The organism is Phocaeicola massiliensis B84634 = Timone 84634 = DSM 17679 = JCM 13223, assembly GCF_000382445.1.
Taxonomy (GTDB): domain Bacteria; phylum Bacteroidota; class Bacteroidia; order Bacteroidales; family Bacteroidaceae; genus Phocaeicola; species Phocaeicola massiliensis.
The window spans coordinates 138803-186591 of the sequence record NZ_KB905473.1 but is presented as its reverse complement, the minus strand read 5'-3'; the positions used below and the strand labels follow the sequence as shown (position 1 = coordinate 186591).

The 47789-nt window shown below is 42.9% G+C and carries 34 protein-coding genes; 16 read left to right on the top strand and 18 right to left on the bottom strand.

Annotated features, from left to right (window positions below; genetic code table 11):
• Positions 1-154: 154 nt before the first annotated feature.
• From gyrB to HMPREF1534_RS05435, 3 genes are all read left to right on the top strand, one after another.
• Positions 155-2119 (top strand): DNA topoisomerase (ATP-hydrolyzing) subunit B, encoded by a 1965-nt coding sequence (gene gyrB, locus HMPREF1534_RS05425; RefSeq protein WP_005942506.1) that lies wholly within the window; start codon positions 155-157, stop codon positions 2117-2119.
• A 364-nt stretch (positions 2120-2483) separates the two neighbouring features.
• A complete protein-coding gene (locus tag HMPREF1534_RS05430) occupies positions 2484-5162 on the top strand; it encodes a 4-alpha-glucanotransferase (RefSeq protein ID WP_005942505.1) in 2679 nt (892 codons plus the stop codon).
• A 14-nt stretch (positions 5163-5176) separates the two neighbouring features.
• Complete coding sequence (locus HMPREF1534_RS05435) at positions 5177-6535, top strand: MFS transporter (protein WP_005942504.1); 1359 nt, start codon at positions 5177-5179, stop codon at positions 6533-6535.
• A gap of 122 nt (positions 6536-6657) precedes the next feature.
• On the opposite strand, the gene HMPREF1534_RS05440 is transcribed toward HMPREF1534_RS05435, so the two are convergent.
• Positions 6658-8253 (bottom strand): DUF6377 domain-containing protein, encoded by a 1596-nt coding sequence (locus HMPREF1534_RS05440; RefSeq protein WP_005942503.1) that lies wholly within the window; start codon positions 8251-8253, stop codon positions 6658-6660.
• A 241-nt stretch (positions 8254-8494) separates the two neighbouring features.
• On the opposite strand from HMPREF1534_RS05440, the gene HMPREF1534_RS05445 reads away from it, so the two are divergent.
• The 8 genes from HMPREF1534_RS05445 (at position 8495) to HMPREF1534_RS05480 (ending at position 23244) form a co-directional block, all read left to right on the top strand.
• Positions 8495-10345, top strand: a complete 1851-nt coding sequence (locus HMPREF1534_RS05445) for a glycoside hydrolase family 13 protein (RefSeq protein WP_005942501.1) — start codon at positions 8495-8497, stop codon at positions 10343-10345.
• A gap of 206 nt (positions 10346-10551) precedes the next feature.
• On the top strand, positions 10552-12768 hold the full coding sequence (locus HMPREF1534_RS05450) for a glycoside hydrolase family 97 protein (RefSeq protein WP_005942500.1): 2217 nt from the start codon (positions 10552-10554) through the stop codon (positions 12766-12768).
• 90 nt (positions 12769-12858) lie between these two features.
• A complete protein-coding gene (locus tag HMPREF1534_RS05455; protein ID WP_005942498.1) occupies positions 12859-15873 on the top strand; it encodes a SusC/RagA family TonB-linked outer membrane protein in 3015 nt (1004 codons plus the stop codon).
• Positions 15874-15896: 23 nt separating this feature from the next.
• Complete coding sequence (gene susD / locus HMPREF1534_RS05460; protein ID WP_005942496.1) at positions 15897-17552, top strand: starch-binding outer membrane lipoprotein SusD; 1656 nt, start codon at positions 15897-15899, stop codon at positions 17550-17552.
• Between the two features lie 37 nt (positions 17553-17589).
• Positions 17590-18762 carry a SusF/SusE family outer membrane protein gene (locus HMPREF1534_RS05465; RefSeq protein ID WP_005942494.1) on the top strand — a complete coding sequence of 391 codons (1173 nt, stop codon included), beginning with the start codon at positions 17590-17592 and terminating at the stop codon, positions 18760-18762.
• Between the two features lie 24 nt (positions 18763-18786).
• Complete coding sequence (locus HMPREF1534_RS05470) at positions 18787-20235, top strand: Outer membrane protein SusF domain-containing protein (RefSeq protein ID WP_005942492.1); 1449 nt, start codon at positions 18787-18789, stop codon at positions 20233-20235.
• Between the two features lie 74 nt (positions 20236-20309).
• The gene (locus HMPREF1534_RS05475; protein WP_005942490.1) at positions 20310-22616 is read left to right on the top strand and encodes an alpha-amylase family glycosyl hydrolase; all 2307 of its coding nucleotides are present in this window, start codon (positions 20310-20312) and stop codon (positions 22614-22616) included.
• Positions 22617-22857: 241 nt separating this feature from the next.
• A complete protein-coding gene (locus tag HMPREF1534_RS05480; RefSeq protein ID WP_005942488.1) occupies positions 22858-23244 on the top strand; it encodes an RNA recognition motif domain-containing protein in 387 nt (128 codons plus the stop codon).
• A gap of 999 nt (positions 23245-24243) precedes the next feature.
• On the opposite strand, the gene HMPREF1534_RS05485 is transcribed toward HMPREF1534_RS05480, so the two are convergent.
• The 4 genes from HMPREF1534_RS05485 to HMPREF1534_RS05500 form a co-directional block, all read right to left on the bottom strand.
• Positions 24244-25431, bottom strand: a complete 1188-nt coding sequence (locus tag HMPREF1534_RS05485) for an OprO/OprP family phosphate-selective porin (RefSeq protein ID WP_005942485.1) — start codon at positions 25429-25431, stop codon at positions 24244-24246.
• A 75-nt stretch (positions 25432-25506) separates the two neighbouring features.
• Positions 25507-26088 carry a DUF3109 family protein gene (locus HMPREF1534_RS05490; protein WP_005942484.1) on the bottom strand — a complete coding sequence of 194 codons (582 nt, stop codon included), beginning with the start codon at positions 26086-26088 and terminating at the stop codon, positions 25507-25509.
• A 65-nt stretch (positions 26089-26153) separates the two neighbouring features.
• Positions 26154-27668 carry a 2,3-bisphosphoglycerate-independent phosphoglycerate mutase gene (gpmI, locus tag HMPREF1534_RS05495; RefSeq protein ID WP_005942483.1) on the bottom strand — a complete coding sequence of 505 codons (1515 nt, stop codon included), beginning with the start codon at positions 27666-27668 and terminating at the stop codon, positions 26154-26156.
• Positions 27669-27869: 201 nt separating this feature from the next.
• Entirely contained in the window at positions 27870-28172 is a 303-nt protein-coding gene (locus HMPREF1534_RS05500) for a hypothetical protein (protein WP_005942481.1), read from the bottom strand.
• A gap of 365 nt (positions 28173-28537) precedes the next feature.
• Here HMPREF1534_RS05500 and HMPREF1534_RS05505 point away from each other — a divergent pair, with 365 nt between their 5' ends.
• The 3 genes from HMPREF1534_RS05505 (at position 28538) to fucP (ending at position 32738) form a co-directional block, all read left to right on the top strand.
• On the top strand, positions 28538-29518 hold the full coding sequence (locus HMPREF1534_RS05505; RefSeq protein WP_005942479.1) for a GntR family transcriptional regulator: 981 nt from the start codon (positions 28538-28540) through the stop codon (positions 29516-29518).
• Positions 29519-29571: 53 nt separating this feature from the next.
• Complete coding sequence (gene fucI / locus HMPREF1534_RS05510; RefSeq protein ID WP_005942477.1) at positions 29572-31347, top strand: L-fucose isomerase; 1776 nt, start codon at positions 29572-29574, stop codon at positions 31345-31347.
• A gap of 77 nt (positions 31348-31424) precedes the next feature.
• Positions 31425-32738: an L-fucose:H+ symporter permease gene (fucP, locus tag HMPREF1534_RS05515; protein ID WP_005942475.1), complete on the top strand. Its 1314-nt coding sequence runs from the start codon at positions 31425-31427 to the stop codon at positions 32736-32738.
• Between the two features lie 59 nt (positions 32739-32797).
• Here fucP and HMPREF1534_RS05520 read toward each other — a convergent pair whose 3' ends face one another.
• The 5 genes from HMPREF1534_RS05520 to HMPREF1534_RS05535 all read right to left on the bottom strand — a co-directional run bounded on the left by HMPREF1534_RS05520 (position 32798) and on the right by HMPREF1534_RS05535 (position 36171).
• Positions 32798-33397 (bottom strand): hypothetical protein, encoded by a 600-nt coding sequence (locus HMPREF1534_RS05520; RefSeq protein WP_005942473.1) that lies wholly within the window; start codon positions 33395-33397, stop codon positions 32798-32800.
• A gap of 1 nt (position 33398) precedes the next feature.
• Positions 33399-34700: a 6-bladed beta-propeller gene (locus HMPREF1534_RS05525; RefSeq protein WP_005942472.1), complete on the bottom strand. Its 1302-nt coding sequence runs from the start codon at positions 34698-34700 to the stop codon at positions 33399-33401.
• Complete coding sequence (locus tag HMPREF1534_RS05530; protein WP_254883569.1) at positions 34663-34953, bottom strand: hypothetical protein; 291 nt, start codon at positions 34951-34953, stop codon at positions 34663-34665. Before HMPREF1534_RS05530 ends, HMPREF1534_RS05525 begins: the two co-directional genes overlap by 38 nt.
• 336 nt (positions 34954-35289) lie before the next feature.
• The gene (locus HMPREF1534_RS21025; RefSeq protein ID WP_018452338.1) at positions 35290-35418 is read right to left on the bottom strand and encodes a hypothetical protein; all 129 of its coding nucleotides are present in this window, start codon (positions 35416-35418) and stop codon (positions 35290-35292) included.
• 147 nt (positions 35419-35565) lie between these two features.
• Entirely contained in the window at positions 35566-36171 is a 606-nt protein-coding gene (locus HMPREF1534_RS05535; protein ID WP_005942469.1) for a ribonuclease HII, read from the bottom strand.
• Positions 36172-36358: 187 nt separating this feature from the next.
• Here HMPREF1534_RS05535 and HMPREF1534_RS05540 point away from each other — a divergent pair, with 187 nt between their 5' ends.
• Both HMPREF1534_RS05540 and HMPREF1534_RS05545 read left to right on the top strand, forming a co-directional pair.
• Positions 36359-36640, top strand: a complete 282-nt coding sequence (locus HMPREF1534_RS05540; RefSeq protein ID WP_005942467.1) for a LysO family transporter — start codon at positions 36359-36361, stop codon at positions 36638-36640.
• Positions 36637-37242, top strand: a complete 606-nt coding sequence (locus HMPREF1534_RS05545; RefSeq protein WP_005942465.1) for a LysO family transporter — start codon at positions 36637-36639, stop codon at positions 37240-37242. Before HMPREF1534_RS05540 ends, HMPREF1534_RS05545 begins: the two co-directional genes overlap by 4 nt.
• A 153-nt stretch (positions 37243-37395) precedes the next feature.
• Here the strand turns inward: HMPREF1534_RS05545 and HMPREF1534_RS05550 are convergent, their stop codons facing one another.
• The 8 genes from HMPREF1534_RS05550 to rimP all read right to left on the bottom strand — a co-directional run bounded on the left by HMPREF1534_RS05550 (position 37396) and on the right by rimP (position 47557).
• Positions 37396-38610 (bottom strand): aminotransferase class V-fold PLP-dependent enzyme, encoded by a 1215-nt coding sequence (locus tag HMPREF1534_RS05550; RefSeq protein ID WP_005942463.1) that lies wholly within the window; start codon positions 38608-38610, stop codon positions 37396-37398.
• Positions 38611-38622: 12 nt separating this feature from the next.
• Positions 38623-39966 (bottom strand): Fe-S cluster assembly protein SufD, encoded by a 1344-nt coding sequence (gene sufD / locus HMPREF1534_RS05555; protein ID WP_005942462.1) that lies wholly within the window; start codon positions 39964-39966, stop codon positions 38623-38625.
• 2 nt (positions 39967-39968) lie between these two features.
• On the bottom strand, positions 39969-40721 hold the full coding sequence (gene sufC / locus HMPREF1534_RS05560) for a Fe-S cluster assembly ATPase SufC (protein WP_005942458.1): 753 nt from the start codon (positions 40719-40721) through the stop codon (positions 39969-39971).
• Between the two features lie 18 nt (positions 40722-40739).
• Positions 40740-42191 (bottom strand): Fe-S cluster assembly protein SufB, encoded by a 1452-nt coding sequence (sufB, locus tag HMPREF1534_RS05565; protein ID WP_005942455.1) that lies wholly within the window; start codon positions 42189-42191, stop codon positions 40740-40742.
• A gap of 3 nt (positions 42192-42194) precedes the next feature.
• On the bottom strand, positions 42195-42698 hold the full coding sequence (locus tag HMPREF1534_RS05570; protein WP_005942454.1) for a CvpA family protein: 504 nt from the start codon (positions 42696-42698) through the stop codon (positions 42195-42197).
• Positions 42699-42793: 95 nt separating this feature from the next.
• Entirely contained in the window at positions 42794-45790 is a 2997-nt protein-coding gene (gene infB, locus HMPREF1534_RS05575) for a translation initiation factor IF-2 (protein WP_005942452.1), read from the bottom strand.
• A 40-nt stretch (positions 45791-45830) separates the two neighbouring features.
• The gene (gene nusA, locus HMPREF1534_RS05580; RefSeq protein ID WP_005942450.1) at positions 45831-47087 is read right to left on the bottom strand and encodes a transcription termination factor NusA; all 1257 of its coding nucleotides are present in this window, start codon (positions 47085-47087) and stop codon (positions 45831-45833) included.
• A gap of 2 nt (positions 47088-47089) precedes the next feature.
• Entirely contained in the window at positions 47090-47557 is a 468-nt protein-coding gene (rimP, locus tag HMPREF1534_RS05585) for a ribosome assembly cofactor RimP (protein ID WP_005942448.1), read from the bottom strand.
• Positions 47558-47789 lie beyond the last annotated feature (232 nt).

Below are 47789 nucleotides of genomic sequence, written 5' to 3'. Positions count from 1 at the left end.
TAGATAAGAGGTTCTTTCTGTATAGATTAGCAAAGGTGTATGCATAAAGGGAAATTAACAAATGTTAATCCCCCCAAGAATTACAACTGAGCCCTCCTTCTATATCAGCATTTTTTTGTATCTTTGAAAGCTAAATAAAGAAATCGAATTAAACATGACTGAAGAAGAAAAGATAAACGGCGAGAACAATTATTCGGCCAGCAATATTCAGGTTCTTGAAGGACTGGAGGCCGTACGTAAACGTCCCGCCATGTATATCGGAGATATCAGCGAAAAGGGTTTGCACCACTTGGTTTATGAAGTTGTTGACAACTCTATCGACGAAGCGCTGGCCGGTTATTGCGACCACATCGAAGTAACAATCAACGAAGACAACTCCATCACAGTGCAGGACAACGGCCGTGGTATTCCGGTGGACTACCACGAAAAGGAAAAGAAATCCGCATTGGAAGTCGTCATGACGGTACTCCATGCCGGAGGTAAATTCGATAAAGGTTCTTATAAAGTATCCGGTGGTCTTCACGGTGTAGGTGTATCGTGTGTGAACGCACTGTCCAAGCACATGACTACACAAGTGTTCCGCAACGGTAAGATTTTCCAGCAGGAATATTCATGCGGACATCCTCTGTACTCGGTTAAGGAAGTAGGCATGGCAGAAATCAGCGGTACCAAACAAACCTTTTGGCCGGATGAGTCTATCTTCACTGTTACCGAATATAAATATGACATCCTCGAAGCACGTATGCGCGAATTGGCTTACCTGAACAAGGGTATCACCATCTCGCTTACCGACCGCCGCCAGAAAGACGAAGAAGGAAACTTCAAAAAAGAGGTGTTCCATTCGGACGAAGGAGTGAAAGAGTTTGTACGTTTTCTGAACCGAAACAACGACTCATTGATTGATGATGTGATTTATCTGAACACAGAAAAGAACGGTACCCCGATTGAATGTGCTATCATGTACAATACCGGTTATCGTGAAAGTCTGCATTCTTATGTCAACAATATCAACACGATAGAAGGCGGAACGCACGAAGCGGGATTCCGCAGTGCACTGACACGTGTACTTAAAAAATATGCAGAAGACATCAAGGCATTGGAGAAGGCCAAAGTTGAAATCTCGGGAGAAGACTTCCGCGAAGGTTTGATTGCCGTTATCTCTGTAAAAGTAGCCGAACCGCAATTTGAAGGGCAAACCAAGACCAAACTGGGCAACAGCGAAGTCAGCGGAGCCGTAAACCAAGCAGTAGGTGAAGCACTTACCTATTATTTGGAAGAGCATCCGAAAGAAGCAAAACAAATTGTAGACAAAGTGATTTTGGCTGCCACAGCCCGCATTGCCGCACGTAAAGCACGCGAATCTGTTCAGCGAAAAAGCCCGATGGGTGGTGGCGGACTGCCGGGCAAACTTGCCGACTGCTCCAGCCGTAATCCTGAAGAATGTGAATTATTCCTTGTCGAGGGTGACTCTGCAGGCGGTTCTGCCAAACAAGGACGCAGTCGTGCCACTCAAGCTATCCTGCCATTGAGAGGTAAGATTCTGAATGTGGAAAAAGCAATGTGGCACAAAGCATTTGAAAGCGATGAGGTAAACAATATCATCACCGCATTGGGGGTACGTTTCGGTGTGGACGGTGACGATGACAGCAAAAAAGCAAATATTGACAAACTGCGTTATCATAAAGTCGTAATCATGACCGATGCCGATGTCGATGGTTCGCACATCGACACTCTTATCATGACGCTGTTCTACCGCTATATGCCGGAAATTATCGAAAACGGCCACTTATATATTGCAAATCCGCCCCTCTACAAATGCAGTAAAGGTAAGATCAGCGAATATTGCTATACTGAAGAAGCCCGCCAGGAATTTATCCGAAAATATGGTGATGGTCAGGAGAACGGTATCCATACACAGCGATACAAAGGTTTGGGTGAAATGAATCCCGAACAGCTTTGGGAAACAACGATGAATCCCGAAACTCGTATCCTGAAACAAGTAACAATAGAAAATGCCGCAAACGTGGATTATATCTTCTCAATGTTGATGGGAGATGATGTAGGTCCGCGCCGCGAGTTCATAGAGAAAAACGCGACGTATGCGAATATCGACGCGTAATAGTTGTATTCAACTAAATATTTAAAAATTAAAAAAAAACCAATCCTCACATCTTACAATTTGAGGTAGTCCCGACTCTTCACCGAGTCGGGACTTTTTATATACATTCTCCCCCTTCCACACACAAAGCTCTCTGCTTTTCATTTATATTTCATTTCCTTTTCCCAAAGAGTACCATAGTATTTCCTTTTGCCATTTTTATCGATGAAATGGGGGAAAACAGACGAATGCAAACAAAAAGGGAACTTCGGACAAACATTCTTTTTCTTATAATTTCAATCACTTGATGAAGATTATATGCAGGAAAGTCTTAATTTTGGAACATTAAACTATTTGGAATATAAACCATTAATAAGATAATAACATGAAACTCACATTCCGAATCGAATACCGCACCGCCTGGGGAGAAATGCTCGGCGCAACCTTATGCGGCAACGATAACCAACCAATCATGCTCAGCACCGGAGACGGAATCCGCTGGGAAGGCAGTGCCGAAATGACAGACGCCCCCGCAGGCATCCCTATCTCCTACCGTTATGGAGTTTATCGCGACGGACAATGTATCCGGCGGGAAAGTGGAACGATGCCCCACATTTTCTGTCCCGGAAAAAAAAGAAACTGTCATTATATCTTAGATGACTTTTGGAAAGACCTTCCACAAGAATCCTATTTATATAGTTCTGCATTCAGCGGTGACTACCAATCTGCCAACAGTATAAAGACAATGGCTCCTGCCGATTGCAGTATTACGTTCCGCGCACTCTGTCCCTGCTTGCATCACAAACACCAACAGCTGGGAATTTGCGGACGCGGTGCCGCATTGGGCAACTGGGACTGCAAACAAACTGTATTGATGGAAGAAATCCAAGCTAATGAATGGACGGTGACACTGAATGCCGCCAGTCTGGAATTCCCACTGGAATACAAATTTGTAGCCTGCAATGCCGATACAAAAGAAGTGGAAGAGTGGGAGGCCCACAATAACCGCCTGCTCTGCATCGATGGAATGAAAAAAGGAGAAATCTACCTCACTCCCGAATCCGAAGTCCGTTTCACTTCTTCTGCACGCAAGGTAGCAGGTACTGCCATTCCGGTCTTCTCGTTACGCAGCGAAGGAAGTTTTGGCGTAGGCGACTTCGGTGATTTGAAGAAGCTGATAGACTGGGCAGTGAGCACCCACCAGCAAGCCATACAGATTCTTCCCATCAATGACACCACCATTACCAATACATGGATGGACTCTTATCCCTACAACAGCATTTCAATTTATGCATTCCATCCCATGTACATCGACCTGCGTCAGCTGGGCAAGTTGAAAGATAAAGAAGCCTTGGCTTTCTATGAAGAAAAACGAAAAGAGCTGAATGCCCTTCCCCAAATCGACTATGAAGCGGTGAACAACACCAAACGAGCCTATCTGAAATCAATGTACCAACAAACGGGGAAAAAAGTGCTGGCTTCTGCCGAGTTCAAAAAGTTCTTCAAAGAAAATGAACATTGGCTACTCCCCTACGCTGCTTTCTCTTATTTAAGAGATCAATATGGTACTCCCAATTTCAGCCAATGGCCCGAGCATAATGAATATCATGCAGATGAAATAGCCGCCATGTGCATACCCGAAAGCGACTGTTACGAAGAAATTGCTTTCTATTATTATATACAATACAACCTACACATCCAATTATTGGATGCCGGCAATTATGCACGCGAAAAGGGCATTATCTTTAAAGGAGATATCCCCATCGGAATCAGCCGCAATAGTGTGGAAGCCTGGATTGAGCCTTATTATTTCAATATGAACGGACAAGCCGGTGCACCGCCCGATGCATTCTCCACTAACGGACAGAACTGGGGGTTCCCCACATACAATTGGGATGTAATGGAAAAGGATGATTACCAATGGTGGCAGAAGCGTTTCCGCAAAATGGCAGAATACTTTACCGCCTACCGCATCGACCACATCTTGGGCTTCTTCCGCATTTGGGAGATTCCCTCCCATTCGGTTCATGGCTTACTGGGACAGTTTGTACCTGCTCTGCCAATGAGCGTAGACGAAATACAAAGCTATGGGCTGACCTTCCAAAAAGATTTCATGACAAAACCGTTCATCAATGAAAACATCCTGAACCGCATTTTTGGTGAGAAAGCCGATAGGGTGAAAGAGACATTTGTGCAACACTGCCACGATGATATTTATGAAATGCGTTCTGAATTTGATACACAGCGTAAGGTAGAAGCCTACTTTGCCGAACGGAAAGACGAAGAAAGCAGAAATATATGCGAAGGGCTGTATACACTAATCAGCAATGTACTTTTCGTACCTGACCGTAAACACCCTTCCATGTACCATCCACGCATCGCCGTGCAGAACGATTTCATCTTTGAAGTGTTGAGCCCGGAAGAGAAGGAAGTGTTTAACCGCCTTTATAACCACTATTATTATCAACGTCATAACCAGTTCTGGTATCAGGAAGCGATGAAGAAACTACCTATCCTGACACAATCTACATCGATGCTGGTATGTGGTGAAGACTTGGGTATGGTGCCCGACTGTGTACCTTGGGTAATGGAACAGTTGCAGATACTCAGCCTTGAAATTCAGCGTATGCCTAAAAATCCCCAACACGAATTCGGTCATGTATGGGAGTATCCTTATCGTTCGGTTTGCACCATTTCTACCCATGACATGGCTACATTGCGCGGCTGGTGGGAAGAAGATTACGAACAGACTTGCCGCTATTACAACCAAGTGCTGGGACATTGGGGCGAAGTGCCCACAGCCGCACCGGGATGGGTTTGCGAAGAAATTGTGCGCAACCATTTGGAATGTCCGTCTTTGCTCTGTATCCTGTCATTCCAAGACTGGTTATCGATGGACGAGGAAATCCGTTACCCGAATGTAGACGCCGAACGGATTAATGTACCGGCCAACCCGCGCCATTATTGGAGATACAGAATGCATCTCACTCTGGAAGAGTTGATGAAGAGCAACAAGTTTAATGAAAAGATGAAAGAAATGATTGACGCCGCAGGCAGATTCTAACTCATATCAATATCATGAAGAAAATACCGGATTTAGGATTTTGGAAACTATGGAACATTAGTTTCGGATTCTTTGGCGTACAAATAGCCTACGCTTTGCAAAGTGCTAATATAAGCCGCATCTTTTCCACACTGGGGGCAGACCCTCACGACTTAAGTTACTTTTGGATTCTTCCACCATTGGCAGGAATCATCGTACAACCTATCATCGGTGCTTTGAGCGACCGCACCTGGACACGTTTCGGACGACGTATTCCTTACCTGTTTGTGGGGGCACTCGTTGCGGTGTGTGTCATGTGCCTGTTGCCGAATGCGGGAAGCTTCGGAATGAGTGTCAGTGCCGCCATGATTTTTGGCCTGGTATCTTTGATGTTTCTCGATACTTCCATCAATATGGCTATGCAACCTTTTAAAATGATGGTAGGCGATATGGTCAACGAGAAGCAGAAAGGACTTGCCTATTCCATTCAAAGTTTCCTTTGTAATGCAGGAAGTTTGGCAGGATATCTGTTTCCGTTTATCTTCGCGGCAATCGGTATCAGCAATATCGCCCCCAAGGGAGTCGTGCCTGATTCTGTCATCTATTCTTTCTATATCGGAGCATTCATCCTGATACTTTGCGTCCTTTATACATCGGCCAAAGTGAAGGAATTCCCACCGGAAGAATATGCAGAATATCACGGCATTACCAATGAAGAGAAGAAGGAAAGAACAAATATGTTCAAGCTGTTGCTCAAAGCACCGAAAGCTTTTTGGACGGTAGGCTTGGTGCAATTCTTCTGTTGGGCAGCCTTTATGTTTATGTGGACTTACACCAATGGAACTGTGGCATTGAATGTCTTTGACACTCCTACGGTGGAAACAATGGCAGAAGGTACAGCGAAAGTAGTCCTCGATACTCAATCCATACAATATCAGAATGCTGCCGACTGGGTGGGTATTCTGTTTGCGGTACAGGCAATCGGCTCAGTCATTTGGGCGGCGGTGATTCCGGTGATTAAAAACAAAAAGTTTGCCTATGTACTCAGCTTGGTGCTGGGAGGCATTGGTTTCATCTCTGTTTTATTCATCCACAATCAATATGCATTATTTGCATCCTTTGCCCTGATTGGCTGTGCATGGGCGGCAATGTTGGCTTTGCCTTTCACTATCCTGACCAATGCGTTGACAGGAGGGCACATGGGTACTTATTTGGGGCTCTTTAACGGAACCATCTGCATCCCGCAAATCGTAGCCGCTTCATTGGGAGGAATGATATTGAAAATGTTTACCACGGCAGGCAACGTTGCCCCGGAAGTCAACATGCTGGTATTGGCAGGTATATTCCTCATTATCGGTGCAGGGTGTGTAGGCATTATTAAAGAGAAACAGTAACCGACAAGGACATTATAAAACACGTTAGTACGCATCGCCTCATGCATACTAACGTGTAAGCCCATACATACGGAAGCAAAGGTCCACACATACGTACGTATAGAGTGATGCGTCAGTCCGCATTATAAATTCATCACATCGTGCTCGAATTGTTCTTTATCTCCTATTGCCTTATTCCTTATCTTACTGCGATAGTTGTATATCGTAGCCAAAGAATAACCCAAGAAATGGGCAATCTTATTACTGTCTGTCACCCCCAGGCGAATCAAAGCGAAGATGCGAAGTTCGGTAGTCAACAATTCGCCCGACTTAGGATATATTCTTCCCTCCTCTATCAATAATTTATTAAAAGAGGCAATAAAATGAGGAAATAATTCCAAGAAAGACTTATCAAATTCATTATAAAAGGCTTTCCGTTCATCACGGATAAACTGTTCAGACTTAATGGCTTTAAACAAATCATCTATACGGGATGCCATCGCCATTTTTGCCAATGAACGACGATAGAGTTCCAGCTTATCAAGATAAATCACACATCTGTCCAGGTAACGGGCAATATACACTTCCTTTATCTTACCGGTCTGCTCCAATTCATCATTTACATCAGTCAATCGCTTGTTAGCCTGACTTAAATCTCTACGCATAGCCGATAATTTTTTCATCCATCTATACAGATAGAAAATGGCAGCAATGAGAAAAAGAGACAAAAGGCTGACACTTATCAACAAAGCACGAGAGATCTGCCGCTCTCTCTGTTCCTTCAACTTATAAGCCTTGTCAATAATAGGAAAGAACTGAGTTACTTCAATAAAGCGCAACCGGGCATTGCACGAAACAGCATCTTCCATCGAACAATTCAGATATTTGTACGCACGGTCTATATCTCCTTTTTCATACATTAATTGAGCCAGTTTCTGCAAAGACGCATACTCTTTAGTAGCAGACTGCAAATCAACCACAGCAGTCAAAGCCAAATAATAAATCTGTTTATCCATATCCTCAGTCACATCATACACCTCGGACAACGTATAATAGATGTATGCCTTCTGCCGCTCATCAGGATTCTTCTTCAACAGCCCATTCAGGATAACCAGTGAACTATCCGGTTTGCCTGCCACCATGTACTTCTCCGCCAGTACGATATCTCTGTCCACTCCCTGACGCGCTGTTGCCAGAATAGAATCACGATAAACGTCTGTCTTCTCCAGATACTTCTGTTTTTCCTCCGCATTGGTCGTATAATCGGCCACCCAACCATAATAAGCCCGGAAAGTACGGTAATAATAGTTCAACGGTCCCAATTCCAATGCCTGTGGATTAATCTGCCTCAACTGTTCCAATGCCTCATTATACATGCCCATCACTCCCATCACCTCAGCACGATTAATGATAATCTCATTCTTCAACTCGGGTTTATCAAGCAAAGGAAGCAAACGCATTTTCTCATTTATATAATATAAAGAAGAATCGGCCTGATAATGCAGATAGAGATAAAAAAGCGAACCGCAGAGTTCATACTTTTCTTCATTGTTCCCAGACCGGTGAAGACGAGCCTTTATTTCATCAATTTCTTTTTCTTTATGCACATGAAAAGAATACTTTTCCTCTATGACCCTATCCAACTCTTTCAGTACAGATTCATTCAATCCGTTATCAGCCATCAAGCTCAACGGGTAGATAAAAAGGAACAATATAAGACAATATGTGATTTTTCTCATTCCGTATTAATTAAGTATTACACAAATATATAAAGATAAGTAATTAAAATAAAGAAAAACAAGAAATATATTTTCATATCCATTTATATTTTCTACCCAATCAAGGGATACAGACCCCCTAATAATCAATTATATAACATAAAAGAGCATTTATATTTTTATTCCAACCTTAAAAAGAGATTCTTTACTCTCCTACATTTGCAATACCAAGCAAACCGAATAACATTAAATACTATATATTATGAAAAGAAGCTTTATACTTATGACACTGCTCGCACTCTTCGGCTTACAGCACCCCACGTCTGCAGCCATTATTAAAAAAGTTGCCCCGACCTTTTGGTGGGCAGGTATGAAAAATCCCGAGTTACAAGTATTATTATATGGCGAGAACATCTCGTCAAGTGATGTGAGTATTTCCGCCAAAGACATTCTCTTGAAAGAGGTAGTCAAACAAGAGAATCCGAACTATCTTCTCTTATATATGGATTTGTCGGAAGCGGCTCCCCAATCTTTCAATATAACTTTGAAACAAGGTAAAAAAGAAACTGTTGTCCCTTACGAAATTAAACAACGTAGAAACGATGCTTCTGATGTAAAAGGATTCAATGCCGGTGATGTACTTTATCTGATTATGCCGGACCGTTTTTCCAATGGTGACCCTTCGAACGATATTATCCCGGGAATGCTCGAATCAAAAGTAGACCGTAATGAACCGTTTGCACGCCATGGCGGTGACTTGAAAGGTATCGAAAATCATTTGGATTACTTGGACAATTTGGGTATCACTGCCATCTGGCTCAACCCTATCCAGGAAAATGATATGAAAGAAGGTTCATACCATGGCTATGCCATCACCGATTACTATCAGGTAGACCGCCGCTTCGGTAACAATGAAGAATTCCGCAAACTGGTAGATGCGGCTCACGCCAAAGGCATGAAAGTGGTGATGGACATGATATTCAATCATTGCGGCAGCGAGAACTACCTGTTCAAGGATATGCCTTCAAAAGACTGGTTCAATTTCAGAGGAAATTATGTACAGACTTCTTATAAAACCGCCAGTGTACAAGATATACATGCCGCCGACTATGAGCGTAAATTAGCAGTCGACGGTTGGTTCACCGAATCAATGCCCGACTTCAACCAACGCAATCGCCACGTAGCCAACTATCTGATTCAAAGCAGTATTTGGTGGATTGAATATGCAGGTATCAACGGAATTCGCCAAGATACGCATCCCTACGCAGACTTCGATATGATGTCTCACTGGTGTAAAGCCGTCAACGAGGAGTATCCCGACTTCAACATCGTGGGCGAAACCTGGCTCAACAGCAATGTACTCGTTTCCTTCTGGCAAAAAGACAGCAAACTTGCCGCACCCAGAAACTCAAATCTCCGCACAGTGATGGACTTCCCTTTAATGGAGCACATGAATCGGGCTTTTGATGAAGAGACCACCGATTGGAGTGGAGGATTATTCCGTCTTTATGATTATCTGACACAAGACCTTGTCTATGCCGACCCCATGAATCTGCTGATATTCCTCGACAACCACGATACTTCACGCTTCTATCGCAATGATGAAGACACCAAAAATCTGAACCGCTACAAACAAGCACTTGCTTTCTTGTTTACCACCCGCGGTATCCCTCAGATTTATTATGGGACAGAGATATTGATGGCGGCAGACAAAGCGAATGGTGACGGGCTTCTCCGTTGTGACTATCCCGGCGGATGGCAAAGCGATCTGCACAATTGTTTCCAAAACGCCAATCGCACCGCCCGGCAAAGAGAAGCATTTGACTATATGCAGAAACTGCTGCAATGGAGAAAAGGAAATGAAGCCATCGCCAAAGGAACGCTAAAACATTTCGCTCCCAATAAAGGAATATATGCATACGAAAGAAAATATGGGAACAAATCGGTTACTGTATTCATGAATGGAAACGACAAGGAACAGAGTATTGATTTAACTCCTTATAAAGAAATATTGCCAAAGGCATCCGCCTTGGATGTATTGACGGGCACAAAGATTGGATTAGGAAAAGAATTAACGCTCTCCGGTCGCGGAATATTGATTTTAGAGTTCTGATACAGTTCACTTTGATTTATATTTATCAGATATTGCAAATATACTAACCACATAATAATCAGAGATATAATATTTATAACAAGACAAATGCATTTATATTTTTATTCTTGTGCAATCTTTGAATATACAAGATTCTTACATTTGCAATATCCGAAACAAAACAGAGTTAGGAAACTTGTTAGCTTATAATTTAATACCATAGTTATATGAAAATTAAAAAGAAACTTTCACTCATTGCATTCATTTGCATTTCATTCATAGCAAATGCACAGCAAAAACTTACATCACCGGATGGCAACCTGGCAATGATTTTCCACCTAAACGGAGAAGGTACCCCCATTTATGAACTGACTTATAAACAAAAGCCTGTCATCAAACCCAGTAAGCTGGGACTGGAACTGAAAAAAGAAGATGCCGATGCTAAGACAGACTTTGAGTGGACAGCCCGTAAAGATGCCGACAAACTTGATTCTAAAACAAACCTATATAATGGATTTGAACTGAAGGATGCCCAAACTTCTACTTTTGACGAAACTTGGCAACCGGTATGGGGAGAGGAAAAAGAAATTCGCAATCATTACAATGAGTTGGCAGTAACCCTGAACCAACCGGCAAACGATAGATATATCATCATACGTTTCCGCCTTTTCAATGATGGACTGGGCTTCCGCTACGAATTCCCCCAGCAGAAGAACCTGAATTATTTTGTTATCAAAGAAGAACATTCACAATTCGGTATGGCGGGAGACCATACTGCCTATTGGATTCCCGGAGATTATGATACGCAGGAATACGACTATACCGTTTCCCGTTTGTCAGAAATCAGAGGTTTGATGAAGACAGCCATTACCTCCAACTCTTCACAAACTCCGTTCTCGCCTACAGGCGTTCAGACGGCTTTGATGATGAAGACGAATGACGGACTGTATATCAATCTCCATGAGGCTGCATTAATCGATTATGCCTGTATGCATCTGAATCTGGATGATAAGAACATGGTATTCGAATCATGGCTGACCCCTGACGCACAAGGTGACAAAGGATATATGCAAACACCTTGTTCTTCACCGTGGCGCACCGTCATCGTGAGTGATGACGCACGCAATATCCTTGCTTCACGCATTACTTTAAACTTGAATGAACCTTGCAAAATTGAAGATACATCATGGATTAAACCGGTGAAATATATCGGTGTTTGGTGGGATATGATTACCGGCAAAGGCTCTTGGGCTTACACAGACGAACTTTCCAGCGTGAAATTGGGAGAAACCGATTATTCTAAAACCAAACCTAACGGAAAGCATTCTGCAAACACAGCTAATGTGAAACGATACATTGATTTTGCGGCTCAGCACGGTTTTGACCAAGTATTGGTAGAGGGATGGAACGAAGGTTGGGAAGACTGGTTTGGCAAAAGCAAAGATTATGTTTTCGACTTTGTGACCCCTTATCCCGACTTTAATGTGAAAGAACTTCAGAACTATGCGGCAAGTAAAGGTGTTAAACTAATGATGCATCATGAAACTTCGGCTTCTGTACGTAACTACGAACGACACATGGACAAAGCTTACCAATTTATGGCCGATAATGGTTATAACTCGGTAAAGAGTGGTTATGTGGGCAACATCATCCCTCGTGGAGAACACCATTACGGACAATGGATGGACAACCATTATCTCTATGCGGTAAAGAAAGCAGCCGATTATAAAATCATGGTAAATGCACATGAAGCAGTACGTCCTACCGGTATTTGCCGTACTTATCCTAACCTGATAGGCAACGAGTCGGCTCGCGGAACAGAATATGAATCGTTTGGTGGAAATAATGTTAATCATACTACCATACTTCCGTTTACCAGACTGATTGGAGGTCCGATGGATTACACTCCGGGCATCTTTGAAACACATTGCAACAAGATGAACCCGACGAATAATTCACAAGTACGCTCCACACTGGCACGGCAGTTGGCATTATACGTCACCATGTATAGTCCATTGCAAATGGCTGCTGACATTCCCGAAAACTACGAACGCTTCATGGACGCGTTCCAGTTTATCAAAGATGTGGCAATCGATTGGGACGAAACCAAATATCTGGAAGCTGAACCGGGAGATTATATCACCATTGCCCGCAGAGCCAAGGGAACCAATGACTGGTATATCGGCTGCACAGCTGATGAAAACGGTCATACTTCCAAACTGACATTTGATTTCCTTGAACCGGGAAAACAATATATCGCTACTGTCTATGCCGATGCGAAAGATGCCGACTGGAAAGACAATCCGCAGGCATATACCATTCGCAAAGGTATTGTGACCGGCAAGAGCAAATTAAACTTGCGTGCAGCCAGTGGCGGCGGTTATGCAATCAGTATCAAAGAGGTGAAAGATAAATCAGAGGTAAAAGGAATAAAGAGGTTATAAATTAATTGTGATTATTGAGAAAACCGTTTTCAATAGGTATTTATTAAAGTAAAAAACATGAATAAATAACTTAACTTTAAATTTAAAGACATGAAAAGAAACGTGATGTTTAAAATCCTACTCATGATAGTAGTGGGATTGTTCTTGTCCCTAGACGCATTTGCCCAACAAATGACGGTTAAAGGAATTGTCAAAGATACAACCGGCGAGCCGATTATCGGTGCTAACGTTGTAGTAAAAGGAAGTAGTAACGGTACAATTACCGATTTCGAAGGCAACTTCCAGTTCAACGCCAATAAAGGCGATATTATTGTGATTTCATTTATCGGTTACCAAGCACAGGAAGTACCTGCTGCTGCCAACCTGAACATTATTCTGAAAGACGATACACAGTTATTGCAGGACGTTGTAGTCATTGGTTATGGTACCGTTAAGAAGAATGATGCAACCGGCTCTGTAACAGCCATCAAACCGGACCAGCTGAGCAAAGGTATCACTACCAATGCACAAGACATGTTGTCCGGTAAGGTTGCCGGTGTAAGCGTTATTTCCAACGACGGTGCTCCCGGCAGCGGTGCCCAGATTCGTATCCGTGGCGGTTCCTCTTTGAATGCCAGCAACGACCCGCTATTGGTTATTGATGGATTGGCTATTGATAATCAAGGAATCAAAGGTATGTCAAACGGCCTGTCAATGGTTAACCCTGAAGATATCGAAACTTTCACCGTGCTAAAAGATGCTTCTGCAACAGCTATCTACGGTTCACGTGCATCCAACGGTGTCATTATCATCACCACCAAAAAAGGAAAGAACGGACAAGCGCCGAAAATAAACTACAATGGTTCAATTTCTTTGGCTACCACTCAAAAGCGTTATGACGTATTGGATGGTAATGAATACCGTGCTTATGCCCAGCAGTTATGGGGAGATAAATATCCTGCAGAAATGGATACAGCCAATACAGACTGGCAAGACCAGATTTTCCGTACTGCCGTAAGCACCGACCATCATATCTCTATTACCGGTGGACTTAAGAACGTTCCGTATCGCGTATCTGTCGGTTATACTAATGAAAATGGTATTATTAAAACCTCCAACTTCCAGCGCTTGACCGCGTCTGTCAATCTTGCTCCATCATTCTTTAACGACCATTTGAAATTCAATATCAACGCCAAATATATGTATGGTAGAAATCGTTATGCCGATGCGGGTGCAGCCGTAGGCGGTGCATTATCTATTGCTCCTACTCATCCTGTTTATGGAACAGGAGATGCGTTTAAATTCTCAGGCGGTTATTGGCAGAATATGCAAGCTACAGACGGTTTCAGTGATAAAGACTGGACTTATACGACAGATAAAAACACTCCTCAAAACCCATTGGCTGCACTGGAACAACGTAATAAAAAAGCAAACAGCAACGACTTTGTAGGCAATGTAGAAGTAGACTATAAAGTTCATTTCTTGCCGGACTTGCGTCTCCATGCCAGCATCGGCGGTGAATATGCAGACGGTAATGAACGTGAAATTGTTTCTCCATACTCATACACCAATAACTATTACGGATGGAACGGATTATCTACCCAGTACAAGTATAATATATCCTATAATGCTTATGCACAATACATCAAGTCCCTTGGCGCACATGATTTCGACATCATGGTCGGTGGTGAGGAGCAACATTTCCATCGTAATGGCGCTGACGGTGTAGGTCAAGGATGGGATTCTTATAAAAACGAACCGGTGGATCAAGCATTGCGCAGTCAAAAAGCTTATGCAACACGCAATACGCTGGTTTCTTTCTTCGGACGTTTAAACTACTCCTTACTGAACCGCTATTTATTCACGTTCACCATGCGCTGGGATGGTTCTTCACGGTTTAGCAGTGACAACCGCTGGGGTACATTCCCTTCATTAGCTTTAGGCTGGAAGATGAAAGAAGAAAACTTCCTGAAAAACGTGAACTTCCTTTCCGATTTGAAACTTCGTCTTGGTTGGGGTATCACAGGACAGCAGGATATAGGTGATGACTTTGCTTTCCTTCCTCTGTATGTGACAAGCGATGATTATGCACAATATCCTTTCGGTGACACTTATTACAGTTCTTCACGCCCCAAGGCTTTCAACACAGATTTGAAATGGGAAAAAACAACTACCTGGAACGGCGGTTTGGATTTTGGTTTCCTGAATGGAAGAATATCAGGTGCTATCGATGGATACTATCGTGAAACAGAGGACTTGCTGAACAGTGTCAAGATTCCTGTAGGAACTAATTTCAATGCACAGATGATGAAGAATATCGGTTCATTAAAGAATTATGGTGTAGAATTCTCCATCAATGCCAAACCAATTGTATCCAAAGACTTTACATGGGATTTAACTTACAATGTTACTTGGAACCACAACGAAATTACGAAGCTGAACGGTGGTGATGATAGTGACTATTATGTTGAAACCGGTGATAAGATATCCAGAGGTAACAATACCAAAGTTCAAGCAAATAAAGTAGGACATGCAGCCAACGCATTCTATGTTTACCAGCAAGTTTACGATGAAAACGGAAAGCCTATCGAAAATATGTTCGTAGACCGCAACGGTGATGGCAAGATCAACAGTGCCGACAAATATATCTATAAGAAACCGGCTGCCGACGTATTGATGGGTCTGACTTCCAAAATGCTGTATAAAGACTGGGACTTCAGCTTCTCTTTGCGTGCAAGCCTCAACAACTATGTTTATTATGACTTCTTGAGCAATAAGGCGAATGTCAGTGCTTCCGGACTGTATACTAACAATGCATACGTCAACACGACCAAAGAAGCCATAGCTCTTGGTTTCACAGGAAAAGGCGAATACTATATGAGTGACTATTTTGTTCGTAACGCTTCATTCATCCGTTGTGACAATATCACATTGGGATATTCTTTCAAAAACTTACTCCGGTCACAGGCCTATCAAGGAGTGGGCGGCCGTGTATTTGCTACCGTACAGAACCCGTTCGTTATCTCTAAATACAAAGGACTCGATCCGGAAATCAAAAGTGGTATAGACAGTAACCCATACCCCAGAGCAACGACATTCTTATTAGGTCTTAGCCTTCAATTTTAACTTAACTTTAAAACGAAATAATCATGAAAACAAGATATTTTAAAAAGATATTTGCCTCAGCACTGATGGTTACTGCCATTCTGGGCACCAGTTCGTGCATTAATGATTTGGATATTAGTCCTATTGATCCTCAATATGCGCCCAGCTTTGACCAAAATGATGTATTCGTAAAAGAATATGCATTATTAGGCTTGACAGGACAAAAAGGACCGGCCGGATCAGCCGACCTCGACGGACAAGATGAAGGTGAATCAGGATTTTACCGTACCATCTTTAACTGCAACGAATTACCAAGTGATGAATGTATCTGGGCTTGGCAAACCGACACAGATATCCCTCAGCTGACAAACATCAGTTGGAACTCTTCCAGTATCCGCACCGAATGGACATACGTCCGCTTGGGATACAATATTACACAACTCAACTTCTTCCTTGACCAGACAGAAGGAAAAGACGATGAAGAAACAATGCGTCAACGCTCCGAAGTCCGCTTCCTGCGTGCATTACATTATTTCTACTTCCTTGATTTATTTGGTAAAGCACCTTTTAAAGAACACTTTAACAACGAGCTTCCGGTTGAAAAGAAAGGCAGCGATTTATATGACTACATCCAAAATGAGTTAAGCCAATGCGAAAGCGCAATGTATGAACCACGCCAAGCCCCGTTTGGCCGTGCCGACAAAGCGGCAAACTGGTTGCTGCGCGCACGTCTGTATCTGAATGCAGAAGTATATACCGGCAAAGCTGACTATGCCAACGCAAGAGATTATGCAGACAAAGTAATCAATTCATCTTATAAGCTATGTCCCGAATATCGTTTATTGTTCATGGCGGATAACGATGAAAACGCACAGGCGATGCAAGAAATTATCCTGCCTATCCGCCAGGATGGTATCAAAACACGTAATTATGGAGGGTCCACTTATTTAGTTAATGGTACCCGCACTGCCGGCATGCCACGTATGGGAACTACCAATGGATGGTCTTGTATCTTTTCACGCGCTGCATTAGTTAAAAAATTCTTCCCTGATCTTTCTCAAGTGCCGATGTTACCCGGCGACATTGAAGTGCCTGCAGCAGGAGAAATCAACACGGATGAAAAAATAGATGCTTTCGATGCCCAATATGGCACAAGAACAATAGATATGATCAAAGCGGCAGGCGATGACCGCGCCATGTTCTATTCAGGAATCGGTGGCGGTATCCGCAAAATCGAAACTGATGTCATATCCGGTTTTAAAGATGGATTATCTATCGTAAAATGGCAAAATATCCGCTCAGACGGACAGCCGACACATCATACCGAATATCCCGATACCGATATTCCTTTGATGCGTTTGTCTGAAGCCTATTTGACCCGAGCTGAAGCCAAATTCCGCCTGGGAGAAGATGCAACCGAAGATATCAATACCCTCCGCAGACGCGCCAACTGTACCAGACTTGTTCAGACAGTGACCGAAAAAGAGATTATTGACGAATGGGCACGTGAGTTCTATCTGGAAGGACGCCGTCGTTCGGACTTGATCCGTTTCGATATGTTCACTAGCAATAAATATTTATGGGACTGGAAAGGTGGAGCAGCAACCGGAACTTCTGTTTCTTCTTTCTACAATGTTTATCCTATCCCGGCATCGGATATGAATAACAATCCGAATATGTCACAAAACACAGGATATTAATCAGTAGTTTCCGTTTAACAATTAAAGTATGTATATTATGAAAAAGATATTCAACATATTGCTTCTTGCTGTATTCACCCTGTCCGTGTTTACAGCATGCGAAAAGGACGACGATAGCAATCCCGTTCTAAAAGAGCCTACCACCTTTTCACTCAACCTGCCGCCATATGCAGCCAACAATATCTACGACTTGAAAAATGCGAAGACAGTGGAATTGACTTGTTCACAGCCAGATTATGGTTTTCCGGCTGCTACAACATACAGTGTTCAGGTGGCGCTTAATTCTGAATTTACAGAAAAGACAGAAGAAAGTGAAGCAAACTATACCGAATTGACTACAACTTATTCTACAGCCAAAATGGATGTAGTGGCATCTGAACTGAATACGGCTATCATAGAATTATGGACTGCCCAGAATGAAGGAGCCGATTTCCCGACTACACCAATCAGCGTCTTTATCCGCCTGAAGGCTACCATTACAGATAGTGACCGGGGAGTGTGCATTTCTAATGTGATAGAATTGCTGAAAGTACTGGGCAACGCATCCACCGACAAGTTAGAAGCCCCCCAAACCATGTTCCTCGTTGGTTCTATGCTCGACACAGAATGGACTATCTGGAAACCAATGGTACAAGTCAGCGGATTGGACGGACAATTCTGGAGACTCATTTATTTCACAGCCGGTGATGAATTCAAGTTCGGAACCAAAGAAAAAGAATACATCGGTTCGGACGATACCCGTTTAACAATCACAGACAAAGCCGAGTCCGGTGTTATCGGCACCAACAGCGGTAATATAACTGTCAAAAACGCCGGTTGGTATGTAGTATTTATCAAAGCGGCAGTAAAAGGCAGTGATTATACATTTACCATGACATTCTATCCGGGCGAAGTATATCTGTTCGGAGCAACCAATGGAGGAACATGGGACTATAACGACACTTGGAAATTTACTGCTCCCGACAATAAAGACGGTTCATTCGTGTCTCCTGCCATGACAGCAAGCGGTGAAGCCCGTATCTGTGTTAAGACAGATGTCGACTGGTGGAGAACAGAATTTACACTCTGTAACGGTGAAATCTTCTATCGCGAAAACAATCCGGTCAATGACAGTTGGGGTAAAGATGTTGGTCCTGAGTATTCTATTCAAGGAGCAGCAGGCAAGACCATCCGACTCAACTTCACAGCCGGAACAGGAGAACTAAAATAATAACCTTAAAACGAAAGATTCATCATGAAAAAGCAATTTATATACGCAGGAATGTTTCTATTTACCATAGGATTCTCTGCTTGTAATGAAGACTTCAAGGACTGGGCTGCCCCCCAGTCCAATCCCCAAGAGGATAGTGCAGAACAAATGACAGCAACTTTCACAACCGGTCAAGATGCCAATATTAGCATGGATGAAGCCACTGCCGACTCGGTAGAAATTGTAAAATTAACTTCAACTACCGCTGTGGAAGGCAGTACCATAACTCTCAGTTCTTTACTATTCAACGATGATTACTCTTTACCCTTCACGACCAAAGACGGTACTGTAAAAGTAGCCTTGACGCAACTGGACAGTATTACCCAGGAAATATATAAAAGCCGTGCCAGTGTAGCACGCAATCTGCGTGTTATAGTCAAAGCAGCAGCCACCACTCCGGCCGGAGACGGTATCCAACTTTCGGGCAATGAAGTAAATATCACGCTAAAGCCGGGAGCAACACCGGCAGTAGACCCGAAAGGTTACTATGTAGTAGGTGCATTTACCGGCTGGAATGCAGAAGGCGCCTTGCCCATGACACTCGATCCCAACAATAAGAATGTCTATACATTGGAAACCGAAACGACAGAAGCCAATCAGAACTTTAAGATTTTCCCGGCTTCCGCCATCAACGGCAAAGATATTGACTGGGCACAGGCTTTAGGCGCTCAAAAAGATGGCGACACCGCCGCCGAAAACTTCCTGACTTGGAAAGTAGGTGATAAGGAAGCAGGAGCCATCATGGTGGAAGAAGCCGGTAAAATCAAGATTACAATCAATATGACCGATTTCCGCTATTCAGTAAAAGACAACAGTGCTCCCACAGAACTCTATATGACCGGAAGCGCATATAACTGGGGCAAGATATGGAAACAGTTTGTTCCCGTCAACGACACAAAAGGTGCCTTCTGGGGCATTTACTATTTCGCTGCCGATGACCAAGTGAAATTTGCTCCGCAAGCCGACTGGGGCAATGACTTCGGTTTTGCCGCCACTATTTCGCAAGCATCTGTCGACCGTGCCGGATTGTCGGATTCTGACGGAAACATCAAAGTGGGTAAAGCAGGCTGGTATCTGGTCTATGTATCAGTCATCGGTGATAACCGGGTGGTAGAGTTTGAAACACCCAATGTATATCTGATAGGAGATACCTCTCATGACGGTTGGAACGACCAGTTGGCAGAACAAGATTTATTCACCATCCCGACAGATGCAGACGGCTCATTCGTCTCACCGGCATTCGCCAAGAACGGAGAGCTCCGTATATGCGTACACCCCGAAGCCGCCGCTACCGACTGGTGGAGAACAGAATTTATTATCCTGAATGGTAAAATCGAATACCGCGGCAATGATGGAGACCAAGAAAGAGTACAAGGAAAAGCCGGACAAAAGGCATATCTGAACTTCTCGGACAACACCGGAAAAGTAGAATAACCAGTATACAGATTTTAAAAACCCTGAAAGCCGTCCTTCGTCCAAAAGGGCGGCTTTTTCTAATCAAGTCCATCATGAAGAAATATAAATTTCCCCTTTTACCGGGGTTATTGCTATCCTGCTTATTCATCGCCTGCTCGGATGACAATAAAGAAGATTTGCCCGACCTGCAGCCGGGCGAGGGCATGAACTACTCTCCCAAAACACCGGATGCCGACCAACCGCTGACCATCACCTTCAAAGCACCGACCTCTTCCGCCCTGTTCGGATACAAGGGGGAAGTATATATCCACACCGGCGTAGTGGGCGAAGGTGACTGGCAGTATGTCCCGGCCGAATGGAACCAGAACATAGATAAATGCAAGATGACAAAGCTGGAAGAAAATATATGGAGCATCACGCTGGAACCCGACATACGCCAATGGTTTCAGTCAGGCAAGACACCGATAGAAAAACTGGGCATCGTTATCCGTAGTTCAGACGGCAGCAAGAAGGGGATTGACATCGATTCCTTTGTGAAGGTCACAGACCATAAGTACCAAGGCTTCTCGCCGGCCGAAATTAAGCATGCAGCCCTGCCCGGGAATGTGGAAGAAGGCATCAACGTCATCAACAACACCACCGTGACTCTTGTACTCTATGACAAAGACACCGAAGGCAACCACAAAGACTTTGCACACGTCCTCGGCGACTTCAACAACTGGGAACTGACCAATAAGGAGGACTGCCAGATGTGTCGCGACGATGCCGCCGGATGTTGGTGGATAACCCTGAACAACCTCAACCCGACAAAAGAATATGCATTTCAATACTATGTAGGGACCAAAGGCGGTGAAGTCATCCGTTTGGCAGATGCCTACTGCGAAAAGATTCTCGACCCGGGGCATGACGATGACATCCCGGCATCCACCTATCCCGACAACAAAAGATACCCAAAAGGCGGAAAAGGAATTGTTTCGGTATTCAAGATACAACGAGACAACTATGCCTGGAGTGTACCCGATTTCAAGATGCAACATCCCAAACAACCGGTCATTTACGAAATGCACCTGCGCGATTTCACTGCCGACCATAGTATCAGTGGCGCCCTGCAGAAATTGGATTACCTGAAAAACATGGGCGTCGACGCCATCGAGTTGATGCCTGTTCAGGAGTTTGACGGGAACGACAGCTGGGGATACAACCCGTGTTTCTTCTTCGCCCTCGATAAGGCGTATGGCACCCCAAAAATGTATAAAGACTTCATTGACGCCTGCCACCGCAAAGGCATGGCCGTCATTCTCGATGTAGTATACAACCATGCCACCGGCAACATGCCTTTTGCCCGCCTGTATTGGGACAGCGCAAAGAACAAGACCGCGCGAAACAATCCCTACTTCAACACAGACGCCCCGCATCCTTACAGCGTCTTCCAAGACTTCAACCATGAAAGTCCCTTGGTGCGCAAGTTCGTGAAGCGCAACCTGAAGTTCCTGCTGGACGAATACAAGATAGACGGTTTCCGTTTCGACCTCACCAAAGGCTTCACCCAAACCGCATCTACCGAAGCCACCGCCTCCAACTACGATGCCGCCCGCATAGCCATCCTGAAGGACTACCACTCGGCAGTGAAGGCAGCAAAGAGCGATGCCCTCGTCATATTCGAGCACTTCTGCGAAAAGAAAGAAGAACAAGAATTGGCGGCAGAAGGGATATACCTATGGCGCAACATGAACAATGCCTATTGCCAGTCTGCCATGGGTTGGAAAGAAAACAGCGGTTTCGACGGACTGTATGAGAGCACCCCTTCATGGGTGGGCTTCATGGAAAGCCATGACGAAGAGCGCATGGGCTACAAACAAACCCAATGGGGAAACGGAGTCCTCCAAACCGACCTCCCGACCCGCATCCGCCAACTGGCTGCCAACGCAGCTTTCTTTTTCACCGTTCCGGGCCCCAAGATGATATGGCAGTTCGGCGAACTGGGATATGATTTCAGCATCAACAGTAACGAAACGGGAACAGCCGTCAGCGAAGAATACCGTACATCACGCAAACCCATCCGTTGGGATTATTACGAAAATGCCACACGCAAAGAACTCTTTGAGATATATAGCCAATTAATTGACTTGCGCAATGAAAAGCCATCCTTGTTCGAAGGAAACGCCACCCTGACATGGAGAGCAGGCGCATCCGATTGGGACCAAGGACGCTCCCTCTATCTTAGCGGAATTACCGGAGAAGCTATTGCTGTTGTCGGCAACTTCAGCAATACCGATGCGGATGTTACCTTCCCGGGCCCCATAGGAGAGTGGAGAAACTACTTCACCGGACAAAACGAAACTGTAACGGAAAAAGTCACTGTTCCCGCCAATCATTTCATTCTGTATACCCGTTTCTAACCGATTCGGGCACAGAACGAAATATAAATGAAGAAAAGCCATTTATTATCAAAATAAATATCCGAATAGTTTCTCATTCAAATCTTATTATGTACATTTGCCGAGCATTAAGTATTCTCATAGAAGAACAATATTACTTTTCCAACTTTATTCGCATGGTGACTAATGTAGAAATGTTTATCTTCATAAGATTCCTTATCGCATAATTTCCCTATTTTATTATTAAAACATTTATTTTAAAATGAACATTTTTATTGCAGGACTGAGCTATAATTTGAGCGAAGCCGAATTAGAAGAATTATTTGCAGAGTATGGAGAAGTAGTTTCAGCCAAAGTCATCATGGACAGAGAAACAGGCCGTTCCAAAGGATATGGATTTGTTGAAATGGCAGAAGATGAAGCCGGAAACAAAGCAATCGAAGCACTAAACGGCGCAGAAGTTGACGGAAAAACATTATCAGTATCAGTAGCACGTCCCAAGACAGAAGGACCGCGTCGAAGCTATAACAACAACGGTGGCGGTGGATACCATGGCGGAAACCGTGGCGGTGGATATGGCAACAGAGACAACAACTACGGCGGTGGTAATAGAGACAACAATTACGGTGGCGGAAGAAACAGATATTAATCTGTAGATTCCTCACTCCATATATCAAACGTGCGGAGATACTTTTCAGTATCTTCGCACGTTTGTTTTTATATTTTCCACGTCATATCAGCATTTCCCCAAAGGGGTAATTCCCATTTACTTACCTTTAAGCATGCTCTTCCCTACTCTTATGGTTTGGAGAAAAGCATATTGCGATTGCTTAACCACGTCCGTGGTTAAGTATAGTCACCTTGGTGGTTAACTTTAACCACCCTCGTGGTTAGACTTAACCACCTAGGTGGCTAAGCAATCATGAACCTGAAAACAGGTACAAAGCAACTAAGGAACAGGGGAATAGGCACACATAAATGACCGCCAACTTTATGCACGAGCCATGCAGCTGCTTTATAAGAACGAACGGTTAGGGGGTGAATGATGAAAAAAAGAAGGTATTGCGACAAGCTGTCAATCAACAAGATGAATCAGTTTGAATGCATTTTCCGCAAACTGTCAGGTTCTGTATATGCTTTTAATGTTGAACAATCAGTCTTGGAACAGTTTTTCTTTAATTATTATGAAGCGAAGAGATGTATAACGTTCAGAAATCGGATATAATGTCTGATTGAGCTTTGGCTGATGTGGAAGCGTTGGCGGGTTGCGAGGTTAGTTTTCAGACCCTTCCAAAAATACAGGCGTTTGTAGTGGAGATGTAAACGGTAGTAGCGAGTATTGTGTAAAAAGCTCATCTCAGTGGGGAGGTGGACCTGCATGCAGTGGTACGATTTAAATAATTTAGAATGGATTGTCGGATTATTTTTGAATGGTTCGACAATCCTTAAAATAGAATGGTTGGTAGGTTTACTGTTCGCTTTTTTTCTTTCTATCATGTAGCGTGAAAGAATGAATATCAGCAACTCGTACAGCCCTACTTCTGTCACGATAGGAGCTTCCTATACATTCGGAGCCACTATCGGAAGTAAGCAGGGAAGCGGAAGTAACAGCAATTATCACCAACCGTTTGTAGCAGAAAGAAGGGGGCTAAAAGACCGGAATCGTATACACCAAGCCGATGGAAAAGCGCTGAGTATCGGGGCTCACTGCTCCCAACGCCTTGGCACGGTCTGTCAAATGATGACCTTTATAAAGCATGTGAGCAAAGATCAGCAATTCACGATTACGCATCGGGAAATACTCCACACAAGCTTGAGCATTCCAGGTAGTACGGTAAAGACCTTTCTCAAAGATGCCGTTTGCCTTGTAAACACTTGCCGTTTCGTATGCTCCTTTGACATACACATTCCAATTGGGATGAATACGATAATCAAAATTGGCAATGGTGCTGAAGTATTCTGCATTCTCGGCTGTAGCAGGAGTAACCACGGCCGGACCTTGCAAATCACTGATTATGCCTTTACTATCCAGCCCTTCGCGAGAATACATCACATCAATATAGGCAATAACCGGACCTTTCTCATACACATTTCCCGCAGTCAGGTAATAAATATTCTTGCCCTCGGCCAGTTGTCCCCATGCAGCAGCATACCTCAGTTGAAGTGCTTTATCTACAAAAAGACCATTCCAATTCAAAGTGGTTATAATAGGAATCTTTGTCTTGTTGACTCCGGCAGGAAGCCCATAGACGTAAGTATCATTATCTTCACCGTTACGATTATTAAGCACTTGCAACACCAACTCTTGAGTCGGTGAGAAATTGAATGTGCCTGTTACTCCTGCCTGATAAGCAGGTACATTATCATTAAACTCACTGAATTCCCTCACTTTGATGGCATTTACATAATATTCATAACCGCCCAAAGAGAGAAACTGCTTACCCACTGTCAGGTTGAACCTATCAGACATTTTCCAGTTCATATACGCATATTCGATAGAAGAGGACAGATTATCCAGCGAGTGCGGATTACTGTATTTATTAAAAGACTGACGAAAATGATAAGAAAAGTCCTTTGTAAAAGAACCCAATATTTCCAAACGCACACGGTTCAGCTTAAAAGCAGCCTCATCCAGATTGCCATCTGTAAAATAAGCGGCTCCCGAAGTGTAAAACTCTAAATTCATATGTGCCGAAAGATTGGGATTAGTATTAGGGAATATACGCCCTAACAAACTTCGGATGGAATCATCCGGACTGATTAAAGGCTGCTCTTGTGCGCAAACAGAACATAAAGTGCACAACAGGATACAGCATGACAAGAATGTTCTTTTCATAATATATTTCTTAGTATTAGATTTAACAAAAACGATTGCCGACCTCCCTCCCGGCAAATAGTAAGGCGGACTGAATTAAATCAGCCCTCTCCTTTCAAGCTCTTCGGCTGCTATTTCCATTTCTTTATACCATTCTTCGCCAAACTTACGAATCAATGGTTTCTTCAAAAACTTATAAACAGGCAAGTTCTCTTTCTTTCCCAACAAAACAGCAGCCTTGCAGACATCCCAACGGTGATAGTTCACAGCCTTATAAGGACCATAATCACCGATGCGTATGGGATAAAGATGGCAAGAAACCGGTTTATAAAAATCAGTCTTTCCGGCTCGATAGGCTTTCTCAATAGCACAATAGCAATATCCCTTTTCATCATAACAGGTAAAGACACAATCCTTGTGATTGACAATGGAAGTCACCAAGTCGCCCTCTTCATCGGTATAAACGACTCCCTGTTTATCTATCACGGCACGTGCCTCGGGAGACAATTCCTCCCAAATAACCGGAAGTACTTCTTCCAACTTCTCCACCTCATCCAGTTCTACCGGAGCGCCGGCATCGCCTTCTATACAACATTCACCTTTGCAAGCATCCAAATTGCATAGAAACTTTTCACGAAACACGTCCAAAGATATTACAACATCATCTATCTGAATCATCTTATTACAACTAAAAAAGCGGGAGACGCAAAAGTTCTCCCGCTTCGTTTATCGGGTTTATTATATTACTTAATCAAATCTTTTCCAGTCATGTCGGCCGGCTGAGCCATGCCCAGAATATGCAAAATAGAAGGAGCAACATCTGCCAATACACCATTTTCCACTTTGGCATTCTTGTTCTCTGTCACATATACAAACGGAACAGGATTCAAAGAGTGAGCAGTATTAGGTGTACCATCTTCATTCAGTGCATGATCGGCATTACCGTGGTCAGCAATGATAATCACTTCATAGCCATTAGCCTTAGCAGCTTCCACTGTATCTTTCACACATTCGTCAATAGCCTTTACAGCCTTTTCAATAGCTCCGTAAATACCGGTATGACCTACCATATCACCGTTAGCATAGTTAACTACAATGAAATCGAACTTTTGAGTATTGATAGCTTCCACCAACTTATCTTTCACTTCGTAAGCGCTCATTTCGGGTTTCAAGTCGTAAGTAGCCACCTTCGGAGACGGAACCAGAATACGCTCTTCAGCATCATACGGAGTTTCACGACCACCATTGAAGAAGAAAGTTACATGGGCATACTTCTCTGTTTCTGCAATATGAAGCTGAGTTTTGCCGTTGGCAGCCAAGTATTCGCCCAATGTGTTCTGAACATTTTCTTTATCAAACAAAATGTGAACGCCCTTAAATGATGCATCATACGGAGTCATGCAATAGAACTGCAAGCCCGGAATAGTATGCATACCCTGTTCAGGCATATCCTGCTGAGTCAGTACAACTGTTAATTCTTTAGCACGGTCATTACGATAATTGAAGAAGATAACCACATCACCTTCCTTGATGGTACCATCTACCGTAGAGTTGTTGATGGGTTTGATAAATTCATCGGTAACACCTTCATCGTATGATTCCTGCATAGCCTGCACCATGTCGGCTGCTTGCTTTCCTTTACCTTCAACCAATAAATCGTATGCTTCTTTCACACGTTCCCAACGCTTGTCACGGTCCATAGCATAGAAACGACCTACGATAGAGGCAATCTTTCCGGCTGACTGTTCGCAATGTGCAGTCAGTTGTTCGATAAAACCTTTACCACTCTTCGGGTCTGTATCACGACCATCCATGAAACAGTGAATAAATGTATTCTCAAGGCCATATTCTTTAGCGATATCACAAAGCTTGAATAAGTGATCAAATGAACTGTGTACACCACCATTGGAAGTCAATCCCATGAAGTGAATATTCTTACCGTTTTCTTTAGCGTATGAAAAAGCAGAAACAATCTCAGGATTCTTCATGATGCTATTGTCAGCACAAGCACGGTTAATCTTTACCAAATCTTGGTAAACGATACGTCCGGCACCGATATTCAAGTGTCCCACCTCAGAGTTACCCATTTGTCCGTCAGGCAAACCAACATTTTCACCGCTAGCCTGCAACTCAGAGTGCGGATAATCAGCCAACAGACTATCCCAATAAGGAGTAGGAGTATTAAAGATTACATCGTCTTTACCTTGGTCGCCGATACCCCAGCCATCAAGAATCATTAAAAGGGCTTTTTTGCTCATAATCTTATTTTTGTTTAAAGTTTATCCTTGCTTTTACAGGTGCAAAGGTACAAAAAAGCCCTGTCAATGAATCATGTTTCACTTTTTTTTTATTGTGGAAGTTCGAAGATAAAACGCAACCCGTCTTTAAATTCTTCATCTTTCCATAAATGAGCATTCATGCATTCAGCAATCATTTTGCATACGAGCCAAGTCACATCATCATTGGTACCTGCAGAGACTGCACCGGCGACAGATATATTTCCTGTTCCGGCTATCAAAACCGAAGCTACATTCTTCTCCGGATTTAAGCAATAAGAAACAACGACGCGTCCTTCTTCCGTTATTTGGTTGATACAGTTCAGAATAGTTCTTCAAGGTCACATAATAAGCCATAATCTCACGCAAAGCCTCTTCTTTGTGATACTCGTCTTTCTTTTCCAAAGCAACCTGATAAAGTTTCTTTGCCCATTGTAAATGCTCTGCCCCACGGGTAGCATCCACAGAATCCGTCAAAACTTCCATCTCATTTTCTTTGTCGATAACAACGTTCAGACTTTTGCCCGAACTGCTCTTTGTTCAGTGCGTGTACCTGAAGAGTTTCAAAGGACAATCCCAAGAACAGGATTAATAAATAGAGGTTTCTCATCACCTTTAAAGTGTTTGACTCATTTTAATATCGACCCAAGTGACAAACGTAACCAATTGCCACATATCATCCAACACAATTTAAGATATTATTCCTGCAAAAGATAAATATAATGATTAATCTCTGCAAAACCGTGTTGCAAAACATACCAAATCATATTGTTGTTTATAAATAAATTACATTCCTTTGCATCGGGACAGTTCAGCACAGTTGGCGTCTGAATTAAATTCTTGAATAGCACATGAAAATAACCTTTGGACAACAGACAACGAAAGTAAAACAATTGGCAGATTTAATCAGCCAAGAAATCTCCATGGGTACCTATAAATCAGACAGTGCATTGCCCTCTATCAATCAATTAAGCCGTAATTATCATGTTTCGAGAGATACAGTATTCAAAGCTTTTATCGACTTGAAAGATCGCGGCATGATTGATTCCACTCCCGGAAAAGGGTACTATGTCACTAACAAACTGAAGAATATTTTATTGCTGCTGGATGAATACTCCCAATTCAAATATTCACTTTACAACAGTTTCATCAAGAAATTATCGATTAATTATAAAGTGGACCTGCTTTTCCACCAATATAATGAAAGACTGTTCAACACCATTATCCGCGAATCATCGGGAAGATACAACAAATATATCGTGATGAACTTCGACAATGAAAAGTTCTCCAGCAATCTTTATAAGATAGAGCCGTCCAAACTATTGCTACTGGACTTCGGAAAATTCGATAAAAAGGAATATTCGTATGTATGCCAGGATTTTGATGATGGATTTTATCAGGCATTGAACTGTCTGGAAAAGCAATTGGGCAAATATGAAAGACTCATCCTTTTGCTTCCCAGCGAAAGCAAACATCCCGGCAGCAGTGGCAGGTATTTTATAAAGTTTTGCCGTGAGAAACAACTGAAAGGAGAAATTATTGACAATACCGATGAAATAAACATAAAGAAAGGAGAAGCATATATAGTCATACGCCAGATAGATGTGGTAAATATCATTAAGAAAAGTCGCGCCGAAGGATTAAAATGCGGAAGCGATTTCGGAGTATTGGCTTACAATGACACTCCCTCTTATGAAGTAATCGATCAAGGCATCACTTCCATAAGTATTGACTGGGAGCAAATGGGAAAGCTGGCAGCAGATTTTGTTCTGTCCGGCAAAGAAATAAAAGAATACCTGCCGACAGAAGTACACATCAGGCATTCTTTATAACAGAAAAACAGGAATAAAAAGCATATAGTTAAAAACTTATTATCAACAATATCATGAAAAAGTATCCGAAAATCGGGATTCGTCCCACTATCGACGGCCGCCAGGGCGGTGTTCGTGAAAGCCTTGAAGAAAAGACTATGAATTTGGCAAAAGCTGTTGCCGAACTGATTTCTACTAACCTGAAGAATGGTGACGGCAGTCCCGTGGAATGTGTCATTGCCGACAGCACCATCGGACGTGTAGGCGAAAGCGCCGCCTGTGCCGAGAAATTTGAACGCGAAGGCGTAGGAGCCACCATCACCGTAACCAGTTGCTGGTGCTATGGTTCCGAAACAATGGACATGAACCCGCATTGGCCCAAAGCCGTATGGGGATTCAACGGAACAGAACGTCCGGGAGCCGTATATCTGGCAGCAGTATTGGCAGGACATGCGCAGAAAGGTCTTCCTGCTTTTGGCATCTACGGACATGATGTACAAGATTTGGATGACAATACCATTCCGGCAGATGTAGCCGAAAAACTGTTGCGTTTTGCCCGCGCTGCCATGGCTGTTGCCAATATGCGTGGAAAGAGCTATCTTTCTTTCGGCAGTGTCTGCATGGGTATCGCCGGTTCTATCGTAGACCCAAACTTCTTCCAAGAATATTTGGGTATCCGCAATGAAAGTGTGGATGAAACAGAAATCCTGCGCCGCATGGAAGAAGGTATTTACGACCACGAAGAGTATGCCAAAGCAATGGCATGGACTGAAAAATATTGTAAGTCCAATGAAGGTGAAGACTTTAAGAACCGTCCCGAAAAACGTAAAACCCGTGAACAGAAAGATCAGGACTGGGAATTCATTGTCAAGATGACCCTCATCATGCGCGACCTGATGACCGGCAACCCCAAACTGCGCGAGATGGGATATAAAGAAGAAGCCATCGGACACAATGCCATTGCTGCCGGCTTCCAAGGACAACGCCAATGGACAGACTGGAAACCTAACGGTGACTTTACCGAAGCATTGCTAAACACTACTTTCGACTGGAACGGTATCCGCGAAGCCTTTGTCTTGGCAACCGAAAACGATGCCTGCAACGGTGTTGCCATGTTATTCGGTCACTTGCTGAGCGGCTGTGGTCAGATGTTCTCGGACATCCGCACTTATTGGAGCCCCGAAGCTGTAAAACGCGTCACAGGCAAAGAACTGACCGGAATGGCTCAGAATGGTATTATCCACCTTATCAACTCAGGCGCAACGACATTGGATGCTACCGGCGAAAGCCGTAATGCCGCCGGAGAACCTTGCATGAAGCCCAATTGGGAAATGACCGAAGCGGATATGGAAGCCTGCCTGAAGGCAACAACCTGGTATCCGGCAGACCGCGATTATTTCCGTGGTGGCGGTTTCTCTTCCAACTTCCTTTCAAAAGGCGGTATGCCTGTAACTATGATGCGTCTCAACCTGGTCAAAGGCCTTGGTCCCGTATTGCAATTGGCCGAAGGATGGACAGTAGACATTGATCCGGAAATCCACAATATATTGAATATGCGTACCGACCCTACTTGGCCTACCACCTGGTTCGTTCCGCGCTTGTTCGACAAACCGGCATTCAGAGATGTATATTCAGTAATGAACAACTGGGGTGCAAACCACGGTGCCATCAGTTACGGTCATATCGGACAAGACCTTATCACACTGGCTTCTATGCTCCGCATCCCGGTATGTATGCATAATATAGAAGACGATAAGATTTTCCGCCCGGCAGCATGGAATGCTTTCGGTATGGATAAAGAAGGTTCGGACTACAGAGCTTGCGCTACTTACGGACCTATCTATAAATAACAATTACACTGTCAGGACACAAAGTATTGTGTCCTGACAGTCAATGAATACCCTATTATACTTTGAAAAAACAAACCATGAAAGATACAGACCAACCTATTTTGCATAAAGACGGAGTCAGCTATATATTGCCTTTTATACTAGTCACCTGCTGCTTTGCCTTGTGGGGATTTGCCAATGACATTACCAATCCGATGGTAAAGGCTTTCTCTAAGATTTTCCGAATGAGCGTCACTGACGGTGCCTTGGTACAAGTTGCCTTCTACGGAGGATATTTCGCCATGGCATTTCCGGCAGCAATGTTCATTCGCAAATATTCCTATAAGGCAGGCATTCTTCTAGGACTAAGTCTTTATGCCGTAGGAGCCCTCCTATTCTTCCCTGCAAAAATGACAGGCAGTTATTATCCTTTCTTATTGGCTTATTTCATTCTGACTTGCGGACTCTCATTCTTGGAGACCAGTTCCAATCCATATATTTTGTCGATGGGAACAGAAGCCACCGCCACCCGACGGCTCAATCTGGCTCAGTCTTTTAATCCCATGGGCTCCCTGCTGGGCATGTATGTGGCCATGAATTTCATTCAGGCAAAACTCAATCCGATGGACACGGCAGAACGTGCACAGCTGACTCCAACCGAGTTTGCCGCGGTACGGGATTCCGACCTTTCGGTATTGATAGCTCCTTACCTCACCATTGGAATCGTCATATTTATCATGCTTTTGGTGATTCGCTTTACTAAAATGCCAAAGAACGGCGACCAGTCACACAGTATTAATCTCGGCCCCACCCTTAAACGTATTTTCTCCATTCCCCACTATCGGGAAGGAGTTGTGGCACAATTCTTCTATGTCGGTGCCCAAATCATGTGCTGGACTTTCATCATCCAATACGGCACTCATTTATTTATGTCACAAGGTATGGAAGAGAAGGCAGCAGAAGTACTCTCACAAGAGTATAATATCATTGCAATGATTATCTTCTGCATCAGCCGATTTGTATGTACCTTCATCTTACGTTATCTCAATCCCGGAAAACTTCTGGCCATACTTGCAGTGGCAGGATGTTTCTTCACGGCAGGTGTTATTTTCTTCCAAAATATTTGGGGTATGTATTGCCTGGTAGCAGTCTCCGCCTGCATGTCATTGATGTTCCCCACAATCTACGGTATCGCTTTGACCGGCTTAGGAGATGATGCCAAGTTCGGTGCTGCCGGTTTGATTATGGCAATTCTGGGCGGTTCGGTGCTTCCCCCGTTACAAGCAAGCATCATCGACATGCATACGCTTTGGAATATGCCTGCGGTAAACCTATCATTTATCCTGCCGTTCATTTGTTTTGTGGTGATTGTCATTTATGGACATCGCTCTTACAGACGAGGGCAATATTAAAGCCCCCCGACCGAGAAATCAGCAATCAATAGCGTGATGATTTCTCGGTCGGAGAGATATTATAAATGCATTGTTTCAATGTAGGATAAGACGATATTTAGATACCTTCGGGTGTCTTGTGGCCTCTCTTTATGTGGAATAAAAAGATGACTTATGGAGTAATCTTTATTTAATACAAAAATAAATGGCTCATTTAGATTTTCCAATGAAATACCCAAGGAATCTATCCTATAGATAGGATAGGACAAATTATTAATACGTTTGAATATTAATAAATCATTTCGATTATGATAAGAAGCCAGTATATGAATTTGTTGTTTCTCCTTTTTGTTCAAATGATTATCAATGCAGGAAAACAGACTATCTATACATACATTACAATTTAATTCAGAATACCGTATAATTATCCTTCCACCCTCTTTTATCACATTGCTTAAAGTGTATTCCTTATTGTTAACATCATAAATAATCTTATTGGAATCCAATACTGAGCCTTCATTACCAAGAAGCTCAAATTGTTCTTCACGTAGCAAATACAATATTTCTTTTTCTAAAGAATAACTGTTGTAGCTCATTCTGCCATTCTTATCCGGGTGGACAGATAAAAAACTGCCTAACATTAAAGAAACGATAATAAATATGGCAAAACTCTTTTTCATTTTATTTCTTGAAATAATACAATAAGATTATTGGATTATCATCCATCTTCAAATCTTTGCAGAAAGGAATGAGATTATCCCCTATATTTGTAACTTTGCCTTTACAATACCCCTTCTTCTCCAACCATTCTTGTTCAGTACGTTCATGAAAAGAATCATATATAGACGCTGCATCTATGGCACCAACAAGATATTGTTCTGTAGCACCGACAATAGGTCGTGTAAATGGGAATATCGAGTTTATGCTATTCAACAGCAGAGGTCTCATTATAGTTTTTTTACTTGCAATATGATAAAATAAGTGATAGTTTAAGTTCTTTAGCACACACGATGCATATATATAGTCTGATGTAATTGCATAAGTATCTATTATCACATATTTTCCTTCTTCTATCTCTCGCGGCCATATATTTTCATTCCCTTTTCTAATCAATTCTTGAGGAACCGCCTTACCATTTAAATCTATGATATATTCATACTTCATTTCACCCTCCGGTGAAATTGAAAAAATAGTATCACTCCATGTCTTTTTATAATAGAGTGTATCCGAAAATGAAGCCAGACTGTTTCTTTCTAAAATGTTTTGGTATTTTTCCTTTTCTTTGTATGCTAACCGGTTATTCACCTTAAAACAAGAATCCGTCTGCCACAAGGAATAATTCAGAATTTCAGGAAAATGATAATTGAAAGCGTTTATACCAAAAAATACATAATTGTTTGTAGAAAAGCGGTGTAATTGTATACATGAAAAAGGAAGTTGTCTGATATCCTTTAAAATACCATCCAAAGTATAGATGAATATTTTGCTTTGAAATTGGTCTAAAATCAAAACTTCGTTTTCAGAGATACAAAAGTCAGTCACTTCCCTTTGCATCTCAGGACCTTCCCCATACTGCCCAATAACATTCAGATATTTCCCTTCCAATGTAAAACGCTTTACTGATTTGGTCTTGAACTTATCAAGTACATACATACAGCTGTCTACGACAATGACTTTATCAACAACCCCTACCAAAGATTCTTCGGTAGTTTCCAATCGGACAGCAATCACCGTATCAAATAATTCATGCATTAGGCAATAGCCCTCAGAGTCAAACTCACCAGCATGAATAGTGATATTTTTTCCTGCCGAAACAGCAACCTCATGAAAAGATTCAGAGATGTAATCGTCCGACTGTATGCCCCTGAACAATGTTTCTGCCCTCTTTTGTCGGGAACATGAAAGCAGGAGCATGGATATTAAAAAAAAACACAAATACTTCATGTCAACATCCGGCCGATGCCAAACATGTTCCGGCTCCATATCCGCACACCTTTTTGTTATACTCCGTCCATGTGGCTGTCTGAGTCTCACTCACCGTTACCCCTGTTCCCGGTATCCCTATTGTAACAGAAGTGCCTGACGTTTTGGTATAAGTACAATCCGTGGTGTATTCTTCCCAATTAGTACCCCGAGGACCGCGTACAAATTTGCCATCATCAGCTAACACCTCCAAATCAGTAAGTAACGGTAGCTTTTCAATCTCTTCACTATTGGCTTTAAATACAAAATACATATTTGCACCAACGGTGAAAATTAAGATGAATCTTAAAAAAAATCTTTTTGTTTTCATAGTATATCATATTTCTATATTCTACAAATATATGAAAAAGAAATAAGACAGAAAAGCATTCCGTAAAAAATAAGAACAAATTTAGAACTTAATATCTCAGTCAAAATAACAAGCGATTTCAGCCAATCAGTCTAAGTAGCACAGTTCTTGCCCCCCAAGAACAAAACCTCTGTATCCGTCTGCAATCCTAGTTAGTTTCATTACGTTGAAATTCTAATTTCATCGCCATAAAACTAAAGTTTTTAATGCCTGATACCGGGATGCCTACGACATTTCTTTTTATGGTTTTTCCATTGCTTTGCTCAGCGCACACCGCACTTCCTTTATCACTTCCGGGCTATCAGTGGCAAAGGGTTGCCGAATGATTTCGGTACGTTGCATGTCAAGGTTCATTTCTACAGTTTTCATAAGCGGGTTCTCCTAATATAAACATAATAAGTTTCCCCTAGCCGGAATAGATTATAGACAATAGTTAATGCAATTTTCGATATTCGCCAAAAAGTAAGTGGATTATCTTCTGCATCTACATAAAGTATTCATCACAATGCGTCCGCTTTAAAACTGCAAGGATAATTGCGAATCTTCTCCCAAAAGGTTGAATGTCATCCGATGGTAAGGAGTCGTGCCATATTCCCTGATGGCCGCACGATGCTTCTTGGTGGGATATCCCTTATTAGAGCTCCAGTCATAATAAGGATACTCTTCATGCAAAGCCTTCATATAGTCATCACGATACGTCTTTGCCAGAATAGATGCAGCCGCAATAGAAAGATATTTGCCATCTCCTTTCACCACCGTGGTATGCGGTACATCCTGGTACTTTTTAAAACGATTTCCATCTATCAACAGATGTTGGGGCTTCAGTTTCAATCCGTCTACAGCACGATGCATAGCCAGAAATGAAGCATTCAAAATATTTATCTCATCAATCTCTGCAGGTGTCACCACTCCCACTGCCCATGCCAAAGCTTCCTTTTCTATCACTTCACGAAGAGCATACCGCTGATGTTCGGTCAACTGTTTGGAGTCATTCAACAACTCATTTTTAAAATCTTTTGGTAAGATAACAGCAGCGGCATAAACCGAACCGGCCAAACACCCACGACCGGCCTCATCGCATCCGGCTTCTATCAATTCTTTATTTAAATAAGGCAATAACATACGATTCCTGTTTTATTTCTTGTCTGCAAAGATACCCTTTTTAAAAAATAAAATCATTAGGCAGTCTCAAAATAAACGGTTAATTTTGTCGCAGAAAACATCAGTTTATTATAAAAACGTCAAATATATTTCGTATACCACACACTTACAGAAAAGAACATATATTTGCAGCAAAACAAGAAAAAATATGTTTATTATTATAGGAATTATGTTTGCCGGGATGTTACTCGGCTTTCTGCTACGCAAACAACGACTATCGTGGATACACAAAGTCATTACTGTTTTTATTTGGTTACTGCTTTTTCTGCTGGGAATAGATGTGGGTAGTAATCAAGAGATTATCAACGGATTACATACTATCGGTTTGGAAGCTGTCATCCTCACATTGGCAGCCGTACTGGGTAGCGTCACTGCTGCCTGGGCATTATGGTATATGGTATATAAAAGAAACAGGAGGAGCGAAGCATGAAAGGAAGCCTGATTATTATCTCTTTTTTTATTATTGGCACGCTGTGTGGAGTTTATCATTTGATTCCATACGACTTTACGCAAAGCAATTTAAGCTATTATGCCCTATGCGCATTAATGTTCAGTGTGGGCATCAGCGTGGGAAATGATCCGCAGACACTCCGTAATTTCCGTTCACTCAATCCACGGCTTATATTCTTACCTGTCATGACCATTCTAGGCACATTGGCAGGATGCGCAGTAATCAGTTTATTCCTCCCCCACCGTTCTTTATCGGATTGTCTGGCTGTCGGCTCCGGATTCGGTTACTATTCATTGTCAAGCATCTTCATAACCGAATATAAAGGAGCGGAATTAGGAACTATTGCCTTACTGTCCAATATATCGCGTGAGATTATTACACTGCTGTTTGCACCTTTGCTTGTAAGATGGTTTGGAAATCTTGCCCCCATATCATCCGGTGGAGCAACCACTATGGATACAACCCTGCCTATTATCACAAGGACAGCGGGGGAAAGTTTTGTGGTCGTTTCTATTTTCCACGGATTTGTGGTAGATTTTAGTGTACCGTTTTTGGTCACCTTATTTTGTTCGTTTCCATAAGTTTTACCACCTATAGGATAAACAACCCCCATAAAGCTTACCAATTAGACATAATTCAGGCACGGATTACACAGAAAACACAGAAAGAAATTCATCCGTGTAATCCATGAAATCCGTGCCTGAAGAATCGAAGGCACCATAACAGGCAAGGTATCAGAACATTTTGCTGACACGTTCGATGCCGGCAGCCAAAGCTTCTACCTCCTCTTTTGTATTATAAAGTCCGAAAGAAGCACGCACTGTCCCTTCTATACCCAAACGAATCATCAACGGCTGTGCACAGTGATGACCGGTGCGAACGGCAATGCCCAATCGGTCGAGCAAGGTCCCCATATCCAAATGATGAATATTCCCTACCAGAAAAGAAATGACCCCGCTCTTGTGTTCTGCCTCACCAAAGATGCGCATTCCTTCTATAGATTTCAAACGTTTCATGGCATACGCTGTCAATTCGTTCTCATAGGCAGCAATCTTGTCCATTCCGATAGCCGATACATAATCAAGCGCTTTTGCCAATGCCGTAGTACCGATATAATCAGGCGTTCCGGCTTCAAACTTAAAAGGAAGTTCATTGAAAGTGGTTTTCTCGAAGCTGACATTCTGTATCATTTCCCCTCCTCCCTGATAAGGCGGGAGTTTATCCAACCATTCCTCCTTTCCATAGAGTACTCCTACCCCCGTAGGCCCATATATCTTATGCCCGCTAAATGCAAAGAAATCTGCATCCAAGTCCTGCACGTCCACTTTCATGTGAGGTACGCTCTGCGCACCGTCTATCAAGACAGGGACACCGTGACTGTGAGCCGTTGCAATCATCTCCTTCACCGGATTCACAGTACCGAGCACATTGCTAACATGCACCAAACTCACCAATTTTGTACGTTCAGAAAAAAGTTTCTCATACGCATCGATAAGCAGTTCGCCTTTATCATTCATCGGGATAACCTTCAGCACAATACCTCTTTTCTCAGCCTGTAACTGCCAGGGAACGATATTACTGTGGTGTTCCATGGTAGAAACAATCACCTCGTTGCCTTCCTTCATCTGACTTTCGGCAAAGGAAGAAGCCAACAGGTTGATACTTTCAGTAGTTCCCCGTGTAAACACGATTTCATTCGAACTGCGTGCATTGATAAACTTACGGACTGTTTCACGCGAGGCTTCGTGTAACTCGGTGGCCTGTTGGGAAAGGAAATGCACACCGCGATGCACATTGGCATTAACCGAATAATATTCATCGGTAATAGCTTCTACGACACAACGCGGTTTCTGTGTGGTTGCCCCGTTGTCCAAATAAATCAGCGGTTTGCCATATACTTCCCTACCCAATATCGGAAAGTCTTCTCTTATTTTCTGTATATCGTACATAGTTAGTCCTTTCTATTTACACATAGCACATCCCCGGCACTTATTCAGTTCGCCACGGAAACGTTTTTCCACTAACAAGTGCAGGCGGTCTTTCAACGCCTCCAGACGGATGGTGTCAATTACTTCATTCACAAATGCAAACATCAACAACAGTCGGGCTTCGTGAAGACTGATACCGCGTTGCTGCATATAGAACAACGCATTTTCATCCAACTGTCCCACGGTTGCTCCATGTGAACACTTCACATCATCTGCATAAATCTCCAGTTGAGGCTGAGTATACATGTGTGCATCACGTGTGGCGCAAAGATTGCGGTTAGTCTGTTGGGAATTGGTATGCTGTGCTCCCGGACGCACCAAAACCTTTCCTGCAAAAGCACCGATAGCCTGATCATCCAACACATACTTGAACAGTTCGTTGCTGGTGCAGTCACTCACTTTATGGTCGATAAACGTATGGTTGTCCACCTGCTCGTTCTTATCAGCAATAGCCATGCCGCAAAGATTGATTTCGGCCCCCCGTCCCGACAAGGTTACTTCCGTCGTATTGCGGGTAGTACCGTTATGCAAGGTCATTCCGTTCAGCAATACATTGCTGTTGGCTTCCTGATTCACATACAGATTGCTGAAACGCACACTGCTGGTATGAGTTTCTTCAAGCTCATATAAATCAAAGACTGCATTTTCGCCGATATGAGCTTCAATCACCTGTGTAGAGAGGAAGTTAACGTTATCCATCGCATGGTCGCATACCAACAGGCGGGCTTGTGCCCCATCTTCCAACACAATCAAGATACGGCGATTCACCATAAAGTTGACATCTGCACGAAGAATATTCACCAACTGAATCGGCTTGTCTATGACTACCCCTTTGGGGACGTAGAGCATGAAGCCATCCTGTGCAAAAGTTGTATTAAAGGCAGTTATTCCATCCTTGGCAGTATCGGCCAACTTACCATAATACTTCTTTACCAATGCAGGATGTTGTTCGGACAGTTCTTTCAGGCTGCCTAGCAACACACCTTCCGGCAACTGCGGCTTAGTCAATGATTTATTGTAGAAAGCATCGTTCACTACAAAGTAAAGGGAAGTGCTCATATTAGGCACATCACACTTAAACACTTCGTATGGGTTCACAGGTATATCAAGTCGATTCAGATTTAAGCCATAATCAGGCTCAAACAACTTACTTGCATCGATATACTTATACTTTTCCTGTTTACGAGTAGGGAATCCCAATCGTTCAAAATCAGCAAACGCCTGTGCACGGGGAGCATTCAACACCTCGGCACTATGCTTGCATATCATTGCTTCGCATTGGGAAAAGAGGTCAATATATTGTTGTTCTGCTCTCATAATTATTCTCCTAATTCTGCTTTAATCCAATCGTAACCGCGCTTTTCCAATTCCAATGCCAGCTCAGGACCGGCAGTCTTCACAATACGACCTTTGTACAGCACATGAACGATATCCGGTTTGATGTAGTCCAGCAGACGTTGGTAGTGAGTAATCACGATACAGCTGGTTTCGGGAGTTTTCAACTTATTCACACCTTCCGCTACGATACGTAAAGCATCGATATCCAATCCGGAATCCGTCTCGTCCAAAATACTTAACTTCGGTTCGAGCATTGCCATCTGGAATATCTCGTTACGTTTTTTTTCTCCACCCGAAAAGCCCTCATTCACCGAACGATTAGCCAACTTATTATCCAATTCGACAACTGCACGCTTCTCGCGCATCAATTTTAAGAATTCGCTGGCAGTCAAAGGCGCCAAACCTTCATACTTCCGTTTTTCGTTCACCGCAGCACGCATAAAATTCACCATGCTCACGCCTGGAATTTCTACCGGATACTGAAATGAAAGAAACAAACCTTCATGACTACGGTCTTCAGGACTCAAAGCCAATAAATCTTTTCCTCCAAATGTAACCGAACCTTTCGTCACTTCGAAAGCCGGATTCCCTACCAATACAGATGACAGTGTACTCTTACCGGAGCCATTCGGTCCCATGATAGCATGAACCTCACCTTTCTTTATATTCAGATTAATACCTTTCAATATTTCTTTGCCATTAATACTGGCATGCAAATCTTTTATCTCTAACATAATCCTTTATCTTTTTATTTATCCTACGCTTCCTTCCAACGAAATAGCCAACAGCTTCTGAGCCTCCACAGCAAACTCCATCGGAAGTTTATTGATAACTTCTTTAGCATAACCGTTCACAATCAGCCCGATGGCATCTTCTGTCGGAATACCGCGCTGATTACAATAGAACAACTGGTCTTCGCTGATTTTGCTGGTCGTTGCCTCATGCTCTACCACAGCCGTTTCATTGTGAATATCCATGTAAGGGAAAGTATGTGCACCGCAATTACTGCCCAAAAGCAAAGAATCACACTGGCTGTAATTACGCGCATTCTCGGCTTTCTCTGCCACACGCACCAATCCACGATAAGAATTCTGGCTTTTACCTGCACTGATACCTTTGCTCACAATCGTAGAACGTGTATTTTTACCCAGATGAATCATCTTGGTACCGGTATCGGCCTGCTGATAGTTATTGGTTACAGCAACAGAATAGAATTCCGCCGTAGAATTATCTCCACTCAGGATACAACTCGGATACTTCCACGTAATGGCCGAGCCTGTTTCCACCTGTGTCCAACTCAACTTACTGTCCACTCCTTTACAATGACCGCGCTTGGTCACGAAGTTATAAATACCTCCTTTGCCTTCCGCATCCCCCGGATACCAGTTTTGGACAGTGGAATATTTCACTTCGGCACGGTCGTGTACCACAATCTCCACAATAGCAGCATGCAACTGATTCTCATCACGCTGCGGAGCCGTACATCCTTCCAGATAGGATACATAACTGTCGTCATCCGCCACAATCAATGTACGTTCAAACTGTCCGGTATTTGCCGCATTGATGCGAAAATAAGTAGAAAGTTCCATAGGACAGCGTACTCCTTTCGGAATATACACAAACGAACCATCGCTAAATACAGCCGAGTTTAATGCAGCAAAGAAATTATCACGATAGCCCACTACCGAGCCCATATATTTCTGTACCAAATCCGGATGTTCCTTCACTGCCTCACTAAACGAACAGAAAATAATGCCTTTCTCCAACAACGTCTCGCGAAAAGTAGTTTTTACCGATACAGAGTCCATGACCGCATCTACCGCCATACCACTCAGCTGGCGCTGTTCGTGCAGAGGAATACCTAATTTATTAAAGGTCTTAATCAGTTCCGGATCTACTTCATCCAAGCTCTTGGGACCTTCCTTTTTCTTGGTCGGGTCGGCATAATAAGAAATAGCCTGATAATCTATTTCGGGAATCGTGAGGTGTGCCCATGTAGGCATCTCCATTGTAAGCCAATGGCGGTATGCTTTCAATCGGAATTCCAACAGCCATTCCGGTTCCTCTTTCTTGGCAGAAATCAACCGAATGACATCCTCATTCAACCCCTTCTCTATAATATCTGTGTGAACATCCGTAGTAAAGCCATATTTATACTTCTCCTGCGTCAGCTCTTTCACATATTTATTGGGTTCTTCTTGCATATCTTATATTTCTATTAATTGTTCTGTTACATTTTTGAATACCGGGAAAAAGATACCGGACAAATCTCTTATTGAATAATATAACACCGACTCCTGCTTCTTTGTTGCATCTATCATCTCATCTTTCGGGTCAATATATTCCAATACATGGATAGCTAACCCTATCAGTATCATATATTTCAAAGCCCCCAATCCACTTCCCAGCCAACGGTTCAACCATCCCAAACGGACGGCATCCAAAGCCTTCGTCAAAAAAGAGGCAACCAATACAAAGCCTAACGGCACCGCCACCCAAATAAGAACAAATGCCAATATCTGGGCAATAACGGTCGATGTTCCCAAAACAGGAACAAGCTTTTCGGCAACGGAGGCAAATAAAGCCCGCGCCACAAGAAGTCCTGCTATCAACCCGACAATAGAAGCCAGTTGCTTCACAAATCCTTTCATCAAGCCCTGTATCACTCCAACACCTATCACCACCAATATAATAATATCTATTGTCGTCATCTTTATGATATAAAAAAGGCACGGATTACACGGAAATACACGGTTTTTATAAATACCATCCGTGAAATCCGTGTAATCCGTACCTGAAAAAATTATTATAGAGTCTGTTTAACTTCTACTTCTTCGTAAGTTTCAATGATATCTTCAACCTTGATATCATTGCAGTTTGTCAAACTGATACCACATTCAAAGTTAGTACCGACTTCCTTCACATCATCCTTGAAACGCTTCAACGCGTTGATAGTACCTGTAAATACTACAATACCATCACGAATCAAACGAGCCTTATCCGAACGCTTCACCTTACCGGTCTTCACCATCGCACCGGCAACAATACCTACCTTGCTGATGTTGAACACCTCACGCACTTCGATGGTAGCAGTTACCTGTTCCTTCAATGTAGGAGCCAACATACCTTCCATCGCAGCCTTCACTTCCTCGATAGCATCGTAGATAACAGAATATTTACGGATATCTACACCATCTTGTTCTGCCATCTTAGCAGCAGCACTCGAAGGACGCACTTGGAAACCAACAATAATTGCATTCGAAGCTGCAGCCAAGGTAACATCAGACTCAGAAATCTGACCTACACCTTTATGGATTACGTTAACCTGAACCTGCTCGGTAGACAACTTAATCAAGGAATCGCTCAATGCTTCCACTGAACCGTCGACGTCACCCTTAACGATGATGTTCAACTCATGGAAATCACCCAATGCCAAACGGCGTCCGACTTCATCCAATGTCAACATCTTCTGAGTACGCAAGCCCTGTTCACGCTGCAACTGTTCACGCTTATTGGCAATTTCACGGGCTTCCTGTTCGGTATCAATCACATGGAAAGTATCACCTGCGGCAGGAGCACCATTCAGCCCCAGAATCAATACCGGCTCAGAAGGACCGGCTTCTTTAATGCGCTGGTTGCGTTCATTGAACATAGCTTTCACCTTACCGTATGAAGTACCTGCCAACACGATATCTCCCATGCGGAGTGTACCGTTCGACACAAGGATAGTAGCTACATAACCACGCCCCTTATCCAATGTTGACTCAATAATAGAACCGGTAGCCTTACGGTCAGGATTAGCCTTCAAATCAAGCATTTCTGCTTCCAACAATACTTTTTCAAGCAATTCGTGTACACCCGTACCCTTCTTTGCCGAGATATCTTGCGACTGGTATTTACCTCCCCATTCTTCTACAAGGAAGTTCATAGCAGCCAATTCTTCTTTAATCTTATCAGGATTAGCATGCGGTTTATCTACCTTATTAATAGCAAACACAATAGGTACGCCGGCAGCCATAGCGTGATTAATCGCTTCTTTGGTTTGCGGCATCACATTATCATCGGCAGCTACAATAATAATAGCAATATCCGTTACTTTCGCACCACGGGCACGCATCGCTGTAAATGCTTCGTGACCCGGAGTATCAAGGAAAGTGATACGGCGTCCGTCTTCCAGCTTCACGTTGTATGCACCGATATGCTGGGTAATACCACCGGCCTCACCTGCAATTACATTTGCCTTACGAATATAGTCCAACAATGAAGTCTTACCATGGTCAACATGCCCCATCACGGTAACAATCGGAGCACGAGGTTGTAAGTCTTCTTCTGCATCCTCCTCTTCGGTAATGGCCTGTGCCACTTCTGCGCTGACATATTCAGTTTTATACCCGAATTCTTCGGCAACGAGGTTAATCGTTTCAGCATCCAAACGCTGATTGATAGAAACCATGATACCGATGCTCATACAAGTAGCGATAACTTTAGTAACAGGAACATCCATCATACTTGCCAATTCATTGGCAGTAACAAACTCGGTAATCTTCAATACCTTGCTTTCTTCCTGTTCCATCTCTTCCAGCTCCAACTGGCGGTTCATCACGCTTTCACGTTTCTCCTTACGGTACTTAGAAGCCTTACTCTTTGTCTTGTTAGTCAGGCGAGCCAAAGTCTCCTTTACCTGCTTAGCTACATCTTCATCGCTGACTTCCGCTTTGACAACCGGTTTCTTAAAGCGGTCCTTATTAAATTTTCCGCTTCCACTCTGGTTATTATTCGGTCTGTTATTTCCACCTTTACCGGAATTGTTATTATCCCTGCGCTGGTTATTATTACTATTATTGTTATTCGTACTACCGGCGGCAGTAATATCTACCCGCTCCTTATTAATACGATTGCGTTTCTTTTTCTTGCCGTCATCGGTTGCATTTCCGGCACCCGGTTTGGCAATTTTTTCGTCGCTCTTTCTTATCTCCTTGATAATAGCGTCCTTCATCTGCTTACGCTGTTCCTGACGCTGTTTATCTTTCTCTTCTCTCTCTTTCCGTTTTTCCTCTTTCGATTTCTTCTTCGGACGAGTAGACTGGTTCAATGCATCCAGGTCAATCTGACCTACTACATTAATCTTTGATTTAAATTCAGTAGGACGAATTTTAAATATATCGTCTTCTTCTTTTTCCTGAACGGGTGCTGCGGGTGCTTCTTTTTCCATTTCTATCACCTGGGGTTTCTTCTGTTCTTCCGCTTTTTGTTGAACTTCGGGTTCTTTCTTTTCTTCTTGGACAGGGGCAGGCTTCGGTTGCGGAGCAGGCTCTTGTATCTTCTCCTCTACCACAACCGGTTCTTGAGGAGCTTCAACCTTCTGTTCTTCAACCTTCGCAGGCTCTTCCTTCTTGGACACCGGCTGTTCGGTCTTCACAGAGACCGGTTGCTCGGCTACCTTAGGAGCAGGGCGCTTGTTCAAGCTGTCCAAATCTATTTTGCCCACTTGCTTGAATTTGGGGCGTACGTCTTCAGGGATAACAGTTTTCACGACTTCTTCTTTTTTAGGTTTTTCAAAACCGTCAATAGAGATGGAAGCCTTGTTCCGATCCTTATTCTGTCTTTCCTGAATAAATTTTTCAGACTCTATTTTCAAATTCTTATCTGTGCTGAACTCTTTCACAAGTACAGCATATTGTTCTTCGGTAATTTTCGCATTAGGGCTGGCCTCAATGGTATAACCCTTCTTTTGCAAGAATTCAACTACCGTCGTTATTCCTACATTTAAATCTCTTGTTACTTTGTTCAGTCTAATCGTCATACTCGTTTTTTAATTATTAACTACGAGCCGGTGCCGAAGATTACTCTTCAAATTCAGCTCTTAAAATTCTCAACACGTCATCTACCGTGTCTTCTTCGAGGTCCGCTTTTTCAATCAACATTTCGCGCGGAGCATTGATAACAGCCTTAGCTGTATCCAACCCGATACCTTTAATGGCATTGATAACCCACTCATCAATTTCATCCTTGAACTCATCCAAGTAGATATCTTCGTCCATTGCGTTTTCATCCAGTTCGCGGTACACATCAATCGTATATTCAGTAAGCATACTGGCAAGCTTAATGTTCATACCACCCTTACCGATTGCCAAAGATACTTCTTCCGGTTTCAGATAAACTTCAGCTTTCTTATCTTCTTCGTGCAACACGATTGAAGAAATCTTAGCCGGGCTCAAGGCACGCTGAATAAACAACTGAATGTTAGAAGTATAGTTAATCACGTCAATATTCTCGTTACGCAACTCGCGCACGATTCCATGAATACGTGAACCCTTCACACCAACACAAGCACCTACCGGATCGATACGGTCATCGTAAGACTCAACTGCAATTTTTGCACGTTCGCCCGGAATACGCGCAATTTTTTTAATGGTAATCAATCCGTCGTTAATTTCGGGAACTTCCATCTCGAACAGGCGCTGCAAAAACACAGGTGAAGTACGGCTCAGAATAATTTTTGGATTATTGTTCTTATTGTCTACACGAGCCACTACAGCACGAGCCGTTTCGCCTTTACGGTAGAAATCGCTCGGAATTTGTTCAGTCTTGGGAAGCAGCAGTTCATTGCCTTCATCATCGAGCAACAAGATTTCCTTCTTCCAAATCTGATAAACTTCCGCACTGATTACAGTACCTACCCTATCAATATATTTGTTGTATAAACTATCTTTTTCCAATTCCAGAATCTTCGATGCCAATGTCTGACGAAGATTCAGGATGGCACGGCGGCCAAACTTGGCAAAGATTACTTCATCGGTCACTTCCTCACCCACTTCATACGAAGCATCTATCTTCTGAGCTTCTGTCAGTGAGATTTGCATATTCGGATTAGTCAAGTCCTCATCTGCAACAACTTCACGGTTACGCCATATTTCGAAATCACCCTTATCCGGGTTCACGATAACGTCGTAGTTTTCATCAGTGCCAAACATTTTCGCGATTACACTACGGAAAGACTCTTCGAGCACACTTACCATAGTTGTTCTATCAATATTCTTTAATTCCTTAAATTCCGAAAATGTATCAATCAAGCTGATTGTTTCTTCTTTTTTGGCCATAATTATTTAAAACTAATTAAGTATTTAGTGTATTTTATCTCATCATACGCAAAAGTGACGTCTTCCTCCACCAATTTGGGACGCTTTGCTCCTTCCGGTTTCACTTTTCTCTCAATGGTTACGGTAAAGTTGTCTTCTCCAGCCTCCTTCAACACACCTTCCAACTTCTTGCCGGTCTTAGTCAGCACTTCAACTTCTTTACCAATGTGTATCAGATATTGTTGCAACACCTTAAAAGGTTGTCCGATACCGGCAGAGCCTACTTCCAGCTCATAGTCTTCCTCCTCACGGTCTAGTTTAGACTCAATGTAGCGGCTGAGTTCCACACAATCATCAATCCACACCCCTTCGGCATGGTCAATTTCTACTACAATTTTGTCATCCGGAGTCACTGTGACATCTACCAAAAAGTAATCTTTACCTTCCAACCATTCGTCAACAATCCGGGTTACTACATTCTTATCTATCATTTATTAGTTATTAAGAACAAAAAAAGGGCTTAATCAAGCCCCACCATTCATCCACTTCGGTGCAAAGATACAAATTATCTATCAGTGCCACAAAATATTCTAATAAAAAATTGTAGTTTTGCAGAAACTTATAACACCCTTAATTCCGCAACATAATTGATAATTATTTTTATAAGTTCCTGAGCAACATTTTGTTGCCCAGGTTTTTGCCATGTCAGCGTTTTCACTTACC

Bases quoted from the DNA above. Each gene is read 5' to 3' on its own strand.
- gyrB (WP_005942506.1), top strand. From the start codon at position 155: ATGACTGAAGAAGAAAAGATAAACGGCGAGAACAATTATTCGGCCAGC.
- HMPREF1534_RS05430 (WP_005942505.1), top strand. From the start codon at position 2,484: ATGAAACTCACATTCCGAATCGAATACCGCACCGCCTGGGGAGAAATG.
- HMPREF1534_RS05435 (WP_005942504.1), top strand. From the start codon at position 5,177: ATGAAGAAAATACCGGATTTAGGATTTTGGAAACTATGGAACATTAGT.
- HMPREF1534_RS05440 (WP_005942503.1), bottom strand. From the start codon at position 8,253: ATGAGAAAAATCACATATTGTCTTATATTGTTCCTTTTTATCTACCCG.
- HMPREF1534_RS05445 (WP_005942501.1), top strand. From the start codon at position 8,495: ATGAAAAGAAGCTTTATACTTATGACACTGCTCGCACTCTTCGGCTTA.
- HMPREF1534_RS05450 (WP_005942500.1), top strand. From the start codon at position 10,552: ATGAAAATTAAAAAGAAACTTTCACTCATTGCATTCATTTGCATTTCA.
- HMPREF1534_RS05455 (WP_005942498.1), top strand. From the start codon at position 12,859: ATGAAAAGAAACGTGATGTTTAAAATCCTACTCATGATAGTAGTGGGA.
- susD (WP_005942496.1), top strand. From the start codon at position 15,897: ATGAAAACAAGATATTTTAAAAAGATATTTGCCTCAGCACTGATGGTT.
- HMPREF1534_RS05465 (WP_005942494.1), top strand. From the start codon at position 17,590: ATGAAAAAGATATTCAACATATTGCTTCTTGCTGTATTCACCCTGTCC.
- HMPREF1534_RS05470 (WP_005942492.1), top strand. From the start codon at position 18,787: ATGAAAAAGCAATTTATATACGCAGGAATGTTTCTATTTACCATAGGA.
- HMPREF1534_RS05475 (WP_005942490.1), top strand. From the start codon at position 20,310: ATGAAGAAATATAAATTTCCCCTTTTACCGGGGTTATTGCTATCCTGC.
- HMPREF1534_RS05480 (WP_005942488.1), top strand. From the start codon at position 22,858: ATGAACATTTTTATTGCAGGACTGAGCTATAATTTGAGCGAAGCCGAA.
- HMPREF1534_RS05485 (WP_005942485.1), bottom strand. From the start codon at position 25,431: ATGAAAAGAACATTCTTGTCATGCTGTATCCTGTTGTGCACTTTATGT.
- HMPREF1534_RS05490 (WP_005942484.1), bottom strand. From the start codon at position 26,088: ATGATTCAGATAGATGATGTTGTAATATCTTTGGACGTGTTTCGTGAA.
- gpmI (WP_005942483.1), bottom strand. From the start codon at position 27,668: ATGAGCAAAAAAGCCCTTTTAATGATTCTTGATGGCTGGGGTATCGGC.
- HMPREF1534_RS05500 (WP_005942481.1), bottom strand. From the start codon at position 28,172: ATGGAAGTTTTGACGGATTCTGTGGATGCTACCCGTGGGGCAGAGCAT.
- HMPREF1534_RS05505 (WP_005942479.1), top strand. From the start codon at position 28,538: ATGAAAATAACCTTTGGACAACAGACAACGAAAGTAAAACAATTGGCA.
- fucI (WP_005942477.1), top strand. From the start codon at position 29,572: ATGAAAAAGTATCCGAAAATCGGGATTCGTCCCACTATCGACGGCCGC.
- fucP (WP_005942475.1), top strand. From the start codon at position 31,425: ATGAAAGATACAGACCAACCTATTTTGCATAAAGACGGAGTCAGCTAT.
- HMPREF1534_RS05520 (WP_005942473.1), bottom strand. From the start codon at position 33,397: ATGAAAAAGAGTTTTGCCATATTTATTATCGTTTCTTTAATGTTAGGC.
- HMPREF1534_RS05525 (WP_005942472.1), bottom strand. From the start codon at position 34,700: ATGGAGCCGGAACATGTTTGGCATCGGCCGGATGTTGACATGAAGTAT.
- HMPREF1534_RS05530 (WP_254883569.1), bottom strand. From the start codon at position 34,953: ATGTATTTTGTATTTAAAGCCAATAGTGAAGAGATTGAAAAGCTACCG.
- HMPREF1534_RS21025 (WP_018452338.1), bottom strand. From the start codon at position 35,418: ATGAAAACTGTAGAAATGAACCTTGACATGCAACGTACCGAAATCATT.
- HMPREF1534_RS05535 (WP_005942469.1), bottom strand. From the start codon at position 36,171: ATGTTATTGCCTTATTTAAATAAAGAATTGATAGAAGCCGGATGCGAT.
- HMPREF1534_RS05540 (WP_005942467.1), top strand. From the start codon at position 36,359: ATGTTTATTATTATAGGAATTATGTTTGCCGGGATGTTACTCGGCTTT.
- HMPREF1534_RS05545 (WP_005942465.1), top strand. From the start codon at position 36,637: ATGAAAGGAAGCCTGATTATTATCTCTTTTTTTATTATTGGCACGCTG.
- HMPREF1534_RS05550 (WP_005942463.1), bottom strand. From the start codon at position 38,610: ATGTACGATATACAGAAAATAAGAGAAGACTTTCCGATATTGGGTAGG.
- sufD (WP_005942462.1), bottom strand. From the start codon at position 39,966: ATGAGAGCAGAACAACAATATATTGACCTCTTTTCCCAATGCGAAGCA.
- sufC (WP_005942458.1), bottom strand. From the start codon at position 40,721: ATGTTAGAGATAAAAGATTTGCATGCCAGTATTAATGGCAAAGAAATA.
- sufB (WP_005942455.1), bottom strand. From the start codon at position 42,191: ATGCAAGAAGAACCCAATAAATATGTGAAAGAGCTGACGCAGGAGAAG.
- HMPREF1534_RS05570 (WP_005942454.1), bottom strand. From the start codon at position 42,698: ATGACGACAATAGATATTATTATATTGGTGGTGATAGGTGTTGGAGTG.
- infB (WP_005942452.1), bottom strand. From the start codon at position 45,790: ATGACGATTAGACTGAACAAAGTAACAAGAGATTTAAATGTAGGAATA.
- nusA (WP_005942450.1), bottom strand. From the start codon at position 47,087: ATGGCCAAAAAAGAAGAAACAATCAGCTTGATTGATACATTTTCGGAA.
- rimP (WP_005942448.1), bottom strand. From the start codon at position 47,557: ATGATAGATAAGAATGTAGTAACCCGGATTGTTGACGAATGGTTGGAA.